Raw genomic sequence first — 57,671 nt, 5'->3', positions numbered from 1 at the left:
CAGGCCGCGGACCTCGGCCAGCATCTCCGGATACTTGTCGTGCATGATCTGGGTGACGTCGCCGCCGTCGTCCAGGATCATGTTCGGGGTCCAGCCGTCCGGGCCGCGCAGGGTCTGCTCGATGCACCACCAGAACTCCTCCTCCGTCTCGCCCTTCCAGGCGAAGACCGGGATGCCGGCGGCGGCGATGGCGGCGGCGGCCTGGTCCTGGGTCGAGAAGATGTTGCAGGACGACCAGCGGACGGTCGCGCCGAGAGCGGTCAGCGTCTCGATCAGCACGGCGGTCTGGATGGTCATGTGCAGGCAGCCGACGATGCGGGCGCCGGCCAGCGGCTTCGCCTCGCCGAACTCCGCGCGCAGCGCCATCAGGCCGGGCATCTCGGTCTCGGCGATGGTGATTTCCTTGCGGCCCCACTCGGCGAGGCTGATGTCCTTGACCTTGTAGTCGGTGAAGTTGGCGGGCGCGGCCATCGGGGGTGTCTCCTGGGCGGCTGTTTGCGGGACAGCAATGAAAAGGGGCGGGCGCACCGGCCCGCTGTGAGCGCTGGTGTAGCAGCGCATTCGGAACCCCGCAAGCATAAAGATATCTTTATGTTTGCGGGGTTAGCCATTCGCCCGAATCCATCTGCCCGATCGTCGCTCTCGCGTGTTTTAACGGGCGAAGCGGCGGGCGATGATGCGGCGGGCGCGTGGCAGAGCCATGGGACGGGGCGGACGATGGCATTGAGGAGTCTGAAGGACGGCAACTGGGCTCCCGGCTTCTGGACGAGGCTCGGCCGGCACGAGCTGACGCTTCTCCTGGGAATGGCGGTCAGCGCCGGGCTCATCCTGGCCTTCGCCCTGATCGCCGGAGAGGTGATCGAGGGCGAGACGGCGGCCTTCGACCGGGCGGTGCTGCTGGCGCTGCGGGTGGCCGGCGATCCGGAAACGCCGCTGGGGCCGCCCTGGCTTCGGAACGCGGCGCGCGACGTCACGGCGCTGGGCAGCATCACCGTGCTGTCGCTGGTCACCGCGGTGGCGCTGGGCTTCCTGCTGCTTCAGGGCAAGCGGGGGGCGTCGCTTCTGGTGCTGCTGTCGGTCGGCGGCGGCATGGCCATCAGCGGCCTGCTGAAGAACCAGATCGGGCGGGAGCGTCCGGACCTCGTCCCCCATGGCGACATCGTGTTCACCGCCAGCTTTCCCAGCGGCCATTCGCTGCTGTCCGCCGTCGTCTTCCTGACGCTCGGCGCCATGCTGGCGCGCTTCGTCGAGGGCAAGCGGCAGAAGGCCTATGTGCTGGTCGTGGCGATGACGGTCACCCTGCTGGTCGGGTGCAGCCGCGTCTATCTGGGCGTCCACTGGCCGACCGACGTGCTGGCCGGCTGGTGCGTCGGGGCGGGATGGGCCGCGCTGTGCTGGCTGGTCGCCCTGTGGCTGCAAAGACGCGGTGCCGTCGAACCGGAAGATGAAACCGAAGCGGTGCCGGATCGCACTTGACCCCAACCGGACCTAGCCGATATTTCGGGTAGCTCCGCCGTTCAAACCACAGCATGTCGATGTCCGGAAGCACGTTAGACCGCGAAACCCTGCAAGCCGTCGGCGTGTTGAAACGCGCGGTGGACGAAGCGCGGGTGCCGGGCGTCCTGGAATTCCGGCTGCTGTCCAGCGCGCTGGACCGCACGCTGGAAACGGAAGACCTGCATGAACTGAACGAAGCCAAGCGCGTTTACGAAACGCTGGACGGCGAATGCCGGACGCTGGTCGTGGAGCGCGCCACCTTCCTGGCCCATGCCGAGGTCGCCGAAAGGCGCGCGCCGCCTGCTGAGGTGGCGGATGAGGTTGTCGCCGATGCCCTCGCCGCCGCTGCCGGGCCGCAATCCCCGGCGCCGCCGCCCGGATTGCGGGGCGGCCGGGCGATGCGTCCGGCCACCGGCTTTCTGGCGGCGCTGAACGGTGTCCGCCACGCCGCCCGGGTCCCGCCCCCGGCGGACGGTCCGCCCGACAGCCGCGTCACCGCCAAGTCGCGGTTGATGGCGGCGGTGGAGGAGCGGCGGGAGAACGACCAGGCGTTGCGGGATCGATCGGGCGAACCCGCGCCGAACGCCGATCGACACGGTTGAAGGACATGCAGGTGAAGGACATGCAGGAATGACGGCGTTCAAGGTTGGGGATCAGGTGACGATCCACAACAGCCAGACCGGCCCGGAGAAGATCGCCACGGTCGAAGCCTTCACCGAGGGCAACCGCTGCATGGTGCTGTCCGACGGTACCAAATGGCGGGCGGACGGCCAGCGCCAGTGGCGGGTCGGCAGCGGCTATTACAAGGGGCCGGTGGTCGAGCGGACCCGCCCCGGCGATTTGGACATCGTGACGCGGCGCCGCGCCATCGGCGTGATCCGCAAGTTCGCCCAGGACCTGAGCATGGAAAGCCCGCTCGACGCCGCCGCGCTGACGCGCATCGTCGAACGGATTCAGGCGGAGCAGGCCGCGGTGCCCAAGGGCGACGACCCGGCATAGTCTCCACGGGGGCCTCCACGGGGTGCATGCCGGGATTCGCGCAGGGCACCGAGGTCAGGTTAACAGGTTCAGTCGGAGCGACGCCCACTCCTTCTCCCCCTGGGGAGAAGGTCGGGATGAGGGGGCGGCCGAAGGCCGGAAAAGCTCTGCATGGAGCAACGTTTCCCCCTCACCGGCCCTTCGGGCCACCCTCTCCCCAGGGGGGAGAGGGTTATTCGATGCCTTTGGGACAGAAATCAACCTGACCTCGTTGCCCTGGGGTATCGCGGCATGGCCTTGCGTTGGTGTGCGAATGCGTATCAATATCATGGTATGCAGTATGACCATGCCGCCGTGAACCGGCCAGACAAGCGCATTCGGGCTGAAATCGCATGACGGAGACGGGGACGGACGGGCCGCCGCGTCCGGAGGACCGCCTGTCGCGCGGGCGGATGATCGTCGCGCTGGACGCCCTGCTGTCGAAACGGAACGTCACGCTGGCCGCCCGCGACCTCGGGCTGCAGACCTCGGCGCTCAGCCGGCTTCTGGCGCAGATGCGCGAGGCGTTCGGCGACCCCCTGTTCATCCGCTCGGGCCGCGGTCTGGTGCCCACCCCCGTCGCGGAATCGCTGCGCCCGCGCGTGCAGGCGCTCGCCCGTGGGATCGACGCTCTGTTCGATCCGCCGGGGCAACAGCCGCCGGTCGACGAGACCTTCGACCCCCGCTGGAACGTGCCGACCGGGATCGACGCGCCGCCGCTCCAGGTCCGGCCCGCCGGGCTTCTGGAAGGGCAGCCGTCCCCGGCGCAGCTCGACGCCAGGCTGGAGCGGATCGCGCCGGACGCCCCCGCCCAGGACCGCCTGGCCCGCCACATCGGCGTGCTGGGCATCGCCGGGGGCGGCCATGGGCGTCCCCTCACCGCCGAGGAGGCGGAGGAGGCGATGAGCATCATCCTGGCGGGGGAGGCCGATCCGGTGCAGATCGGCGCGCTGCTGGGCATGATGCGGATGCGCGGTTCCACCGCGCCGGAGCTGGCCGGGATGGCCCGGGCGATGCGGGCGCACGTCGCCGCCGGTCTGGGCCGGACGATCCAGGTGGACGTGGACTGGCCCTGCTTCACCTCGCCCAACTATCACAACCCGCCCTGGTTCTTCCACGCGGCCCGGCTGGTCGCGCAGGCCGGGCATCGCGTGCTCCTGCACGGCAGCACGGGGTGCAGCACGGCCTCCGGGCGGTACGAGTTCATCGCGCCGACCGTGGGCATTCCGGTCTGCACCAACGCGCGGGAGATCGCGGCGGCGCTGACGGCCCACAAGATCGCCTACGCGCCGCTGGCCGCCCTGTCGCCGCAGATCTACCGGCTGATGGGGCTGCACCGGCTGACCCAGACCCGCTCCGCCGTGTTCGAAGCCGTGCATCTGCTGAAGCCGGCGAAGGCCAAGACCTCCCTGCTGGGGGCGGCGAAGCCGACCTATCGGGAGTTGCACCGCGACGCCGCCCGCATCCTGGGCTGGAAGCATCTGGCGGTGCTGGGCAGCGTGCGCGACGTGGCCCAGTTCACGCCCTTCCGCCCGACCTCCATCCATCGTCTGGTCGATGGCGAGGCGGAGGATCTCGTCCTGCCCGCCTGCCTGGAGGAGCCCCCGCCCACGCCGCGCCCGCGGGGCACCAGCCTGGAATATTGGCAGGGGGTGTGGACCGGCGCGGTGCGCGACGCGCGGGCGGAGCGGATCATCGTCGGCACCGCCGCCTTCGCCCTGTTCGCCCTTCCCGGAGCCACCGGACCGGACTTCGCCGACGCCCTGCGGCTGGCCGAGCAGCTCTGGAAAGCCCGTCATGGGCACCGTCATGGGCAGGCCGCGACGGCGGCCCGGATTCCGTCCTGACGGGCGGGGGACGGGCCGTTCCCCGGCGGCCTCTCAATTGAGAATAATTCTTATTAACATCGTTGCTGCTCTGCAACAGTCGCGCCGGACGACCATCCGCCCGCTCCTTTCGAAAACTATGAACAAGCGCTGTAAGTTCTCGGAATGGAAAGGAAAAATTCGCCCGCCTCGGGGTGTGGAGAGGCCGCGGGGACGGTCGTCGTGGGCCTCCGACAAACGGCATATCCCTGCAGGAACCGGGTTTAAATGACGGTGATTTTGCAATTTAGAATTATTCTGAATGATCGCCGTTGATGGGGCCGCCTCCCCGATTGGTAGATACCCGCCGCTGATCGGCGCATCCGCCACGACGAATTCTCGGGAGAGCCTCATGTTGCAAACGAATGTCCCCGACCGCCTCCGACCCATCATCGCCGGCGCCGCCGCGACGGCGGGGCTGGCGATGTCCTTCTCCACCCTGGCGACGGTGGCCGAGGCGCAGACGGCCGGTTCGGGTCCGGGGACCGCGCCGGGGACGGCGCCGGGGGTTGCGGCCGGCGACGCCACCATCCTCGACCCGGTGCGGGTCGGCGCCGACCGCCCGGCGGACACCGGCAACGTGAACGCCAGGCCCACCGGCATCTCCCGCCTGCCCGACACGGTCAAGGACACGCCCCGCGTCGTCAACGTGGTCCCGGAAGAGATCATCGAGCAGCAGAAGGCCTCCACGCTGGAGCAGGTCCTGCGCAACGTCCCCGGCATCACCGTTTCGAGCGGCGAGGGCAACGGCGGCCAGAACGGCGACCAGTTCCGCATCCGCGGCCTGACCGCCCGCGGCGACATCTACACCGACGGCCTGAAGGACTTCGGCGTCTACACCCACGACGTCTTCAACACCGAGACGGTGCAGGTCTTCAAGGGTCCGTCGGGCAACGGCTTCGGCGTCGGCAACTCCGGCGGCGTCATCAACCAGGGCACCAAGAAGGCCGGGCTTGAGAAGCGCTACAACGTCGAGCAGTCGGTGGGCACCGGCCCCGTCTACCGCACCACGGTGGACGTGAACCAGCCGATCAACGAGACGACCGCGCTGCGCTTCAACGGCCTGTTCCACGACCAGGACGTCGCCGACCGCGACAAGGTCGAGGCCAAGCGCAAGGGCATCGCCGCCGATCTGGGCGTGGGGCTGGGCACCCCGACGACCTGGCACCTGAACTACGCCTACCTGAACGGCGACAAGGTTCCGGACATGGGCGTGCCGATGATCCGGGGCCGCGACGGCATCGCCCGCCCGGCGCCGGAATTCGGGCTCGACCGGTCCACGTCCTACGTCCGCAACCTGGACCGTGACGACACCGACAACCACATCGTCACCTCGACCCTGGCCCACGAGGTCAGCAAGAACCTGTCCTTCTACAACGACAGCCGCTACAGCCATTACAAGCGCGACTTCGTGTCCACGGCCCCGTCGGCGCTGACGGCGGCCAACAACACCATCTTCCTGAACGGCGGCAACCCGGTGATCGGTTACGGCGCCGGCGGCGGCATGGCCTTCAAGCAGAAGGGCTGGGGCGTCCAGAACGTTGCGGGCGTGAAGGCGGAGGGCACGTTCCTCGGCCTCTACCACAAGGCGAACGGCGGCCTGGACCTGAACTATCAGAAGGACGAGCGCCGCGGCGGCACCTGGGTCAACCGCACCAACACCCAGACCATCCGCAACCCCAGCCACAACTACCCGGCCAACGCCTTCCTCACCTATCCGGCGACCGGCCTGCGCGAGTCCAGCGTCGCCAACACCGGCCTGTTCATCACCGACCGCATGTGGCTGTTCGACCAGCTTTCGGTGCAGGGCGGACTGCGTTGGGACTATTTCCGCACCACCTTCAAGTCCGCCGACCCGGCGGTGGTGGGCGGCAACGAGACCACCCGCACGCTCAGCCCGTCCGCCAGCCTGATCTACGAGCCGACGAAGGACGTGTCGCTGTACGTCTCGTACGCGCGCTCCAACAAGCCGATCGGCGTGGACATCGCCGCGCAGGTCACCAACGGCACGGCGGAGACGCCGCGCGCCGGGCGTGACTTCGATCCGGAAAAGACCGACCTGTACGAGATCGGCGGCAAGGCCGACTTCTTCAGCGGGCGCCTGGGCCTGAACGGCGCCCTGTTCCAGATCGAGAAGAGCAACACCTACTCGGTCGATCCGGCCACCGGCACGATCACCGACGGCTTCTCCGAGGCCGGTCTCGGCACCCGCATCCGGGGCTTCGAGGCCGGGTTGAGCGGCAAGGTGGTCGAGGGCTGGAGCGTCTACGCCAGCTACGCCTACCTTGATGGCGAGGTGAGGGAGTCGCGCACCAACCCGGCGGTCGTCGGCAACGACGCCCCGAACGTGCCGAAGCACAACGCCAGCCTGTGGACGACCTACGAGTTCGGCGCCGGCTTCGTGCCCGGCAAGTTCCTGGTCGGCGGCGGCATCCAGTACGCGTCGGAATACTGGGCCGACAGCGCCAACACCGCCCGCGTGCCGGACACGGTCTCGCTGGACAGCGTGGTGTCCTATGAGATCAACAACCTGTCCCTGGCGCTCAACGCCTACAACCTGACCGACCACCGCAACTACGCCTCGGCCTTCAACGCTTCGCGCGCGGTGCCGGCGGCGGGCCGCACCTTCATGCTGACCGCCGGCGTCACCTTCTGATCCCGGCCAGGCCGGACCGCGTTCCCGGACCATCCTCCGGGGGCCGGTCCGGCCTTCTTCTTTCGCAAAAGGAATTCTCCCCGTGCTTCTGCAAATCCCCGATGTTCTGACCGCCGACGAAGTCGCCCACTGCCGCGCGGTTCTGGAGGCGTCGCCCTGGGTGGATGGCCGCGTCACCGCGGGCTCCCAGGCGGTGCTGGCCAAGAACAACCTGCAGATTCCGGAGGAGAGCGACACCGCCCGCGAGTTGGGCGTGGTCATCCTGAAGGCGCTGGGGCGCAACCCGGCCTTCAATTCCGCGGCCCTGCCGCTGCGCGTCCTGCCGCCCATGTTCAACCGCTACGACCTGGGCATGACCTACGGCAACCATGTGGACAACGCCATCCGGGTCGTTCCGGGCACCGGCGGCATGCGCATGCGGGCCGACGTCTCCACCACGATCTTCCTCAGCGATCCCGGCGAGTATGACGGCGGCGATCTGGTCGTCGAGGACACCTACGGCACCAAGGGCGTGAAGCTGCCGGCGGGGCACGCGGTGGTCTATCCGTCCAGCAGCCTGCACCGGGTGACCCCGGTCACGCGCGGCTCGCGCTGGGCCTCCTTCTTCTTCACGCAGTCGCTGGTCAAGGACGACGGGCTGCGGGCGATGCTCTACGACCTGGACGTGGCGATCATCGACCTGCGCCAGGAACTGGGCGACCAGCACCCCTCCGTGCTGTCCCTGGTCAACCACTATCACAACCTGCTGCGGCGCTGGGCGGAGGTGTGATGAGCGGTGTTGCTGCGGCCCTTCCCGCGGAGGGGCCGGACATCATCGACGTGCAACTCGCCCTGGGGCAGCAATGCCTCGACCGGGGCGGGGCCGAGCGGGCGCGGGCGGTGGAGTGGTTCCGCATCGCCGCCCGCAGCGGCGACGCCCGCGCGGTCAACATGCTGGGCCGCTGCCACGAGCACGGCTGGGGCGTTCCCGCCGATCCCGTCCAGGCCGCCGCCTTCTACCGCCGGGCCGCCGAGCTTGGCGATGCATGGGCGCTGTTCAATCTGGCCGACCTGCATGGCCGCGGCGCGGGCGTTCCGGCGGACGACGCCGAAGCCTACCGTCTCTACGCCGCCTCGGCACGCAAGGGCAACGCGAAGGCGCTGAACATGCTGGGCCTGTTCCACGAGTCCGGGCGCGCGGTGGTGGAGGACGGGGCGGGCGCTCGGCGGCTCTTCCAGGCCGCGGCGGAGGGCGGGGACTGTTGGGGCCGCTTCAACCACGCCCGGCTGCTGCTCCAGGACGGGCGGACGGAGGAAGCGTTGGCGTGGTTCGCGCGGGCGCTGGAGACCGGCTTCCCAGATTTCTACCGCGCCATGGCCGCCGCCCTGGCCGACCAGCCCGACCCGCGCCTGCGCGCCCTGGCGCGGCGGGCGGCGGTGTTGGCGGGGGGCGATTCTTAATAACCCTCTCCCCCCCGGGGAGAGGGTGGCCCGCAGGGCCGGTGAGGGGGTTGCGCTTTTGACGGACTTTCCAACACGCGCAACCCCCTCACCCTAACCCTCTCCCCGGAGGGGAGAGGGGACAATCCTTGAGGACATCCGCGATGAGCGTTCCTGCCGACACCGTCTCGCTCTACGACTACGAGCGCCATTTCACGGCCCGCGTCGATGCGGCGACCCGCGCCTACATCGCGGGGACCGGGGCGGACGGCATCACCCGGCAGGCCAACCGCGACGCCTACGACCGGATGCGCCTGATGCCGCGCGCTCTGCGCGACCTGTCGCAGGCCAGCGCGGCGACGGCGCTGTTCGGGCAGGCGATGCCCTATCCCATCCTGATCGCGCCCATGGCCTTCCACCGGCTGGTCCACCGCGACGGGGAACGGGCGACCGCGCAGGCGGCGGGGCTGACCGGCACCTGGATGACCGTCAGCACCCAGTCCAGCGTGACGCTGGAGGAGGTCGCGGCGGCGGCGGGCGGGCCGCTGTGGTTCCAGCTCTACACCCAGCCGCGTCCGGAGGACACGTTGACCCTCGTTCGGAGGGCGGAGGCAGCGGGCTACCGCGCGCTGGTCCTGACGGTGGACGCTCCGGTCAACGGTCTGCGCAACATGGAGCAGCGCGCCGGCTTCCGACTTCCCGAAGGCATAGCGCCGGTCAATCTGGCCGGTCTGGCGCCGGACAGCTTCACCCCGGCCCGGCCCGGCAGCCCGGTCTTCCAGGGGATGCTGCACGCCGCCGCCACCTGGGACACGGTGCGCTGGCTCACGTCGCAGACGCGCCTGCCGGTGCTGCTGAAGGGCATCATGAACCCCGAGGACGTGGACCCCGCCATCGAGGCGGGGGCGGCGGGGATCGTCGTGTCGAACCATGGCGGGCGGACGCTGGACACGCTGCCCGCGGTGGCGGAGGTGCTGCCGCTGGTCGCCGCCCGCGCGGCGGGCCGCCTGCCCATTCTGGCCGATGGCGGCATCCGGCGCGGCACCGACATCCTGAAGGCGCTGGCGCTGGGCGCCGACGCGGTGCTGGTGGGGCAGCCGGTGCTGCACGCCCTGGCGGTCGGCGGCATGGCGGGCGTGGCCCACATGCTGACCATCCTGCAAACCGAGCTGGAGGTCGCCATGGCGCTGAGCGGACGGGCGCGGCTGGCCGACATCGACCGTTCGGTGATCTTCGACCCGCCGCGCTTCTGAAGGGACTCTTACTGGTAGTACAGCGCGATGCGCTGGCCGCCGTTCTCCATCACCTGGGCTTCGACGCCGTAGACGTCGCGGATCACCTCCGGGGTGATGATGACCTCCGGCGGTCCCTGGTGCACGACGCGGCCGTCGCGCATCGCCACGATCCGGTCGGAGTAGCAGGAGGCGAAGTTGATGTCGTGCAGGACCAGAACGATGGTCTTGCCGAATTCGTCCGCGGTGCGGCGGAACAGCTTCATCATCGCCACGGCGTGCTTGACGTCCAGGTTGTTCAGCGGCTCGTCCAGCAGGATGTATTCGGTGTCCTGGCACAGCACCATGGCGATGAAGGCGCGCTGGCGCTGGCCGCCCGACAGCTCGTCCAGGAAGCGGCCCGCGAGCGGCTCCAGGTCCAGATAGCGCAGCGCCTTGGCGATGTGTTCCCGGTCGGCCTCGGTCAGGCGGCCCTTGCTGTGCGGGTAGCGCCCGAAGGCGACGAGATCCTCCACCGTCAGGCGCGACATGATCTGGTTGTCCTGCCGCAGGATGGACAGGCGGCGGGCCAGCACCTCGCCGGGGGTCGTGGTGACGTCCAGACCGTCGATCGCCACCGTGCCGGCGGTCATCGGCAGCAGGCGGCTGATGATCGACAGCAGCGTCGATTTTCCCGCCCCGTTCGGCCCGATCAGCGAGATCACCCCGCCCGCCGGAAGGGACAGGGTCACCCCGCCCACCACGACGGTGCCGTTGTAGCTCTTCTTGATGTTCTTGACGTCGATCATCGGGACGAACCCCGCACCAGGATGAACAGGAAGGCGAGACCGCCCACGAACTCGATGACGATGCTGAGCGCGGCGTTGTAGCCGAACACCCGCTCCAGCACGAGCTGGCCGGCGACCAGGGTCAGGACGGCGATCAGCACCGCGGCGGGCAGGATCAGCGCGTGCCGGTGCGAGCGGATCACAAGATAGGCGAGGTTGGCGACCAGCAGACCGAAGAAGGTCACCGGCCCGACCAGCGCCGTGGACACCGACACCAGGATGGACACCATCACCAGCACGCCCATGACCGCGCGCCGGTGCTCCACGCCGAGGTTGATCGCGGCGTCGCGCCCCAGCGCCAGCACGTCGAAGGTGCGCCGCCACCGCCAGCCGGCCAGCGACACTGCCAGCACGATCAGCGCCGACACCGTCAGCAGCTCGACGTCCACCCGGTTGAAGTTGGCGAACAGGCGGTCCTGCACGGTCAGGAAGGCGTTGGGGTCGATGATGCGCTGAAGGAAGTTGGTCACGCTGCGGAACAGCACGCCGAACACGATGCCGACCAGAAGCAGCAGGTGCAGGCTGCGCCGGTTGTCGCCCCGCCCCGCCCCGTTGAACAGCCACCAGTAGAGCAGGCCGGAGAAGACGACCATCGACGCCACCTCCACGCCGAAGCGCAGGCGCGGGTCGAGCGCCGCCACCAGACCGCTGCCGAACTGGAAGACCAGCGCCGTCTGGATCAGCCGGTAGAGATAGTCGAACCCCATCACCGACGGGGTGAGGATGCGGTTGTTCGTGATGGTCTGGAACAGCACGGCGGAGACGGCGACGGCGTAGCCGACCAGCACCATCGCGGCGATCTTGGTGCCGCGGAAGGCTAGGATGAAGTCCCAGCGGCCCCGCGCGCCCAGCGTCATGTACAGCGCGACCGACAGGAGCGTGAGAGCCGACAGCCCGCCCAGGACCGCCATCGGCGACAGGAGGCGGCGGTCAGCCGGCATGGCCGTTCCTCCGCAGCAGCAGATAGAGGAACAGGGCGCTGCCGATGACCCCCATCATGGTCCCGATGGGAATTTCGTAGGGATGGATCACCAGCCGCCCGGCGATGTCGCAGGCCAGCACCAGCCCGGCCCCCATCAGCGCGACCCAGGGCAGGGACCCACGCATGTTGTCGCCGCGGACGAGGCTGACGACGTTGGGAACGATCAGTCCCAGAAAGGGGATCATGCCGCAGGTGGCGATCACCACCGCGGTGGTCATCGCCACGATGACGAGGCCCAGCGCCATCACCTTGCGGTGGTCGATGCCCAGATTGGTGGCGACGTCCCGCCCCATCCCGGCGACGGTGAAGCGGTCCGCCGCCAGATAGGCGACGCCGGTCAGGGCGGCGCTGAGCCACAGAAGCTCGTAGCGGCCCAGCAGGATGGCGGAGAAGTCCCCCATCTCCCACCCGCGCACGGACTGGATCAGGTCCTGGCGGTAGGCCACGAAGTCGGTCATCGCCGTGATGACCCCGCCCAGCATGAGGCCGACCAGCGGCACGACCAGCGGCGAGCGCAGCGGCACCTGCCGCAGGATCGCCAGGAACAGCCCCGTCCCGGCCAGCGCGCACAGGCTCGCGACCGCCGTCCGCCCGAACACCGGCATCTCCGGCGCGAGCAGCGAGACCATCATCATCCCGAAGATCGCCGACTCCGCGGTCCCGGCGGTGGAGGGCTCCACGAACCGGTTGCGGACGAGCATCTGGAGGAGCAGGCCGGACACCGCCAGGGCGGCGCCGGCCAGGATCAGCGCCAGCGTCCGGGGAAGGCGGCTGACCAGCAGGACCTGCGCGGCCTGCGTGGCTTGGTCCGGGGCACCGCCGCCGAACAGCGTCCCGAGGCTCACGTCGCTGACGCCGACGAACAGGCTCCAGACGGCCAGCAGGCCGATGCCCGCCATGGCAATTGGGAGCGTCGCGAGTGGAAGGGGCTTCACCGGTCAGGACTTCCGGGTCAGCGCCGCCAGGAGGTCGTCCACATTCCGCTGGAGCGCGGTCAGCCCGCCGCCGACGATGTACCAGTTGCCGCCGTTCAGATAGACGACCTGATTCTTCCGCCAGGCGGTGGTGCGGCGCACGATGTCGTTGTCCAGGAACTGCCGCGCCGGCTTGCCGTCCTGCCCGATGGCCGCGTCGCGGTCGATCACGAACAGCCAGTCCGGGTTGGTCTCCAGGATGAATTCGAAGGAGATGGCCTGCCCGTGGTTGGCGACCTTCAGGTCCGGGGCGGCGGGCTGGATGCCGAACTCCGTGTGCAGGATGCCGAAGCGCGACCCCGGCCCGTAGGCGCTCATCTTTCCGCCGGTGGTCAGCACCAGCAGGCCCTTTCCGGCGGTGGCCGCCGCCGCCTTCAACTCGGCGATGGAGGCGCGCAGCCGGTCCGCCTTCTGTTTCACCAGGGCGGTCTTGCCGAAGATGCGCCCCAGTGTCTCCGCGTTGGCGATGGAGCTTGCCAGGAAGTCGTCCTGGTCGGTCGTCATGTCGACCGTCGGCGCGATGCGCGACAACTCGGCGTATTTCGGGGCGGCCCGGCCACCCGCGATGATGAGGCCGGGATCGGCGGCGTTCACCGCCTCGTAGTCCGGTTCGAAGAAGGTGCCGATCTTCGCGTAGGACGGCCCGTCATACTTGGCGAGGTGCGGGGGCTTCAGGCCGGTGGGCACCCCGGCGACGGCCACGCCCAGCGCGTCCAGCGTGTCCAGCGCCGCCATGTCGAAGACCAGGACGGGGTCGAGCTTCGGCGGAAGCCGCGTTTCGCCCTGCGCGTGCCGCACCGTCATGTCCTGGGCATGGCCCGCGACGGGCGCCAGGGCGGCGAGGCCGATGGCGGCCGCGGTCATGGCGAGGGCGTGGCGTCGGGTCAACTTCATCCTTGAAACTCCTCAACTTTGCCGGGGCGGCTCATGCCGGAAGGGCGGGCACACTGTGGTCCCGATCCTTCCCCATCGTCAATGCGAATTGTTCGCATTCGCATTATGCTTGCCGGGCGGGGCTCCGAAGGACGATGATCCCCGGCGGGAGGCCGCGGCGTTCGCGCACCAGCATCCCCAAGACACAGGAAGGGTCATCATGAGACATGCGAGCCGCGTCCGCGTGCCGACCGTCAACGGCAGCCGCTACCTTCAGCAGCTTTGCAAGCACTGGGCGCACAATCTGGCCGTCGAACACACGCCGGAGACCGGCCGCGTCGTCTTCCCGCGCGACGCCCGCGGCGCCGATTGGCCGGGCGACGCCACGCTGACGCTGCAGGCCCATGCGGACGGGCTGGACTGCCGCCTGGACGCCAGCTCCGCCGAGCATCTCGCCGCCCTGAAGGGGGCGCTGGAGCGGCACCTCGACCGCTTCGCCTTCCGCGAGGTCCCGCTGGCCTACGGCTGGCAGGACGAAGCGGCGGCCTGACCAGATTGGGGCCGTTGACGGGCGCATTGTCACGGCAATGTTCGCCCGCATGCATGGATATGCCTTGAACTCACCCGCCCGAATACGGGAAGAACCATTCGGAACGAACGAGGGTGGCAGGAGGGCTGACCATGCCGAAGCGCGGCAAGGGTGACGTGAGGCGTTTTTCCGGCTGGCGTGCCGCTGTGGCGACCTGTGTGGCCGCCTGCGCCGTCACGGCGCTGGGTGCGTTCGCGCCGGCCGCGTCGGCGGCGGAGCTTTCCATCGTCTTCACCTCGACGATGGCCGACATCGAGCCGGTGGAAGGCGAGGGCGGTCTCGCCAACCTCGCCACGCTGCTGCGCACCAAGCGGGCGGAGGGCAACACGCTGTTCCTGCACGGCGGCGCGTCCCTGACCGCGGGCGTCCTGTCCACCTTCGACAAGGGCGCCCACATGATCGACCTGCTGAACGAGCTTCAGCCCGAGATGATGTCCGTCACCAAGCGCGACCTCGGCTTCGGCAAGGACGAGCTGACGCTGCGCAGCTACGAGGCGCGCTTCCCCTTCGTCAGCGCCAACACCATCGACCGCCACACCGGCAAGGTGATGGAAGGGCTGGAGCCCGCCTCGCTGATCGACACCCCCGTGGGCAGGATCGGCGTGGTGTCGGCGATCTCGCCGGAATTGACGGTGCAGTACATCGTTCCCGACATCGAGGTGCGGCCCCCTGCCATGATCGCCGCGGAGGCCCGCGCGTTGCGCGCCCGCGGGGCGGATTTCGTGGTCGCCATCCTGGACAATTCCCCGGAGGCCGTGGAGGCGCTGCGTGGAGAACCCGCCATCGACGCGCTTCTCCAGCTCTCCGCCACCGGCAAGGACGTGCTGGAAACGGACAAGGGCGCCGACAAGGGCAAGGTCTTCGGCGTCCATGTGAACGTGAAGGGCTCGGCCTTCGTCCTTCGGCTGGACGGCGACGGAAAGGCGCCGCCCGCGCTGGCCGGGGCGGAGATCGTGCCGCTGGCCGGGCTGACGCCGGACCCGGCGATGGAAAAGCGGGTCGGCGTCTATCTGGCCCGGCTGTCGGAACTGCTGGACATCGACATCGGGACGACGGCGACCGCGCTCGACACCCGACGCGCCGCGGTGCGCAGCGGCGAGAACGCCTTCGCCTCGCTGATCGCGGACGCCATGCGCGGCCATTTCAACACCGACGCGGCCTTCATCAACGGCGGCAACATCCGCGGCAACCGCCAGTACGAGGCGGGGACCGTGCTGACCCGCCGCGACATCCAGCGCGAACTGCCCTTCCGCGACACCATCATCGCCGTCCCGCTGACCGGCAAGGCCCTGCGCGAGGCGCTGGAGGTCAGCGCCGCCGGGGTGGACAACCAGAAGGGCAGCTTCCTCCACCCGTCCAACATGGCCGTGGTCTACGACCTGAAGCAGCCGGCGGGAAGCCGCGTCGTCTCCGTCACGGTCGGCGGCAAGCCGCTGGACCCGGAGGCCTCCTATTCGGTTGCCCTACCGAACTATCTGGCCCAGGGCGGCGACGGCTACGCCATGCTGAAGTCCGACGGCGGCGGTTCCACGGCGGCGAGCGGGAAGCTGCTGTGGGAGATCATGGCCCAACATCTGACCGACCGGGGAACGGTGTCGCCCCGGATCGACGGCCGCATCACACTGCGTTGATGGATGTGGAAACCGCCACCGGCGCGCCGGCCCGGCGCACCGCCGTCCGGGCCGCCTTCCGGGGCGGCGTGGGGCGGCGCGTCGGGCTGGGACTGCTGGTCATGGTCGGGGTGCTGCTGAGCGTGTCGGGCACGGCGCTCTACGATCTGGCGCAGTTCCGGCACGCCCTGTCGGACCTGTCCAACGGGGCGCTGCCGCGCATCACCACCGGGGCGGTGCTGAACGGCGGGTTGCAGCAGGTGCTGTCGCAGGCGACCCGGCTGGGCGTGGCGGCCAGCCATCCCGAACGGCGGGTCACCCTGGCGGAGCTGACGGCCAACCTGACGGCGGTCACGCAATCGGCTCATGCCTTGTCCGACATCGAGGGCGGGGCCACCCTGGCCGGCGTCCTGGGCACGCTGGTGCCGACGGTGGAGGACCTGGACCGGCTGGTGGCGGAGCGCATCGACGCGGCGGCGCGGGCCGACGCGGCGCTGGACGAGACCCGCAGCCTGTCGGCGGAGGCCGGCACCCTGGTCGCCGCCGTGCTGCCGACCCTGCCGCCGGACCGGCTGGGGCCTCTCACCGCCTGGACCAACACGGTCAACCGGGTGCTGAACGAAAGCACCCACGCCGGCAACAGCCGCTTCCAGCGCGAGATCCTGCGCGCGCAGAGGGACGCGGCGGCGGCCCTGTCCGCCCTGCCGGCGCTGCACGCCGGGTTGCCGCCGGAACAGGCGGAGCGCTTCGCCGACCTGAACCGGCGGCTGGAGACGGCCCTGCTCGGCCCCTCCGGCCTTCTGCCCAGCCTGATGGAGCGGCAGGCGGCCACCGCCCGCAGCAAGGCGCTGACCCATCAGGTGCTGGTGATGGTGGAGGAGGTCGCGAAGATCGCCCACGCCCTGTTCGAGCGGATCAACGCGGCGGCGGCGGACGAGGCGGGCGGCCTCTCCGAACTGGCCGCGACCCAGAACCGCATCCTGGTCGGGCTGGGGGCGCTGGGCTTCCTGGTGGCGCTGGGGGTGTATCTGTACCTGCGCCGCTTCCTGACCTTGCGGCTGGTCCGGCTGAACGACGCGGTGCTCGACCGGGTGGAGGGGCGGGAGACGCCGCTGCCCGATGGCGGCACCGACGAGATCGCCACCATCTCCCGCTCCATCCGCCATTTCCTGGACGAGATCGCGCGCCGCCAGCAGCAGGTGGAGGAGGCGCGCCGCCGCGCCGAGGAGGCGTCGCGCGCCAAGAGCGACTTCCTGGCGAACATGAGCCATGAGATCCGCACGCCGATGAACGCCATCCTGGGGCTCAGCCATCTCGCCCTGCGCGCCGGGGCGCCGCCGCGCCAGCGCGGCTATCTGACCCGGATTCGCGCCTCCGCCACGGCGCTTCTGGGGATCATCAACGACATTCTGGACGTCTCGAAGATCGAGGCGGGGATGCTGACGCTGGAGCGCGTGCCCTTCGACCTGTCCGCGGTTCTGGACATGGTGGCCGGCACCGCCCGCCTCTCCGCCGAGGAGAAGGGGCTGGCCCTGCGGCTGGAGGTCGCTCCGGATGTGCCGGCGGCCCTGCTGGGCGACCCGCTGCGGTTGGGGCAGGTGCTTCTCAACCTCGTCAACAACGCGGTTAAGTTCACGGAGAGCGGTGGCGTGGACCTGTCCGTGACCGCCGCGCCGCAGGGCGCCGGAGAGGCCGAACTGCGCTTCGCCGTGCGCGACACCGGCATCGGCATGACGGCGGAGCAGGTGTCCCGGCTGTTCCAGCCCTTCGCCCAGGCCGACAGTTCCACCACCCGCCGCTACGGCGGGACCGGGCTGGGGCTGGCGATCAGCCGGCGGCTGGCCGTCATGATGGGCGGCGGCATCACGGTGGACAGCGCGCCCGGCCAGGGCAGCACCTTCCGCTTCACGGTGACGGTCGGCGTGCCGGACGGCCCTGCTGCGGCTCTGCCCGCCTTGGCGGATGTGGGGATCGCGGGCTTGGAGGTGAACGAGCCGCTGCGCGGCCTGCGCGTTCTGGTCGCCGACGACAACGCCGTCAACCGTCTGGTCGCGCGGGAGATCCTGGAGGACGCCGGGCTGGCCGTCACCGCCGTGGGCAGCGGCGCGGAGGCGGTGCGGCTGGCGCTGGAGCCGGGAGCGGGCTACGCCGCGCTGCTGACCGACATCCAGATGCCGGACATGGATGGCTATGAGGTGGCGCGGGCGATCCGCAGCCGCTGCGGCCCGGACCGCCTGCCGATCATCGCCATGACCGCCCACGCCCTGGAGGAGGAGCGCCGGCGCTGTCTGGCTGCGGGCATGGACGACCACATCGCCAAGCCGGTGGAGCCGCACCGTCTCGTCGCCGTCCTGAACCGCTGGCTGAAGCCGTCGGGGGCGGCGCGGCCTCCGCCGGTCGCCAAGGCCGCCGCTGCGGACGGGGTGCTCCCTGGCGCTCTGGAGGGGTTCGACCTCGCCCCGGCGCTGGCGCGGATGAACGGGCGGGCGGGCACGCTGCGCCGGGCGATCCTCGATTTTCTCGACCGCTACGGCGACGCGCCGGCCCGGCTGGAGCATATGTGGACGGCGGCGGACTGGCCGGCGATGGAACGCTTCGCCCACGGGCTGCGCGGCAGCGCCGGGACGGTCGGCGCGATGGCGGCCAGCCGGGCCGCCGCCGCGCTGGAGCTGGCGGCGCGCGAAGGGCGGGCGGAGGCGATCCCGGATCGTCTGGCCGAACTGACCGCCGCGCTCGGCCCCGCGCTGGCCTCGGCGGAAACGCTGCGGACGGTGGAGGTGGCGCCGGATAACCCGGTGGTTCCGCCGGGAAACCCGGACGGGCTGGACGAGGCGCTGCACGCCCTGGAGGAGGCGCTGCGCAGCGGCAGCCTCTCGGCGGCGGCGCGGTTCGGCGCCGTGCGCGGCCTGCTGGCGGGGCGCGGCTTCGACGACGCGGTGGACAGCGTCGGGCGGGCCGTGGATGACTTGGACTTCGCCGCCGCCCGCGCGGCGCTGGAGCGGCTGTCCGCCGCTTGGAACAGGGAACGGGACCGGGAGACGACGCCGTGAGCGGTGGCCATATTCTGATCGTCGACGACGACACCGCGAACATCCGCGCGCTCGCCAGCGTGCTGGAGGACCGCTACGAGGTGCGCTTCGCGACCTCGGGCCGCCGCGCGCTGGAACTGGCCGCCGCCGACCCGCCGGAGCTGGTGCTGCTGGACGTGATGATGCCGGGGCTGGATGGCTACGCGGTGTGCCGCCTGCTGAAGACGGACCCGGCGACCGCCGACGTTCCGGTGATCTTCATCACCTCCCTGTCCAGCCCGGAGGAAGAGGCGTTCGGGCTGGAGACCGGGGCGGTCGATTACGTGACCAAGCCCTTCAGCCCGGCCATCGTGCGCGCCCGCGTCGCCACCCACCTGTCGCTGCGCCGGGCCAACCGCCGCCTGAAGGACGAGAACGAGCATCTGGAGGCGCTGGTCCGCGAGCGGACGCGCAAGCTGGCCCAGGCCCAGCGCGAGAAGATGGCCGGGCTGCGCCAGATGGTGGCCGGCGTGGCGCACGAGATCAACACGCCCATCGGGGTGGCGCTGGGCAGCGCGTCCCACCTCGGCGACCGGGTGGCCGCGATGACGGAGCGTCTGGCGGACAACCAGCTCCGCCGCGCCGAACTGGAACGCTTCCTGGCGAGCGCGGGCGAGCTGGCCACCCTGCTGACCGCCAACATCGCCCGTGCGGGCGAGATCGTGCAGTGCTTCAAGGGGGTGGCGGCGGATCACGGCGGTCTGCGCCAGACCATCGCCCTGAGGCCCTTCCTCGAACAGATGTCGGAAAGCCTGCGTCCCCAGTGGGAGCCGCCGGGGCACCGCATGGCCGTGGACTGTCCCGCCGACCTGCGCATGGTCAGCAATCCGGCGATCCTGTCCACGATCCTGGAACAGCTCGTCCGCAACGCGCTGGACCACGCCTTCCCGGAGGGGCGGAGCGGTCTTGTGACGCTGCGGGCCGCGGCGTCGGGGCCGGAGACCATTCTGCTGGCGGTCGCCGACGACGGCGAAGGCATCGCCGAGGGGACCGCCGGGCGCATCCTGGAGCCCTTCTTCACCACCCGCCGCGGCACCGGGTCGGTCGGGCTCGGCCTCAACATCGTGGACAATCTGGCGGCGGACCGGCTGGGCGGGTCCTTCACCATCGCCTCGCGCGCCGGGGGCGGCACCCTGGCGACCCTGCATCTGCCGGTCCGCACCCCGCCGGACCTCTAAAAGGCCTGCGCTAGAGAATGAGAGTCATTCTCATTTTTCTGGACGCCTCATTCCGTTTCAAGGAATATGACCGCCGAGCGTGATGCGGGGGGCCGGGCGGGGCACCGCGCACCGGAGTCCTGAACGCGCGGGTGATGTCCTGATGACGATCTTTCCATCACGGTACGGCCGGGGGCTGGACGTGGCGTCCCGCAGCCTTGCCGGGATTGGCGGCGGCGGCGGCCATGTTCCTCGGTCTGGCCTTGCCCCTTGCCGTCTCGATGCCGCGGGCGGAGGCGGTCTACACCGCCACCATGCTGTCCTTCGCCATCCACACCGGGGCCATCGTCTGGTCCTTCTCCGTGCGCGCCCGGCGGGTCTGGCCGGGCCTGTTGGTGCCGACGCTCCTGCTGGGCGGCGGAGCCTGGCTGCTGCACGGCCTGCAACAGGGGGCGCCGTCATGAAGGACGGGTTCCGCCAATCCATGGCGTGGCTGCACACCTGGGCGGGGCTTCTGCTCGGCTGGCTGCTGTTCGCCGTCTTCGTGACCGGCACCATCGCCTATTTCCGGCAGGAGGTGACGGTCTGGATGCAGCCGGAGCTTCACGGTTCCGTTCCCGGCGCCGGGACCGCCGAACGGGCGGTGGAGCGCATGGTGCGGATCGCCCCGGACGCGGCGCAGTGGACGATCACGCTTCCCGGCGACCGGACCCCGGCGGTGTCCGTGTCCTGGCGCCCGCCGGACGCCAAGCCGAACGACCGGGCCGCGCTGAAGCGCGCGACGCTCGACGCCGGGACCGGCGAGGTGCTGGAGCCGCGCGAGACGGCGGGCGGCAACTTCCTCTACCGCTTCCATTTCGAGCTGTACGGGATGCCGCGCGAGACCGCGCGCTGGATCGTCGGGATCGCCACCATGGCGATGCTGGTCGCCATCGTCAGCGGCATCATCACCCACCGCCGCATCTTCAAGGACGTCTTCACCTTCCGCCCGGAGAAGGCGGCGCTGCGCTCTTGGATGGACGGTCATGTGGCGGCGGCGGTTCTGGCGCTGCCCTTCCACCTGATGATCACCTATTCCGGCCTGCTGCTGTTCATGACGATGCTGATGCCCTGGGCGGTCGATCTCGCCTATGACGGCAACCGGCAGGCCTATTTCGCCGAGAGCGGTTTCCGCCGCGCGGCACCGACGCCCCGGCCATCGCCGGACGCCGCGCCGCTGACCCCGGTGGCCCCGCTGCTGGCCGAGGCGGAGCGGCGGTGGGCGGCGCTGGGCGGGGTGGGAAGCCTGACCGTCACCAACCCGGGCCGGGCCAACGCCACCATCGAACTGAGGCCGGCGGAGGCCGATTCCATCGGGCGCGGCGCGGGCGGAACGGAGCGGCTGCTGTTCGACGGGGCGACGGGCCGGGCGCTGGAGGTTCCCCCGGCGGATGCGCAGCCGGCGGCGATGGCGACCGGCAATTATCTGATGGGGCTTCATCTGGCGCGCTTCGCCGGGCCGGGGATGCGCTGGCTGTTCTTCGTCTCCGGAATCGCCGGGACGGTGATGGTGGGCAGCGGCCTGATCCTGTGGGTGGTCAAGCGGCGGTCGCAGCGCAGCCGGGCCGACAACGGGCGGGACGGCCCGGAACCGTTCGGGCACCGGCTGGTCGACCGGCTGAACATCGGTGTGGTGGCGGGCCTGCCGCTGGCCGTCGCCGCCTATTTCTGGGCCAACCGCCTGCTGCCGGCGGGGTTGGAGGAGCGCGCGGGCTGGGAGATCGGGGTGTTCTTCCTGGCCTGGGCCGCCGCTTTGCTCCACGCTCCGCTGCGCCCGTCGCGGCGCGCCTGGGCGGAGCAGTTGTGGGCCGGGGCGGCGCTCTTCGCTCTGCTGCCTGTGCTGAACGCCGCCACCGCCACTGGTCACCTGGGCAACAGCCTTCCGGCGGGGAACTGGCTGCTGGCTGGCTTCGACCTGACGGCGCTGGCGGTCGGCCTGCTGCTGGGCTATGCGGCGCGCAAGGTGGGGCGGAACGTCTTTTCCCGCAAGGCGTCCCCCCCACCCGTCCTGCCCGCCGGAGCCGTCGCGGAGGAGCTGACATGATCCTGTCGTCGCTGTGCATCGCCTATGCGGGCTTTCTCGCCCTGGCGCTCTCCATGGACCGCCACCACGAGCAGGTCTTCGCCCGCCGCCCCTCCGCCCGGACCAGCCGGTTCCTGGGCTGGGCGGGTTGGATGGCGCTCGGGCTGTCGCTGCCGCCCGCGGTTGTCGGCTGGGGATGGGCCATCGGCCTGCCGGCGTGGCTGGGGCTGCTGACCGTGGCCGCCGCGGCGCTCGTCCTGCTGCTGCCCCACGCGCCGCGCGCGGCGCTGAGGCTCGGCCCCGCGGCGCTGGCCTGCGCCCCGCTGCCCGTTCTGCTTGCGTGAGATTGCCCCGCGCGATCGTCGCCCCCTCTTGTTGAGCGCGCGCAGCCGGATTATATAAGCCGCTGAGGTCCGGGCCCCTCTGGCAGCGTCGCCCGGCGCTGTGATGTCGGACTTCCCATTGAGCCGTCGCCTTGGCGCGGCCTTGCGGAAGCCGGCACCGTTTTTTCCCTGGGTCCTGCTTCCCACGAGGTCCACCGCCGGACGACGGCATCCCGACGGGCCTTTGGGAGACATCGACATGGACCGCAAGCAAGACACAACCTGACCGACGACCGCCGCCTCTCCACGACGAACACGGGAGACGGTATGCCCTGACGCGCCACGGCGGAGCCGTCGCGCGCGTTTTTGTTGGCTGCAATCCTGCGGCCGCGATTCCAGTCCGGGCCCCTCTGGCCGATGCGCCCCGCCGTGGCGGATCGGTGATGTCGGACTGCTCATGTGACGATCGATATCTCCGCTTGCGGGAGCGGAGTGCATGAAGCAAGGGACAGTTCCATGGACGCAACCGTTTTAATGTGGGCCGGCTTCGCCGTTTTCATTGGCGTGCTTTTGGCCTTTGATCTTGGCGTATTTTCCAAGAAATCCCATGTGATCTCCGGTCGCGAGGCGCTGATGCGCTGTGCGGCCTATTCCACGCTCGCCATGATTTTCGCTGCCGGCGTCTTTCACTTCCAAGGCTCCCAGAAGGGGCTGGAGTTCCTGACCGGCTACCTGATCGAATACAGCCTGAGCGTCGACAACATCTTCGTCATCGCCCTGATCTTCACGCATTTCGCGGTGCCGCCGCAGTACCAGCACCGGGTGCTGTTCTGGGGCATCCTGGGCGCGCTGGTGATGCGCGGCGTGCTGATCGTGGCCGGTACGGCGCTGATCCAGGAGTTCCACTGGATCATCTACATCTTCGGCGCCTTCCTGATCTTCAGCGGCATCAAGATGCTGATGTCGGTGGACGAGGAACCGGACATGGAGAACAACCGGATCGTCCGGTTCGTCCGCTCCCGCTTCCGCATGACCGACGGGTACGAGGGGCAGCAGTTCTTCGTGATGCGCGACGGCGTGCGGATGATGACGCCGCTGTTCCTGGTGCTGATCCTGATCGAGTTCACCGATCTGGTCTTCGCCGTGGACTCGATCCCGGCGGTCTTCTCGGTGACCACCGATCCGTTCATCGTCTGGACCTCCAACGTCTTCGCGATCCTGGGCCTGCGCGCCCTCTACTTCGCGCTGGCGTCGATCATCCACCGCTTCCATTACCTGAAGTACGGCCTGTCGCTGGTTCTGGTGGTGGTCGGCACCAAGATGCTGATGGTCGACATCTACAAGATACCCACGGCGGTCGCGCTCGGCATCACGGCCTTCCTGGTCGGCGGCTCCATCGTCTTCTCGATGCTGAAGACCCGCGCCGACGCGGCGCCGGGCGAGGCCGAGGCGGAGGCGCGCCGCTGGTGGATGCCCGGCAGCCCGGCGAAGGGAACGGCCGGCGAGTCCGCCGGCGTCTCGACCGGTGAGTCGGTCACGGCTTCCTCGGACAGCAAGAGCCAGTAACGCCCGCTTGACCGGGATGGATCGGGTGGCGGTGTGCCGGGGGGCATGCCGCCACCCGATGTCGTTTGGACCGATGGGTGTGGAGCCCCTCAGCCCTATAGGGTCAAGGCCCGCCGTGTCATGGCCGTGCGAAGCCGTAGCGCTCGAGCACCGTCTGGCCGGCCGGCGAGAGGATGTAATCGGCGAACGCCTCCCCGCGCGCCGGCTCCGCCGCCTTGATGACGGTGAGTCCGTACTCGGCCCCGACGGCCAACTCCGCCGGCACCGCCACGATCCTCAGCGCCGGGACCTCGACCACCGCCAGCCGGGCGTTGGTGCAGTAGGTCAGGAACAGGTCGGCCTGCCGCTGCTCCATGACCCAGGCGTAGGGATTGCGGCCCTCCGGCGGCTTGGCCGAATCCGGCCCGCCGGTGAGCTTGAGCGCCTTGCCGCCCAGCGCCGTCAGGCTGCCCGGCCGCAAGGCGTCGGCCTTGCGGAACAGCTCCCAGGCGTAGTCGCCGGCGGGGTCGGCCTTCGGTGTCGACGTGCCGACGCGCACCGTCGGGTCGAGCAGGCGCTCCAGCAGCGTCGCCGGGGTCACGTTCACGTCGGGCTGGGCCAACGCGCAGAGCTGGTTGCGGGCGAACGGCCGCACCGGGCCGGACTTGCCGGCCATGCTGAGCGCTTCGGGATGCTCCATGTTGGCGGAGGCGAAGACGTCGCCGGATTCGCCCTTCTCCAGCCGCTCCTTGAGTAGGCCGGACGGGCCGAAGGTCGCCTCGACCGGCACGCCCTTGGCGGACTGGTACTCCTTCGCCAGTTCGGTGAGCGCGGCCTTCAGGCTGCCGGCGGCGTACAGCTTCACGGCATCTGTAGCGGCGGCATCGCCGCCGAACAGCATGCCGAGGGCGACGGCGACCACCGCAGCCCTCCGCTTGGTCCGATATGCCAAGACCGGTCCCCCCATCAGGCGCCGGGTTCGCCGGCGTTGGGGAAGAACAGCGGCTCGCCGCCGATCGTGTAGGACGCGATGGCGCCCTGTCCCTCCGGCGAGCGCAGCCAGTCGATGAACGCCTGCCCCTCGGCCGTCTTGACGTGCGGGAACTTGGCCGGGTTCGCCAGGATGACCCCGTACTGGTTGAACAGGCGCTTGTCGCCCTCGACAGCCACCTCCAGCTCGCCGCGGTTCTTGAAGCTCAGCCATGTGCCGCGGTCGGCCAGCGTGTAGGCGTTCATCGCGGCGGCGGCGTTCAGCGTCGGCCCCATCCCTTGCCCCAGCGCCTTGTACCAGTCGCCCGACTTCGGTTCGACCGCGGCGGTTTTCCACAGGCCGAGTTCGGTCTTGTTGGTGCCGCTGTCGTCGCCGCGCGAGGCGAACGGCGCCTTCGTCTCGGCGATCTTCTTCAGGGCGGCGGTGATGTCCTTTCCGCCCTTCACGCCGGCCGGGTCGGACTTCGGACCGACGAGAACGAAGTCGTTGTACATGACCGGGAAGCGCTGCACCCCGAAGCCCTCGGCGACGAACGCGTCCTCGGACGGCTTGTGGTGGACGAACAGCACGTCGGCGTCGCCGCGCTTCGCCTGATCGATGGCCTGGCCGGTGCCCTTGGCGACCACCCGCACTTCGATCCCGGACTTCGCCTTGAACAGCGGCAGGATGTGCTTGAAGAGCCCGGAATCCTCGGTCGAGGTGGTCGAGGCGACGGTGATGAAGCGGTCCTCGGCGTATGCCGGAGCCTTCGTGGCCGCGACCGTCGCGACGATGGCGAGAGCCGTCAAAAGGGATCGGCGGGACAACAGGGACATGACGATGAATTCCTCCCAGGCGTTATGTCATCGACACCATAACGGGGTTTCCATCATGCTCAAAGCGAACATTCGCGTACCGCGCTTTAACGGTCGGTTGGTTTCACCCAAGGCCGGCGTACGGCGCCGGGCCACCTCCCACCCTGCCAAGGGATGGGCTCGGGTTGTGGATGCCGATGCGGAACGCGGCGCAGCCGAGATCGGTTCCCGTCACAACGCTGGGCTTGTCAATCATTCAGACATTAAACAGCGCTCATGAGGAGACGTTTTGGTTCTTGATAAGTATTTTTGCCGCATTGGTTTCTGAAATTTGAGTGTGTCCTCCTCACTAATAATGAATGCGCGGATTAATCACTATGAAAGTCTTTCATCGGAAATGCCGTTTTCATAACATGGGCATTGCAGATCGCGTTTCGGTGTGATTATCACGTCAACTTTCCTATACGAACGCTTGCAATGTCAGAAGCTTCTGGCCGTGTGCGGGAGCCTCCGAACTCGGAAGTCATGTTTTCATGAAGCCATGGGCATGGAGAATTGCGAGGAGGATGATCGCGCTGCTCGCCGTCAGCGCTGTGGTTCTGCTTCTGGTGCGCGCCTATGACTCGCAACGTGGTCTGCCGCTTGAGAGTTGGCATACCTTCGTGCCTCAGGAGCTTTCTCATGAGGACCTGGAGAACAGCGACTGGACCGATTACCTGAAGGCCGAGGCCGCCATCTTCGACAGCGTGCGGGCGGAAGTCACCCGGAAGTTGCCTCCGGAAGAGCGCGTTCCGGTCAACCGGTATTTCGATGGAAGCCCGATCTATCCCGGGCGGTTCCCACAGGACTGGAACCGATCATACGTGCTTGAACCCGACGGTCCCGTCAAAGGCGCGGTGCTGTTCCTTCATGGTTTGACCGACTCACCCTACAGCCTTCGTCACATCGCCCGCCTTTATCAAGCCTACGGATTCGTCGCCATCGCCATCCGGTTGCCCGGACACGGCACGGTCCCCGCCGGACTGGCGGACATCGCGTGGGAGGATTGGTTGGCGGCCACCCGGTTGGCGGCGCGGGAAGCGCAGCGGCGCATCGCTCCGGACCAACCGTTCCATGTGGTCGGTTTTTCGAACGGCGGGGCGCTTGCGATGATGTATGCGCTCGACGCCCTCGACGATGCCCGGCTGAAGCGTCCCGACCGCATCGTTCTGATCTCGCCGATGATCGGGATCACCGCGTTCGCGCGGTTCGCCGGTCTGGCCGGCTTGCCCGCGATCTTCCCCGCCTTCGCGAAGGCCGCCTGGCTCAGCGTCGTGCCGGAATTCAACCCCTTCAAGTACAACTCGTTTCCGGTGAACGGCGCGCGGCAGTCGCATCTGCTGACCGCGGCTCTTCAGAGCAGGATCGCGAACCGCGCGGGCGGCGGGCTGGACGGGCTGGCCCCGATCCTCACCTTCCAGTCGGTGATGGATTTCACCGTCAGCACGCGGGCGATCCTGTCCGGGCTGTACGCCCACCTGCCCGCCAACGGCAGCGAACTCGTGCTGTTCGACGTGAACCGCAACACCAAGTTCGGCCCGCTCCTGAGTTCGGCGTCCGACACCATGCTGGCGCGCATCCTGCCCGACCCGCCCCGCCGGTTCAGGACCACGATCATCACCAACGCCGATCCGGAGCGCACCGACGTGGTGGCGCGAACGATGGAGCCGGGCACGGAGACGGAGCAGGTGCAGGAGCTGGGGTTGGTTTATCCCTTCGACGTCTATTCGCTGTCGCATGTCGCCCTTCCGTTCCCGACGACCGACTCCCTTTACGGTCTGCACCCCGACCCCAACGAGGATTTCGGCATCCATCTGGGCGCGGTGGCAGCGCGGGGTGAGCGTGGAGCGCTGATCGTCAGCATGGATGCCCTGCTCCGCATGTCGTCCAACCCCTTCTTCCCGTACCTGCTGGAGCGGATCGAGGAAACCTTGACCCCGGAAACGTCCGGGGAAGCGTCGAGCCACCTGTCGCCCGGCGACCGGTCTCCCTAGACACACAGGAAGGCGGTGAAGACATGCCCACCAAGAGGGTTGCGATCGCTTGCCAAGGGGGAGGAACGCACGCGGCGTTCACCTGGGGCGTCCTGAGGACCATTCTGATGACGAAGCAGAGCTGGGACGAGAACCCTCAGGACGGCGACACCTTCGACATCGTCGCGATCAGCGGCACATCGGCGGGTGCGCTGTGCGCGCTGGCGGCATGGTACGGCCTCGCTCCGAACGGCGCCGACACGGCGTGCGGCACCATCGGCAAGGCGATCGAGCGTTTGGACTTCCTGTGGACGACCTTCGCCGCGACCACCCCGGTCGAAGCCGCCCACAACCATCTGGTCGCCGCCTTGCTGGGATGGAAATCGCAGGGATTGCCGATGCCGGCGGCCAACCCCTATTCCAGCGCCGGCAAGTTCGGGATGGCCGGCCTCACCATGATGGGAGCGCGCCGGCAGTATCTTGGATTCACGGAACTGCTGAAGGACCTGTGTCCGGATTTCGAGGCGATCGACTGGCCGCGGGTGGCCGAAGCCGACATCCGGATTCTCGCCGGCGCCATCGAGGTGCTCAGCGGCAACTTCGAGGTCTTCGATTCCAACAAGACCCTCGAACAGATGGGCCTGCGGCCGGACGGCCGGGAGATCAACCAGTACGACATCACCCGCTGGCGCATGCGCCGGGCGATCTCGCTGGAAGGCGTGGCGGCGTCGGGGACGCTTCCGGAGGTCCTGCCCGCGCAGGTCATCCCCGGCATGGTGTTCCCGACCTGCGTGCCGGGCCGGACCGTCACCCGCAACGGGTATTACTGGGACGGCCTTTACTCGCGCAATCCGCCGGTGCGCGACCTTCTCGACGCCAGGGTGAGGGACGAGAAGCCGGACGAGGTCTGGATCGTGCGCATCAACCCCCAGGAGTTCCATCCCGCCTCGCCGAACATCGGTCTCGAGGACATCCGGGACCGGGAAAACGATCTCGCCGGCAACCTGTCGCTCAACCAGGAGCTGGACGCCATCATGACGATCAACGAATGGATCGAGCGGCACGGAAACGGGCGCCCGCCGCTGGACAACCACAAGATCGTCGCGGTCCGGACCATCAAGATGACCCGCGACACCGCCTGGGGGCTCAAGCACACCTCGAAGTTCAACCGCTGCCCGGACTATTTCGCGACGCTTCGCGAGGAAGGGCGAACCGTCACCGAACGGTGGCTGGCGGACTGGCGGAGGCTCGGCAAGGACTTCCCCCGCTATCCCTACGACGCGCGCTACCCCGAGCCGGCCCAACCTGCATCGCATGGAGCATCCTGAGAAGGTCCCTACGGAGCCACCGCCATGATCGATCTCGCCTCCGTCCTCGCCGCGCTCGCGCTGCTCATCGTGCTGGCCTACCGGGGCGTGACCCTGCTGATCGCGGCTCCGGCGGCAGCGCTGCTCGCGGCGCTTCTGACCGGCGGCCTGCCGATCCTCGGCGCCTACACCCAGATCTTCATGACCAACACCGGCTCCTTCATCGTCTCCTTCTTTCCCCTGTTCATGCTCGGGGCGATCTTCGGCAAGCTGATGGACGACACCGGGTCGGCGCGGTCCCTCGCCCGGCTGGTCAGCGCCCGGCTGGGGCCGGAGCGCGCGGTCGTTTCGGTGGTGCTGTGCTGCGCCGTCCTGACCTACGGCGGCGTGTCGGCCTTCGTCGTCGCCTTCGCGATCTACCCCGTGGCCGCCGCCCTGTTCCGCGACGCCGACATCCCGAAGCGGCTGATACCGGGCACCCTGGCGCTGGGCGCCTTCACCTTCACCATGTCGGCCCTGCCGGGCACGCCGGCGATCCAGAACGCGATCCCGATGCCCTTCCTGGGCACCACGGCCTTCGCCGCGCCGGGTCTCGGGATCGTCACCGGGCTCGTGATGTTCGTTCTGGGTGTCCTGTGGCTGGACCGCCGGGCCGCCGCCGCGAGGGCCTCCGGCGAGGGGTACGGCGACCATGTCGACGGCACTCCGGTGTTGGACCGCACGACGCGCGAACGCGCGCAGTGCGAGGGATTCGACATCGCCGAACTCTCCGCCGAACCCAGCCCACGAGAACGCACCGACACCGAAACCCTGCCCCCCGCGGCGCTGGCGGTGCTGCCGGTCGTCGTGGTCATCGCCAGCAATTTCCTGTTCATCCAGCTCGTCGCCCCCCGGATGGACACCGCCTTCCTCGCCGACCCACGGTTCGGAGCGACGACCATCGAGGCCGTGCGTGGTGTCTGGGCGGTCATCGTGGCGCTGTTCCTCGCCATCCTTCTGCTCATCGCCGGCAACTGGAACCGCCTGGACGATCTGCGCACGAGCCTGGACAAGGGCGCCGACGCGTCGGTCCTGCCGATCTTCAGCACGGCGAGCCTCGTCGGATTCGGCGCGGTGGTCGCGGCCCTGCCGGTCTTCGAGGCGATCAGCCAAGCCATCCTGGCCGTCGGCGGGGGCAACCCCCTGGTGTCGGTCGCGGCGTCCGTGACGGTTCTTTCCGCGATCACCGGCTCGGCGTCCGGCGGCATGAGCATCGCCCTCGACACGCTGGGTCCGACCTTCGTGGGCATGGCGCAGGCGTCCGGCATCTCGCTCGACGTGATGCACCGGGTGACGGCGGTCGCCTCGGGCGCGCTCGACGCGCTGCCGCACAACGGCGCCGTCATCACGCTGCTCACCGTCTGCAGGCTCAACCACCGTGACTCCTACGGCGACGTCTTCGTCGTCGCCACCGCCATTCCGATGCTCGCGCTGGTCGTCCTGATCGTTCTGGCCAGCCTGTTCAAGGGCTTCGGACTCTAGGACGAACGTCACATCGGGATCGCCGGACGCCGCAAAGAGGGGGGAACCCGTGAACCATGATCGAGCCGAACGCGCACGCCGCCGATGGGCGCTGCTCGCCATCGCACCGTCGATCCTGCTCGCGGCATGCGGTTCCGACGAGGAACCCGCCGCGGAGCCGATCCGCCCCGTCCGGGTGGTGACGGTCGAAAGGCACGAGGGCGGCGAAACCCTGTCCTTGTCCGGGCAGATCCAGGCGCAGGACGAGGTCAGCCTCTCGTTCCGCATCGACGGGCGGATGATCGAACGTCTGGTGAATGTCGGCGATCCGGTCGAAGCGGGGCAGGTGGTCGCGCGCATCGACCCGGAGCCCGCCCGCAACGCCCTGAGAACGGCGCAGGCGAATCTGAGCGCCGCCATGGGGCAGCAGACGCTGGCACGCAACGATTACGAACGGCAGGAAACCCTTCTGAGCCAGGGCTGGACCACCCGCGCGCGCTACGACGCGGCGGCGCAGGCCCTGAAGGCCGCCGCGGCGCAGGTCGATTCGGCGCAGGCGCAGTTCGACACCGCGCAGGACCGTCTGGGCTACACGGAACTGCTGGCCGACGGCCCCGGCACGGTCACCGCCCGCGGCGCCGAGCCGGGCGAGGTGGTGGCGGCGGGCCGCATGATCGTCCATCTGGCCCGCCGGGACGGGCGCGACGCCGTTTTCGACGTGCCGGCATCGGTGATCCGGACCGCACCCGCCAACCCCGTCGTCACGGTCGCCCTGACCTCCGACCCCACGGTGCAGGCCACGGGCCGCGTGCGCGAGGTGGCGCCGCAGGCCGACCCGGTGACCCGCACCTTCACGGTTCGGGTCGGCCTCCAGAACCCGCCCGACGCGATGCGCCTCGGCTCGACGGTCACCGGGTCGATCCAGGCCGGCGAAGTCGGAGGGGTCGAGATACCCGCCACGGCCCTGACGCAGGCGAACCGGCAGCCGGCGGTCTGGGTCGTCGATCAGGCGACGAACACCGTCGCGTTGCGCAACATCGACCTCGAACGCTACGACCTCGCCCGTGTCGTCGTCGCGCGCGGACTCGAAGCCGACGAGATCGTGGTCACGGCGGGCGTGCAGGCGCTTCGTCCGGGCCAGAAGGTCCGCATGCTCGGGGCCGGACCATGAGCGGCTTCAATCTCTCCGCCTGGGCGATCCAGAACCGGTCTCTGGTCCTCTTCCTCATGATCGGGGTCGTCCTGGCCGGAACCGTGGCGTTCCTGAAGCTCGGTCGGGCGGAAGACCCGGCCTTCACCATCCGCACCATGGTCGTGCAGGCGCAATGGCCGGGCGCAACCCTGGACGAAACGCTCCAGCAGGTGACCGAGCGGCTCGAAAGGACGCTTCAGGAGGTGCCGAACCTCGACACGCTGCGCAGCTACACGGTTCCCGGCACGACGGTGATCTTCGTCGATCTGGTGGGAAGCACCCATGGGCGCGCGGTGAGCGACACCTGGTACGAGGTGCGCAAGACGGTCGGCGACATGCGGCACACGCTTCCGCCGGGCGTCCTCGGTCCCGGATTCAACGACGATTTCGGCGACACCTTCGGCATCATCTATGGCTTCACCGCCGACGGGTTCACGCATCGCGAATTGCGCGACGCCGTGGAGGACATCCGCTCGCGCCTGCTCCTCGTCCCGGACGTTTCGAAGATCGAGCTTCTGGGCGAGCAGGACGAGCGCGTCTACGTGGATTTCTCTCTGGAGACGCTGGCGGGGCTGGGGGTCGAGCCCAGCGCCCTGGTCGCCGCGCTTCAGGCGCAGAACGCGGTGCGTCCGGCCGGCGTGCTGCGCACCGGCAGGGAGGCGCTGTCCCTTCAGGTTTCGGGCGCCTTCGCGTCGGAGCAGGACATCCTCGACGTCAATTTCGTGGCCGGAGGACGCATGCTGCGCCTGCGCGATCTGGCCGAGGTGCGCCGCGACCTGGCCGATCCGCCCCAGCCGCTGTTCCGGGTGAACGGCGAGCCGGCCATCGGGCTCGCCATCGCGATGCGTCCGGGCGGCGACATCCTCGCCCTGGGCCGGAACGTCTCGGCGGCGATGGCGCGCATCGGCGCCGGTCTGCCGATGGGGATCGAGGCGCATTTGGTGGCCGATCAGGCGCGCACCGTGGACGAGGCGATCTCCGACTTCATCACGTCGCTGTGGCAGGCCGTGGTGATCGTGCTGATCGTCAGCTTCGTCGCGCTCGGCCTGCGCGCGGGCACCGTCGTCGCGATCACGATTCCCCTGACGCTGGCCATCGTCTTCGCCGTGATGGATCTGCTCGGCATCGACCTGCAACGCATCTCGCTGGGCGCGCTGATCATCGCGCTCGCGCTGCTGGTGGACGACGCCATGACCACCGTCGACGCGATGACCCGGCGGCTCGCCGCCGGCGACCGGAAGGAGGTCGCCGCCGTCTACGCCTACAAGGCGCTGGCCATGGCGATGCTGTCCGGCACGCTGGTGACCATTTCCGGCTTCGTGCCCATCGGATTCGCGCAGAGCTCCGCCGGTGAGTACACCTTCTCCATCTTCGCCGTCGTGGGCATCGCGCTGGTCGCGTCGTGGCTCGTCGCGACCGTCTTCGCGCCCGTCCTGGGCATGATGCTGCTGCGGCCGCCCAAGCCGGGGCAAGGCGGGGAGGCCGGCGCCGTGCTGCGGCTGTACCGCCGCGTTCTGGGCGCGGCGATCCGGGCCCGCGGGTTGACGATCGCGACGACGCTCGGCCTGTTCGTCGCCGCGATCCTGGCGCTGGGCCTCGTTCCGCGGCAGTTCTTTCCGCCGTCGGACCGGGTCGAGCTTCTCGTCGATCTGCGCCTGCCGCAGAACGCCTCGATCCACGCCACGCGCGAAGCGGTCGAGCGGTTCGACGCGCTGCTGGCCAAGGAAGCGGGGGTCGCGCGCTGGAGCAGCTATGCCGGGCGCGGAGCGATCCGCTTCTATCTGCCGCTGAACGTCCAGCTCGCCAACCCCTTCATCGGGCAGGCCGTGATCGTGACCACGGACGTGGCGGCGCGCGAACGGCTGCAATCCCGCCTGGAGACCCTGCTGGCCGAGGCATTTCCGGAGGCCGTCGCCCGTGTCTACCCGCTGGAACTCGGGCCGCCCGTGGGATGGCCGCTCCAGTACCGCGTCGTCGGGCCGGACCCGGGCGAGGTGCGCGAGATCGCGCTGAAGCTGGCACAGGTCGTCGCGACCTTTCCCGAGACGCGGCGGATCAACTTCGACTGGATGGAGACCGCCCGCAAATTGCGGGTGCGGATCGACCAGGACGAGGCGCGGCGCCTGGGCCTGAGTTCGGCCGCCGTCGCCGGGATGCTGAACGCCGCCGTCTCGGGAAGCGCCGTGACGCCCATCCGCGACGGGATTTACCTGATCGACGTTCTGGCACGGGACGCCCGTGGGCAGACCCTGTCGGTGGAAACGCTGCGCAGCCTGCCGGTGTCCCTGCCGAACGGACGAAGCGTTCCGCTGAACCAGTTGGCGTCCTTCGGCTACGCCCAGGACCTTCCCCTGGTCTGGCGGCGCGGGCGTCAGCCGACCCTGACCCTGCAGGCGGACGTGGCGCCCGGCACCCTGCCGGAAACCGCCATCGAAGCCCTGGCGCCCCGGATCGCCGACCTGTCGGTCACCCTGCCGCCGGAATACCGCATCGAGGTCGGCGGGATCGCGGAGGAAAGCGCCAAGAGCCGCGCGTCGGTCTTCGCCGTCATTCCGTTGATGCTGCTCCTCGTGCTGACCGTGCTGATGGTCCAACTCCGCAGCTTCCAGCGCCTGGCGATCGTGCTGAGCGTGGTGCCGCTCGGTCTGATCGGCGTCGTTCTGGCGCTTCTGGCGTCCGGCCAGCCGCTCGGTTTCGTCGCCATCCTCGGGGTCCTCGCGCTTGTCGGCATGATCGCGAAGAACGCGGTGATCCTGATCGAGCAGATCGAGGCGGAGCGGGCCGCCGGACGAACCATCCCGGACGCCGTGATCGAAGCCTGCGGCTCCCGGTTCCGCCCGATCATGCTGACCGCCGCCTCCACCGTGCTCGGCCTCATCCCCATCGCCTTCACCGTGTTCTGGGGTGCGATGGCCTTCGCGATCATGGGCGGACTCCTCGTCGCGTCGCTGCTGACGCTCGTCTTCCTTCCGACGCTCTACGTGGCGTGGTTCGGCAGCCGTGAGACGGTGCCCAGGCCGGCTCCGGCTCCGCCCTCGGCGATGCGGCCGCCCCGGGATGTTCGGTCTTGAACGCGGAGATGACGATGCAGGTCGAAAAGGCGAGCGATGCCATCGACGATGTCATTGACGTCAGGCTCAGCCACCTGTCGCAACTGTTCGACAGCGTCGATCCGTCGCCCTTCCGCGAAGGCCGTCTGACGGCGGGCGCCGAGGAGTATTTCCTGAGGCGGGTGAAGGCACAGCCTGGGAACCAGCCGGTTCGCATCGTCATCCATCTTCCGGCCAAGGAGATGATGCGGTCTCCGCCCTTCGACATCGCCGCCGCGCTGACCGGTCACTTCGCCGCCTGTGCCGCGGGCGAGTCGAAAAGGATTCGCGAGTCGGTCCGGACATGGCGCCAGGCGGCCTTGATCGGCTTCGTGGTGCTGTCCATCTGCCTTTTCCTCGCCTGGCAGATTTCCGATAATCTTCCGCCCCGCCCGATGACCCGGATTCTTCAGGAAAGTTTCGTCATCCTTGGTTGGGTCTCGGTCTGGAAGCCCATCGAGACCTTTCTTTACGAGCTGCTGCCGCCGGGAAAGCGCCGCCGCCAGCACCTGTTGCTTCGCCTTGCGTCCGCCGAAGTCATCGTGTGCGATTGAAGCGGATTGCGATCCGCTTTGGACTGCGACGGCAGTGAGCTGGTCCCCGTTTGCCGGACTTGAGTGGACCCGCGGTGAGTTCATCATACGCCTGCGTGGGACGGGGATTGGTATCGTCGGCCGCGATGCCTTTGCCGTGTCAGCGCCGCCGGAGGCTGTCCGTGCCGCGCTCGGCGCTCCGAAGGGCCGCCAGGGTCTGAGCGAGGCATTGCGGCGAGTGGTCGATCTTCTGGCCGAGGCACCTGCCATATCCACCATAGTTGTATGGATTTGGACGGCATATTGGATGCATTCAAGTTGACATTGTCGGTCTCAGGGGAGCATACGAACACGCATTGCATGCAGGCATTGCTTGCCATTGCCGCCCGAAGGAACGCGCGATGTCATCCGAACAGGAGTGGCCGCCTCTTCCCCCTCTCAGCACCGGCCTGCGTGGTCGCTGCCCACGCTGCGGCCAGGGTCATCTGTTCAGCGGTTTCGTGAAGCTGCACTTCCCTGCAAGCTCTGTGGTCCGGACCACTCCTACGCCGATCCGGCTGACGGCCCCGCCCGCAGACAAAGACCCGCGTGCGATCTGACTGCCGTCAGGTTCTCCTGACGCGAGATGGTGTCATAGCTTGGAGATGTTCAAAATGTATGATTGGTTTCCTTTGGTTTTCTTTCCGTTCAAGATTCTCGTGTTGGGCACGGGCATGTTCTTCGCCATCAAGTGGCATCACGATCAAGCGAAGAAGGAAAAGGCGAAGAAGAATAACGAAACCAGCGGACCGTGAGCGTCCGCCGAACACACCCTTGAGCCACGGTCGAGACCCTGGATATCGAAGCCTTGTTGCTGTGGATGGGCTGGGCCTTGGCGAGGTTCGAGCCGAGCCGTGATGCGGCTCCCTATCCATAACGAAGAGAAGCGCACGTCAGCGGTGCTGCTCCATCGGAGTGCGCCGCATATCTGCGTCAATGTTCAAGCTTCAGGTTGTTCGGGCAATTTCAGGAGCGGCCAGGAGCAAACGTTCTTGTCGATGCGTAGACTTTCTTGCCAATGTGCAAACATTTTTGCCCGACTGCAAGAGACCAAACAATGTCACAAGAATTCATGACGTTAATATAATCTTAACCAACATTCTTATTTTTCCGTTAAGCGTGGCACCTCACCCTCTGGGCTAAGACGATTGTCTAGAGTTCTATGAGGTCCGAGATGGCTGCCGATACGACCGAACTGATGGACGTCACCTTTACGGTGAACGCCTGGGGCGCTCCCGCAGGCGGAAAGTGGCCGCATTTCGTGCTGCGGCTGGATGGGGTGGAGATCGGGCAGGCGACCGTCGCTTCGGCGTCGCTGGGCCGTTACACCTTCAACGCCCGCGTTCCGGCCGACAAGGCCCACAAGCTTCAGCTCCAGTACGACAATGACGGCTCCGTGAACGGAGAGGACCGCAACCTCTTCGTCAAGTCGTTCGAGGTGAACGGGAAACCGATCCTCAGCATCGACCCGCTGGTGACCTACGACACCGGCGACATCGACGGGAAGAACGTCATCGCCGGGCAGACGGAGATGTACTGGCGCGGGGCGCTGAACGTCGATCTGCCCAAGACCATGTTCGCCAGCGCGCAGGCGCCGGAGCCGGAGGCGCCGCCCACCATGACGACCGAGATCGTCGTGAAGGCCTGGGGCGTCGCCGCCAACGGCACGCCGCCGCATTTCAAGCTGATGGTGGACGACAAGGTGGTCGGCGACGCCTGGGTCGGCGCGACCAGCCCGACCGGCTACACCTTCAAGGTCGATGTGGACCCGAACGAGGCCCACAAGATCCAGATCCATTACGACAACGACGCCACCGTCAACGGCCAGGACCGCAACCTGTTCGTCCAGGGCATCACCATCGACGGGCAGGAGATCAAGGCCACGTCCCCGATGGCTTCCTACGACAAGGGACCGGTGGACGGCAAGTTCGTGGTCGCCGGGCAGGAGGGGCTCTTCTGGGGCGGTGCCCTGACCTTCGGCGTGCCGGAGGAGTATTTCGGCGGTCCCTATGTTCCGCCGCCGCCCCCGCCGCCGCCGGTGAAGCTGACCCCGACGGACATCGTCGTCACCGCCTGGGGCCAGTCCGCCGGCGGGGTGGCGCCGCACTTCAAGGTGCTGGTGGACGGCAAGGTCATCGGCGAGGGCCGCGCCACGTCCGGCGACCCGCAGCCTTTCCGCTTCACCGTCGATCTGGACGCCAAGGACGCCCACAAGATCCAGATCCACTACGACAACGATTCCGTGGTGAACGGGCAGGACCGCAACCTGTTCGTCAAGTCGGTGTCCATCAACGGCCACACCGTCGCGGCAACCGACCCCATCGTCACCTACGACAAGGGGGCGGTGGACGGAAAGGATGTTGTGAAGGGGCAGGAGGGCCTCTTCTGGGGCGGTGCGCTGAACGTGAACGCTCCGGCGTCGCTGTTCCAGCCCCCGGCCGAGCCGCCTCCCGCGCCGCCGTCCGGTCCGGCCTTCTATGTGGCGGCCAACGGCAAGGACAGTTGGTCGGGCAAGCTGTCCGCTCCGAACGCCGACGGCACCGACGGTCCCTTCGCCTCGCTGGAGCGCGCCCGTGACGCCATGCGGGACAGCGACATCGACACCACCTACGTGCGCGAGGGCACCTATCGCCTGACCAAGACTTTGGATCTGACCGCCGCCGACAACGGCCACAGCTTCCGCAACTATCCCGGTGAGACGCCGGTGCTGAACGGGGCGGAGAAGGTCACCAACATCGTCAGCGAAGGCAACGGGATCTATTCCGCGAAGCTGTCGCAGGCGACCGACCTCGACCTGACCATCGGCGGCGTGCGCCAGACCTTGGCCAGCAAAGGCATCGTCGATGCCGACAACCCGTACACCACGGGCTGGTACTTCGCCGACGCGGCCAACGGCGGCCCCAGCGGCTGGTCGGTGCGCTACCACACCGGAGACATGTCGTCGGGCGACATCATCCCCGGCATGAAGATCCAGTTGATGGACGCCGAGCGGCTGTCCGACACGCTGACCGAGATCGCCGGGGTCAACGACGCCACCCGGACCATCACGCTGAAGAACGGCACCTCGCTGCCCTTCGCCGAAGGCACGACCTACAAGCTGCTGAACAACCCGTCCTTCGTCGATCAGGCGGGCGAATTCGCGTGGCGCGCCTCGGACAAGGCGCTGGTGTTCAAGCCGGCCAACCCTGCCACCCTGACGCAGGACGGCGTCGAGGTGGCCCGGCTGGGCACGCTGATCCGCCTGAACGGCAGCAGCGACGTGACCATCGAAGGGCTGGGCTTCACCAACACCACCACCTGGGGCTATGCGGTGGAGCTGAAGGGAGCGTCCGGCAACAGCATCGGCAACAACAGCTTCGTCAACGTCGGCACGGCGATCAAGCTGACGGCGGCCTCCTCCAACAACCTCGTCGGCGGCAACACGCTGGAGCATCTGGCCGTCAACGGGATCGAGCTGGACGGGCGCAGCAACGGCAACACCATCTACGCCAACGACATTTCCCATGTCGGGGAGGTGCGCAAGGGTGTGTCCGGCATCATCGGCACCGGGGTGGACAACAACCTGATCGCCCACAACGACGTCGACTCCAGCGCGCGTTACGGCATCTCGCTGAAGAACTGGGACTCCACCAACATCAACCGCAACAACGTCATCGAATACAACCGGGTCACCAACTCCAATCTGGAGACGGCGGACGGCGGCGGCATCGAGGTGCTGGGGCGGTCCAGCGTGGACACCGGCACCATCATCCGCGGCAACTGGGTTGAGGGCGTGGGCGGGCTGGCGACCAGCAACACCGACCAGTGGCTGACCAACCACAAAGGCTTCGGCATCTATCTGGACGACATGGCCGGCGGCGTCACGGTGACCGGCAACTTCCTGAAGGACACCGGTCTGGCCGGGGTGCACATCCACGGCGGCGACAACAACGTCGTCACCAACAACTTCTCGATCATCGCCAGCAACGCAGAGGAGTTCATCCGCGTCGGCTGGGCGCCCAAGCACGGCGACCCCGGCCTGCCGCGCAACAACACCATCACCGGCAACGTCATCAGCGGGACCCTTCCGCTGGACGACTACATCGAACTGCTGACCGCCGGGAACCCGGTGATCAACGGCAACCTCGTCCACAACGTGCCGCGCTACGGCGACAACGACGTGACGGGCAAGCCGTTGTTCAACAACCCCTATTGGGGCGACTACTCGTTGCAGCCGGACTCGCCGGCCCTGGGCATGGGCATCCATGACCTGGACTGGGCGATGATCGGCCAGAGCGGCTACACGGCGTCGGACGGCATGCCCCATTTCTGGGACGCCTGATCGCCGGCCCGCAAGGGACCATCGCGGGATCAAAGGCGGGCGGAGCCGCGTTCTTCCGGGACATGAACCCGGGGAAAGGCCCTGGGAAAGGAGGTTCCGCCCGTGTTCCCGCACCCGCAAGCCCGCCGCAGGCCCGCCGCGGTCCTTCTGCTCGCCGTGGCGGGGCTGGCGGGGTGCGCCGACCCCCGCGCCGATCTCGCGCTGGCGGCCCAGGGTGCTCTGATCGGCATGCCGAAGGCAACGCTGCTGTCCTGCGCCGGCGCGCCGCACCGGCAGGTCGCCAGCGGCGGTCTGGAGTTCCTCGCCTATCAGGCGGGGTCCATCGAATATTACGCGCCACCCCCGCCGCCGGTGGGATATGGGTGGGGCTATCCGGGCTGGCGCTATCGCGGGCTCGACTACGATCCCTGGGGCTACTATCCTCCGGGGCCGGGGGACGTGGTGGACAACCGGTGCGAGGCGACGTTCACGTTGAGGAACGGAAGCGTCGAACGGCTCGTCTACCGGGCGTCTTCGACCGGCGCCTGCGCCGCGATCGTGCAGAACTGCATGGCCCTCGTGCCGCAGAGCATCCCGCCAAGGGCGACCCCGTCAGGATAGAGCCGGCAGAGGCACCCACCTTGAACGCACCCACTTTGAACGCACCCACTTTGAACACTGCGACGAAGACACCGGTACGGATCGCTCTGCTGGCCCTGTGCGCCTTCGGCCTGCTGACGGGCGGGGCCGTCGGGGCGCAGGACGCGCAGAGCGAGACGAAGCCGAAATTCGGGCCGGACGCCGTCCCGATGACCGGGGACCGCGACTACCTGCGCCGGGCCGAAGCGCCGGATTTCTGGGCGCTGATGCCCTATTACACCGCCCAGCAGACCGGCAGCGCCTGTTCGGTCGCCAGCGTGGCGATGATGATCAACGCACTGCGCGGCCTGCCGCCGCTCTCGTCCAACCGGCTGATCACCCAGACGCGGGTGCTGAACGAGGTGGACGACGACGGCTGGAAGGCAGCCTCGGCGGAGAATGGGGACGGGGTGTCCTTCGGCGACTTCGCCGGGCTGGTGCGGAAGTCGGTGGACGCCTTCGGGCTGGAGGCCACGGTTGAGGTCTTCCGGCCGAAGGACACCTCGCCGGAGACGCTGGAGGCGTTGCGGCGCATCCTGGACGAGAACGAGCGCGACGCCTCGGACATCATCCTGCTCGCCTACGACCAGGGCACGCTGACCGGCGACGCCACGGTGGGACACATCGCCCCGCTCGGCGCCTACGACGCGGAAACCCATCGGGTGCTGGTCATGGACGTGGACCGGCTGTGGTACGTGCCCTACTGGTCGAGCGACGAGAAGCTGTTGGAAGCGATGGTGAAACCCGACCGGACCGACCCCACCGGCAGCGGCCTGATCCATGTCCGGCTGAAGGGGCGGACGGCGGGATAGCAGTCTTGATTTATATTGCGTTGCAGCGCGACCCGTTGTCGCATTCCGGTGTCAGGGTTCAACCATCACCCGGCTAATGTTTAACCGTCTGTCGGTTAATTTTGGACGTTTTGGAGCGAAATTTTCGCCGTTACCCGCCTGATGTAATTTAATTTCGCTTTTTGCTGCCGTGCGCCCAGGGTTATTGCTGCGATGCGCAATGCCTGGGTTCCAAGAAAAGCGATAACAACATGTCAGACGAGATTTACGAGCGGGTGCTGTCCAACCCGAAGTTCGCCGAAATGACGGCGAGCCGCGCGCGCTTCAGCTGGCGGCTGGCGCTGATCGTCCTGGCCGTCTACTACGCCTTCGTGTTCGCGGCGGCGCTGGCCCCCGATCTGCTGGCGCGCCCGCTGGCCGAGGGCATGACCTTCCCGGTCGGGCTGGCCGCCGGCATCGTCATCACCGTCTTCTGCTCGCTGATGACCGGCGTCTACGTGCTGCGTGCCAACGGCCGCTACGACGCGATGAACCGCGACCTGCTGGAAGAGGTGGGCCGATGAGCGCCGCGCGTCTTCTCGCCACCCCCGTCGCCGTCGCCTCCGCCGCGCTTCTGCCGGCGCTGATCGCGGCGCCCGCCTTCGCCGCCGCCATCGACGGCGCGGTGGAGCGCCAGCCGGTCAACGTGACGGCCATCGTCATGTTCCTGCTGTTCGTCGCCGGCACTCTGGGCATCACCTATTGGGCCTCCAAGCGCACCCGCTCGGCGTCGGACTTCTACACCGCGGGCGGCGGAATCAGCGGCTTCCAGAACGGGCTGGCCATCGCGGGCGACTACATGTCGGCGGCGGCCTTCCTCGGCCTGTCGGGCATGGTCTTCGCCAAGGGCTTCGACGGGGTGATCTACACCATCGGCTTCCTGGTCGGCTGGCCGCTGATGCTGTTCCTGATCGCCGAGCGGCTGCGCAACCTGGGCCGCTTCACCTTCGCCGACGTGGCGTCCTACCGGCTGGGCCAGACGCCGATCCGCTCGCTCGCGGCGGTCGGGTCGCTGACCGTGGTCTGCTTCTACCTGATCGCGCAGATGGTCGGGGCGGGCAAGCTGATCCAGCTCCTGTTCGGCCTGGAATACACCTACGCCGTCATCATGGTCGGCGTGCTGATGATCATGTACGTGACCTTCGGCGGCATGCTCGCCACGACCTGGGTGCAGATCATCAAGGCGGTGATGCTTCTGGGCGGCTGCACCGTGCTGGTCGGGCTGGCCCTGGCGCAGTTCGGCTTCAACCCGGAACGTCTGCTCCAGCAGGCGGTGTCCGCCCATGCCGCCCATGCCGCCATCCTGCGGCCCAGCGCCGCGATGACCGACCCGATCGCCGCGGTGTCGCTCAGCCTCGCGCTGATGTGCGGCCCGGCGGGTCTGCCGCACATCCTGATGCGCTTCTTCACCGTTCCGGACGCGAAGGAGGCGCGCAAGTCGGTCGTCTACGCCACCGGCTTCATCGGCTACTTCTTCATCCTGACGGTGACCATCGGCTTCCTGGCCATCGTGATCGTCGGCACCAACCCGGCCTATCTGGACGCGGCGGGCAAGATCCTGGGCGGCGGCAACATGGCGGCCATCCACCTGTCCAAGGCCATCGGCGGCAACATCTTCCTGGGCTTCATCTCGGCGGTCGCCTTCGCCACCATCCTGGCGGTGGTCGCGGGCCTGACGCTGGCCGGCGCGTCGGCGGTCAGCCACGACCTCTACGCCCGCGTCATCAAGAAGGGCAACGCCACCGAGGCGTCGGAGATCCGCGTGTCGCGCGCCGCCACGCTGGCCCTGGGCGTCATCGCCATCACGCTGGGCCTGCTGTTCGAGAACCAGAACATCGCCTTCATGGTGGGGCTGGCCTTCGGCTTGGCGTCGTCGGTGAACTTCCCGGTGCTGATCCTGTCGATCTTCTGGAAGGGTCTGACCACCCGCGGCGCCTTCATCGGCGGCTTCGCCGGTCTGGTGAGCTGCGTCGCCTTCGTGGTCCTGGGGCCGACCGTGTGGGTCAGCGTCTTCAAGTTCCCGGCGCCGATCTTCCCGTACGAGCATCCGGCGCTGTTCTCGATGACCATCGCCTTCGTGACGACCTGGCTGTTCTCCGTCACCGACCGCAGCGCGCGGGCGGCGGCGGAGGCGAAGGCCTACGAGTACCAGTACATCCGTTCGGAAACCGGCCTGGGCGCGGCCGGCGCGGTCTCGCACTGACCGCGTGAGGAAAACGGCCCCTCCCTTCGAAGGGAGGGGCCGTGCCTTTTTCAGCGGCGCTGCGCCGACTGGGAATAGACGTAGGAATCGAAGGCGTTCTCGGCGACGCGGAACCACAGCCGCTCCTCGTCGCGGAAGGGCTTCCACGCCTCGTAGACCTTCTTGAAGCGGGGGTTCTTGGCCGACAGCTCGTCGTAAAGCTCGTTGGCGATCTTCTCGCAGGCCATCATGACGTCGCGCGGGAAGGCGCGGAGCTGGGCGCCGCCGGCCACCAGACGCTTCAGCGCCGCGGCGTTGACGGCGTCGTACTTGGCGATCATCCAGGTGTTGGCCTCCCAGCAGGCCTGCTCCAGGATGGTCTTGTAGGACTCCGGAAGCTGTTCCCACGCCGTGATGTTGATCATCAGCGGGATCTGGGCGGAGCCTTCCCACCAGCCCGGCGAGTAGTAGTATTTGGCGACCTTGTGGAAGCCCAGCTTCTCGTCGTCGTAGGGGCCGACGAACTCCGCCGCGTCGATGGTGCCGCGCTCCAGCGCCGGGTAGATGTCGCCGCCGCCGATCTGCTGCGGGACGAGACCCAGCTTGCCCATGATCTGCCCGGCCAGCCCGCCGACCCGCATCTTGAGACCGCTGAGATCCTCCACCGTCTTGATTTCCTTGCGGAACCAGCCGCCCATCTGGGCCGTCGTGTTGCCGGCGGGGATGTTGTGGATGTTGTGGTCCCGGAACAGCTCCCGCATCAGCTCCAGCCCGCCGCCGTGCATCATCCAGGCGATGTGCTGGCGCGTGTTCAGGCCGAAGGGCATGGCGGTGTCGAAGCAGAAGGTCGGGTCCTTGCCGATGTAGAAATAGGCGGCGGATTGGCCGCACTCGACCGTGCCGTTCTGCACCGCGTCCAGCACCTGAAGCGCCGGAACGATCTCGCCTGCCGCGAAGGTGCGGATCTGGAACCTGTTGTCCGTCGCGGCGGCGACCCGGCGGGCGATCAGCTCCGCCCCGCCGAAGATGGTGTCGAGGCTCTTGGGGTAGCTCGACGCCATGCGCCACTTGATCTCGGGCTGGCTCTGCGCGATGGCCGGCGCCGCGACGACGGCGCTGGCGGCCAGACCGGCGGCCATGCCGGTGGTGGTGGCGGTCAGAAAGGAACGACGTTTCATGGCGGGGGAATCTCCCTTCCCATTCCTTATGATTATGCGACCGGTCTTAGCCGAAAACATCCCGGCGGGCCAGTGGCCCCCGCCGCGGAGCTGGGCTTCGCTTTGGGCATTGCCTGAACCATTGCGGCGGTTCATCATCCGCTCTGCGCACAATAAAGAAACCGATCCGCGAAGAGGAAACGCACGGGTATGGATGCACAGGATCTGCGCGCGCTCCAGGCGCCGCTGAAGGACAAGTACAAGGACGCGCCGGACTCGGCGGTGGTCACGCTGAAGGCCCGCGGCGCGCTGGACGACAGCGGCATCGCCTGCAAGGTGGAGACGGGCCGCGCGCTGGTGGAGGCCGGTCTTCACCCGGCGACCGGCGGGCCGGGCACGCAGGCCTGTTCCGGCGACATGCTGCTGGAGGCGCTGGTGGCCTGCGCCGGCGTGACGCTGAAGGCGGTCGCCACGGCGTTGGAGTTCAAGCTGCGCGGCGGCACCGTGTCGGCGGAAGGCGACCTGGATTTCCGCGGCACGCTGGGCGTGGCGAAGGACGCGCCGGTCGGTTTCCGCGCCATCCGCCTGCGCTTCGACCTGGACACCGACGAGCCGGCGGAGCGCATCGCCACCCTGACCAAGCTGACGGAACGCTATTGCGTCGTCTACCAGACGCTGGCCAACCCGCCGCCGATGTCGCTGTCCATCGAGACGGGGCAGGGGTGAGGGTTCTCCCGGACGGGGCGGCTCCGCAGGGCCGCCCCTACCGCCCTTGGGCGATCAGGGCATCAAGAGCGGCGATGACCCGCAAATGCTCGGAATCGAGACTGGCGACCACGGGGCCGAGGACCCGCGTCGGGATGGTTGCGGTCTGAAGCGGGTTCATGACGACCGAAACGCCGTCGATGATGAAGTCGGGGTTCAGGGCCGCGTCCCGGTGCCGTACCTCGCTTGACAGAACCAGAGGAACGACGACCCGCTCGGGCCGCCCTTCCCAGCGGTCGCCCTGAACAATCAGGACATAGGGTACCGCGTCCCTGGTTCGGCCAGGGTTGCGATGAACGTCGAACTGGGCCATCAGCGCGCGTCTTCGTCCGGCATGAAGGCGCCGTTCCACTCGTCCGCGAAGCGTCCGTGCCGTTCGTCGAATTCGTTCCAGGATTCGACCACCTTGCGCCGGTGCTCGTGGTCTTCGTCTCTTTTCCGGCGCTCCGCCTGTGCCCATTCGGCCAACAGAGCTTCGATGGTGCCTGAAAGGTTGTCGGTGTAGGTCTGGGCGATGCGCACCAGATCCTCGTTCACGGTGATGTCGATGCGCTTCTTGGACGCGTCGACATCGTATCCCGTCTCGGCCCTCTGTATGTGGCTCATGCCATGCTCCAATCGGCCTGCATTCATCGTGATGCGGATGCATGCATCGGGCAAGAGGTCAAGCGCACCCTCAATCGGTGAGGAAGGGGTTGTACAGCCGCTCTTCCCCTATGGTGGAGGTCGGACCGTGGCCGGGGATGAAGGTCACGTCGTCGCCCAGGGGGAACAGCTTGGTGCGGATCGAGTCGATCAGGTCGCCGTGGTTGCCCTTGGGGAAGTCGGTGCGGCCGATGGAGCCCTGGAACAGCACGTCGCCGACGATGGCGATCCTGCTGGGCTTGTGCACGAAGACCACATGGCCCGGCGTGTGGCCCGGGCAGTGGTGGACGTCCAGCGTCAGGTTGCCGACCGTCACCGTGTCACCCTCCTCCAGCCAGCGGTCCGGCGTGAAGGAGCGGACCGGCGGGAAGCCGAACATCTGGCTCTGCATCGGCATGCCGTCGATCCAGAACTGGTCCTCGCGGTGCGGCCCCTCGACGGGCAGCTTCAACTCGTCGGCGAGGTCGGCGACGGCGCCCGCATGGTCGATGTGGCCGTGGGTGACCAGGATCTTCTCCAGCGTCACGCCCTTCGACTGGGCGGCGCGCAGGATGCGGGGGATGTCGCCCCCGGGGTCGACGGCGGCGCCCTTCATCGTCTCCGGGCACCAGAGCAGCGTGCAGTTCTGCTGGAACGGGGTGACGGGAACGATGATGGTCTGCATGCCGCGTCCTTACGCCGGTCTGAGGTCGATTGGGTTCGACCTTACGCGCCGCCGATTTCCAGGGCAAGAACCGGTACCAATTCCTGGGCAACGCGGCTATATGGAGGGCACTTTATCTTTATCCCATTCCGCCGCGGGGGGCGGTGCCGGACCGAATGCTGTCGCAAAAAGCCAAATACGCCCTGCGCGCGCTGATCATGTTGGCCGAACGGACGGACGACGAACTCGTCCTGATCGCGGAAATCGCCGAGCGGGAGAACATCCCGCGCAAGTTCCTGGAAGCCATCCTGGTGGAGCTGCGCAAGCACGGGTTGCTATTCGCCAAGCGCGGCAAGAGCGGCGGTTACCGTCTGGCGCGTCCGGCGGACGAGATTTCCTTCGGCGAGGTGATCCGGCTGATCGACGGGCATCTGGCGCCCATCCCCTGCGCCAGCAAGAATTCCTTCCGCCCCTGCGAGGACTGCATCGATCCGCCCACCTGCTCGGTGCGCTGGCTGATGGTGCAGGTGCGCGACGCCACCGCGCAGGTGCTGGACAACCAGACCCTGTCCGACGCCCTTCGCCATCGTCAGGCGACCGGCGGCCTGCCCGTCAATTTCGACATCTGATCCGCATCCACCCATTCAGGGCATCAGGTCCACCGCGATGAACACGCGGTCCAGCGCGCGGTTCGTCGCCTCGCGCAGGATGCCGGCCTCCAACAACTCGTCCACCAGAAGCTGGGCGCCGCGGAAGGTGCTGCCCAGCCGCTTCTGCACCCGCCGCACGGTGACCGCCGGCTCCTCGAACAGGAAATCGAGGATGTCCGGGAGGCGGGAATTGCGGCGCTTCGCCCCCACGCGCTGCCGCCAGCCGTCCGCGGTGCGATCCAGGGACAGGGCGCGCTCCCGCTCCCGCCGCGCGGTCTCCGCCACCATGTCGGCCAGCCAAAGCCGCCATCCCTCGTCCCGCCCGCGCGCGGCGAGGCCGGCGGCGGTGCGGTCGGCGTGCAGGGAGACGGACATGGGCAGCCAGACGTTCGGCACCCGGCAGCAGCGCGCCACCGCCAGAGCGCCCATCAACCGGGCCGAGGGCACGGCCCAGGCCGGAATCCGCAGATCGGGAGCCGGGCGCAGCAGTTCGGCCAGCATCCCCACACCGCCCAGCAGGGCCGGCGACTCCCCGGCCATGTCCAGCCGCTTGAGCAGGGTGGCCGCCTCCGCCTCCCGGTCCGCCGAGAAGGCCAGCCGTCCGGGGTCGCGGCCCGACACCTCCGCCTGAAGGCAGCGCCACAGCGCCTCCGTCCAACCCAGCGTCCAGGCCGGCGGAGCGTCGTCCGCGAGCGGCGGGGCTTCGCCGTCGCCGTCGCCGTCATCGAACGGGAAGGGCGACAGCCCGTCCAGCCCGGCTTCCAGGTCCGCCACCGCGCGCCAGGCGTCGGCGGCGGCTCCGGCGGCCCCGGGGTATGACACCGGCGCGCGGGCGTTGCCCCCGCGGCGGGCGGGGGCCGCGATGACGCCTTGCGTGAACAGGGCGCCCTGCCACAGCGCGCGGACGGACTGCGCCGCCCCCCGCCCGGCGGTGGGAACGAGGTCGGTGCCGATGGTGGCGACCAGAAACTCCGCCGGGTCCACCGCCACGCCGTCGAGCCGCGCCGCCGCGCAGGATTCCCGCCGCGCCGCGTCGGCCCAGAGACGCCGGCGCCGCTCCGGAGCCTGCGCGACCTCCGCCAGCCGTCCGAGCGCGCGCTCGGCCTCCAGAAGGGCGGTGAGGAGGGCGGGGGTGGGAAAAGGGGGTGTTTCGGACATGACCGTACGGAAGAACGCGGCGGGCGGCGCATGGTAGCGATCCGGAGCGCCGCTTCCAGCCCCATCCGCGGCGGCCTGTGAAATTGACGCGGACCGGCGCGGGGAATGACAAAAAACAGCCTTGCGGCATCCGGAGAATCATGCAAACTCTAGAAGGAAAATGGGTATTACATATACATTAAAAAATATGTGAATACGGCTCAACCGCTGTGTTCGCGAAGGCCGGTGCGGCTCGCGGTTCCTGAAGGGGGCCGGTTCCTATGCCGCAACGGTCCCGAAAGACGGAACCATAGAGGGAGTGTGCCATGTCGTTTCTTGATCGGCTCTCCGCGCTTCGCGCCAACCGGCTTTCTGAGAGCCGGCTTTCTGCGGGCCGGCTTTCCGCCAGCCTGCTGGCCGCGGGGGTCGCGCTGGCCATGCTGGCCGCTTCGCCCGCCAAGGCGCAGACCAATCTGCTGAACGTCTCCTACGATCCCACGCGTGAATTCTATGTGGAGTTCAACAAGGCGTTCGCCAAGAAATGGCAGGCCGAAAACGGCCAGTCGGTGACCGTCCGGCAGTCGCACGGCGGGTCGGGCAAGCAGGCGCGCTCGGTCATCGACGGTCTGGACGCCGACGTGGTGACTCTGGCATTGGCCTACGACATCGACGCCATCGCCGACTCGGGTGCCCTGCCGAAGACGTGGCAGGAGCGTCTGCCGAACAACAGCTCCCCCTACACCTCCACGATCGTGTTCCTGGTCCGCAAGGGCAACCCGAAGCAGGTCAAGGACTGGGACGATCTTCTGAAGCCGGGCGTGCAGGTCATCACCCCGAACCCGAAGACCTCGGGCGGAGCGCGCTGGAACTATCTGGCCGCCTGGGCCTATTCGCTGGAGAAGAACGGCAACGACGAGGCCAAGGCCAAGCAGTTCGTCGGCGACCTGTTCCGGAACGTCCCGGTGCTGGACAGCGGCGCCCGCGGCTCCACCGTCACCTTCACCCAGCGGCAGCTCGGCGACGTCCTGCTGGCCTGGGAGAACGAAGCCTTCCTGTCGCTTCAGGAATTCGGCGCCGACAAATTCGAGATCGTCGTGCCGTCCCTGTCGATCCTGGCGGAGCCGCCGGTCACGGTGGTCGATTCGGTGGTGGACCGCAAGGGAACGCGGAAGCTGGCCGAGGCCTACCTGAATTTCCTCTACAGCCCCGAGGCGCAGGACATCGCGGCGAAGCACTTCTACCGCCCGCGTCTTCCGGAGGTCGCTGCGCGGTATGCGGACCGCTTCCCAAATGTTAAGCTTGTGACCATCGACGGCTCCTTCGGGGGGTGGCGTGCGGCCCAGGAGAAGCATTTCGCGGATGGCGGCGTCTTCGACCAGATCTACCAGAAGGGCCGCTGACCCGTGGTCGCGGCGACCACCGGCGACGCCGTGCTCCCCTCCGCGGGGGGCACGGTGTTGAGCGTGCTTCGAAAACCCAGCGTCCTGCCCGGCTTCGGGCTGACCCTCGGATTCACGCTGGCCTATCTGGGGCTGATCGTCCTGCTGCCGCTGGCGGCCCTGGCGCTGAAGGCGGCGGGGCTGGGCTGGTCCGGTTTCTGGAACGCGGTGCTGACTCCCCGCGTCCTGGCGGCCTTCCAGGTCAGCTTCGGGCTGTCGCTGGCCGCCGCCGCGGTCAACGCCGTCTTCGGCTTCATCGTCGCCTGGGTGCTGGTCCGCTACCGCTTTCCCGGCGACCGGATCGTCGACGCGCTGGTCGATCTGCCCTTCGCCCTGCCCACCGCGGTGGCCGGCATCGCGCTCAGCGCGCTGTACGCGCCCAACGGCTGGATCGGCTCCCTGATGATGGACTGGTTCGGGATCAAGGTGGCCTTCACGCCGCTGGGGATCGCCATCGCCCTGACCTTCATCGGCCTGCCCTTCGTGGTGCGCACCGTGCAGCCGATCCTTCAGGATCTGCCGCCGGAGGAGGAGGAGGCCGCCGCGGCGCTCGGCGCCACGCGCTGGCAGACCTTCCGGCGGGTGGTGTTCCCGGCGCTGCTTCCGGCGCTGCTGACCGGATTCGCGCTGGCCTTCGCCCGCGGGGTGGGGGAATACGGGTCGGTGATCTTCATCGCCGGCAACATTCCCGGGATTTCCGAGATCGTGCCGCTGCTGATCGTCATCAAGCTGGAACAGTACGACTATGCCGGCGCCGCGGCGGTGGGCATGCTGATGCTTATGGTGTCCTTCGTGATGCTGCTGGCCCTGAACCTGCTTCAAGCCTGGATGAGGTGGCGCCATGCCCGTTAGAAAAGGCGGATACGCCCCGGCGCTGGCGGACAACGGGTGGGTGCGCGGTCTGCTGATCGCGGCGGCGCTGGGCTTCCTGCTGCTGTTCCTGGTGCTGCCCCTGGTGGCGGTCTTCGTGGAGGCGCTGCGGAACGGCGTGGACGCCTATTGGGAGGCTCTGGTGGAGCCGGACGCGGTGGCGGCCATCAAGCTGACCCTGATCGTCGCGGCCATCGCGGTGCCGATGAACCTCGTCTTCGGCGTGGCGGCGTCCTGGTGCATCGCCAAGTTCGACTTCCGCGGCAAGGATCTGCTGATCACGCTGATCGACCTGCCCTTCTCGGTGTCGCCGGTGATCTCCGGCCTGATCTACGTGCTGCTGTTCGGGCTCCACGGGCTGATGGGGCCGTTCCTGAAGTCGCAGGGCATCCAGATCATCTTCGCCGTGCCGGGGCTGGTGCTGGCCACCGTCTTCGTCACCTTCCCCTTCGTCGCCCGCGAGCTGATCCCGCTGATGCAGGAACAGGGCAACGAGGAGGAGGAGGCGGCGCTGGTCCTGGGCGCGTCCGGCTGGCAGACCTTCTGGCGGGTCACCCTGCCCAACATCAAATGGGGTCTGCTGTACGGCGTCCTGCTGTGCAACGCCCGCGCGATGGGCGAATTCGGCGCGGTGTCGGTGGTGTCCGGCCACATCCGGGGCGAAACCAACACGATGCCCCTGCATGTCGAAATCCTCTACAACGAATACAACTTGGTCGCTGCCTTCGCGGTGGCCTCGGTGCTGGCCATGCTCGCCCTCGTCACGCTGGTGGTGAAGACGGTGCTGGAATGGCGCTTCGGGGCTGAGCTGGCGGCCACCCGGCATTGAGGCGACGCACGTCATGGCGATCCAAGTCTCCGGCATCACCAAACAATTCGGAAGTTTCCGCGCGCTCGACTCGGTGGACCTCGACGTCCGCTCGGGCGAGCTTCTGGCCCTGCTCGGTCCCTCGGGGTCGGGAAAGACGACGCTGCTGCGCATCATGGCGGGGCTGGAGTTCGCCGATTCCGGCAGCCTCCAGCTCCACGGGGAGGAGGCGCTGGGCCTCAGCCCACGGGAGCGGCAGGTCGGCTTCGTCTTCCAGCATTACGCGCTGTTCCGCCACATGACGGTCTTCGACAACGTGGCCTTCGGCCTGAAGGTGCGCCCGCGCGGCCGGCGCTTCACCGCGGCGGAGATCAAGCGGCGCGTCATGGAACTGCTGGAACTGGTCCAGCTCGCCCACTTCGCCGACCGCTACCCGGCGCAGCTTTCCGGCGGCCAGCGGCAGCGCGTGGCTCTGGCCCGCGCGCTCGCCATCGAGCCGAAGGTGCTTCTGCTGGACGAGCCGTTCGGCGCGCTGGACGCCAAGGTGCGCAAGGAGCTGCGGCGCTGGCTGCGCAAGCTGCACGAGGACATCCACATCACCTCCGTCTTCGTGACCCACGACCAGGAGGAGGCGCTGGAACTGGCCGACCGCGTGGTGGTGATGAGCCAGGGCCGGATCGAGCAGGTGGGCAGCCCGGCGGAGGTCTACGACCGCCCCGCCTCGGCCTTCGTCTACGAGTTCCTCGGGCAGGTGAACCGCTTCGACTGCGTGGTGGCGGACGGGGTGGCGCGGACGGCCAACGGGGCGCTGTCCATCCCCGCCGACGGCACGGTCCGCGGCCAGGCCATCGCCTATGTGCGCCCGCACGACCTGGGCCTCAGCCCCTGCGCCGGGGGACCGGGCCGCGTGACCGGCATCCATGTGGTGGGGCCGGACGCGCGGATCGAGATCGACCTCGCCGGCCTGCCGCTGGAAGCCGAGATGGACCGCGAGCGGCTGTCCGCCCTGGGCCTTCGCCCCGGCGACCAGTGCGCCGTCCACATCGACCGCGCGCGTGTCTTCCCGCAGCCGTGACGAGGCGGTGAGACCCCGCTGACCGACGGTCCGGATGCGCTCTCCCCATCCTCGAAATGGGGCGGGGGAGGGCGGGCGGCGGCATGCTCCGTTCGGACCGCGGGCTAACTCCGAAGCCGACCCGTAACGCCATTGCCTTCTGGCGGTGCGGACGAAGGATGTGTTGAGCCTTCCGCATTGCACCAAATGCAGGAGGCATCGGTGGACCATTCTGGACTGTCGCAGACCCCCGGCCCCGGCACTGCCGCCATGCGGACGGACGCCGGGGCCGGGGTCTGGTCGCCGCCGCTGGCGCTCGTGCTGCCGGTGATCCTGGCGCTGCTTCTGCTGCCGCTTCTGCTGGTGGAGATGCCGCCGCTGCTCGACTACCCGAACCATCTGGCGCGGGTGGACGTGCTGCGTCACCTCCGGACCGATCCCTTCCTGGCCGAACGCTACACCGCTTCCCTGACGCCGGTGCCGAACCTGCTGATGGAGGCGGTGATGCTGCCGCTCGCCAGCGTGCTGCCGCTCTACGTGGCGGGGCGGGTCTACATGGCGCTCGCCGCGGCGCTGACCCTGATCGGGGCCGTGCTGCTGAACCGGACGCTGTTCGGGCGTTGGAGCCTGTGGCCGCTGTGCGGCGCACTGTTCATCCACAACGCCACGCTGATCGGCGGCTTCATGAGCTTCTCGCTCGGCCTGGGCTTCCTGCTGATCGGCCTGTCGTTGTGGATCGCGCTGGCGGGGCGGCGCTGGCAGTTGCCGGTGGGAATGGGCTGCGCGCTGTTCCTCTACTTCGCCCACGCCATCGTGCTCGGCTCCTTCCTGCTGTGCCTGTTCGCGGTGGAGGCGGCGAAATATGTGGGGGAGGGGCGCAAGCCGCCGACCCTCGCCAATCTCGGGCGCGACGCGCTGCGCTTCGCGGCGTTGCTGGCGCTGCCCGCGGCCCTGTTCGCCGGCACGGTGGGGACGCAGCTTCTGCAATCCGACGCGGCGGCGGTGGGAGCGCGCGACAGCACGCCGGTCCTGCTGCTGAAGGAGGTCTATTGGCGGCTGAAGAAGCTGACGGAGCTGAAGCAGTGGCGCTATCGGCTGCACGACATGCTGGCGCCGGTCCTGAACTACAACACGCTGCTGGACGTGGCGACCCTGCTTCTGGTGCTGGGCGGCATGGTGGCGGCGCGCGTGGCGGGCTGGCTGCGCGCGTCGCGGGGCATGATGCTGGCGGCGGCCCTGTTCGCGCTGGCCTTCTTCGTCGTTCCGGACCCCTTCTTCGGCACCTATTTCGTGTCGATCCGCTTCTGGATTCTAGCGGCCTTCCTTCTGGTGGCCGGCACCGACCTGCGCTTTCCCGGGCCGCGCGCCGCGACGGCCTTCGCGGTCGGGCTGGTCGGCCTGCTGGCGGTGCGGACCGGCGTCCTGACGGTCAATTGGATGGCCTACGGGGACGATGTGGCCGACCTGCGCCGCGCCATGGAGCGGATCGAACCCGGACGCTCCGTCCTGATCGCCTGGGCGGGGCGGGAAGCCGGCTGCTGCAACACGCGGGAGTTCCTGCTCACCCAGCCGCCCTGGCGCCATTCGCTGGTCGCGCTGCCCAGCCTGATCCATCTGCCGTCGCTGATCACCGTGGAGCGGCGCGCCTTCGTCCCGACCCTGTTCAGCCACCCGGGCAAGCAGCCGCTGACGGTGACCCAGCCCTACCGCGACCGCTGCATGGCGATCTACGAGGGGGTTCCGGTGGACGTGCGCCTGCTCTCCCACCCCGAAGAGGCGACCCTGCGCGATCATGTGGAGCCCTGCCCGCACTATGTCGGCTGGCGGGACAAGTACGATTACGTGCTGGTGATGTTCTCCAACGTCTTCCACGCGGCGGGCCTGAAGCCGCCGCCGGGAGCGGAGGAGGCGTACCGCGGCACCGTCTTCGACCTGTGGCGGGTGGCGCGCTGACGAAACCGGTTCAGCCGCTCTGGCCGGGCAGATCGCTGAGCGCGTCGTAGCCGCGGTCGCGGACGCTCTTCAGGCTCTGGTCGATGGCTTCGGCGTCCAGCCCGGCGTTGCGCAGAACGAGGCTGGCCAGTTGCAGGCTGGCCTCCAGCGTCTCGGGAACCACGGCGGTCGCTCCGGACTTCTTCAGCCGCGCGCCGCGGTCGAGATCGTGGGCGCGGGCGGCGATGGACAGGCGCGGGGCGGCCCGGCGGATGGCCTCCACGGCCCGCTCCGCCATGTCCGGGCGGTTGACGGTGATGACGGCGGCCCGCGCCCGCTCGATCCCGGCGGCGCGGAGAACGCCGATCTGGCTGGAGTCGCCGTAATAGACCGGCAGCCCCTCGGCCCGCGCCGCCGCCACCCGCTGCGGGTCGAGGTCCAGCGCGACGTAGGGGATGTCGTGGGTCCGCAGCAGCCGCGCGACGGCGCGCCCGACCCGGCCATAGCCGGCGATCAGCACATGCCCGGTGATGTCGCTGGTCTCGACGCCGAACGCCTCCGCGCCGTAGCGGGCCTCGACCCTCTGGGCCAGCCGCTGGGCGACGAAGCCGATCAGCGGCGTGACCGCCATGCTGAGCGCGACGCAGGAGGACAGCAGCAGCCCCGTGTCGCCCTCCAGCACCGCCAGCCGCGTCGCCTTGCCGATCAGGACGAAGGCGAACTCGCCCCCCTGCGACAGCAGCAGGCCGATGCGCAGCGAGGTCGCCAGCCCGAGTCCCGACAGGCGGCAGAGCAGGAACAGCAGGATGCTCTTTCCGACCAGGAGCGCCGCAGTCACCAGCAGGATGTCGTCGGCGCGCCGGAGCATGGCGGGCAGGTCCAGAGTCATGCCCACCGTCATGAAGAACAGGCCCAGCAGAAGGCCGCGGAACGGCTCGATGTCGGCCTCGACCTGATGGCGGTAGGCGGTGTCGGCCATCAGCATGCCGGCGAGGAAGGCGCCCAGCGCCATCGACATGCCGGCCGCCGCCGTCAGCCAGGCGACCGCCAGAACGACCAGCAGGTTGGTCGCCGTGAAGACCTCCGGGCTCCTGGCCGAGGCCACGAAATGATAGACCGGACGCACCACGAACCGGCCCAGCAGCATGATGCCGCCGATCGCCGCGACGGCCTTGACCCCGGCCAGGGCGAGCGCCCAGGGAATGCTGGTGCCGCCGCCGGCCAGCAGCGGCAGCAGTGTCAGCAGCGGGACGACGGCCAGATCCTGGAAGATCAGCACGGCGACGGACACGCGCCCGAACCGCGCCACCGTCTCCCCGCGCTCCACCAGCAGCTTCAGCACCGTGGCGGTGGAGGAGAAGGCCAGCATGCCGCCGATGACCAGCGCCGCCGCCATGGTCTCTCCCAGCGCGTAGGCGGCGGCGGCGATGGCGGCGCTGGTCAGCACGACCTGCATCAACCCCAGCCCGAAGATGTAGCGCCGCATGGCCCGCAAGCGCGACAGCGGCAGTTCCAGTCCGATGGCGAAGAGGAGGAAGACCACCCCGAATTCCGACAGGACCTGCGGAAGCTCCATATCGACGACCGGCCCCGGCGTGTGCGGGCCGAGCAGCGCCCCTCCCACCAGATAGCCGAGCAGCGCGGGGATGCGCAGCGCCTGGAACAGCGGAACGATCACAACCGCCGCCAGCAGAAGGAACAGGACGTCGAAGAGCAGTTTGGGATCGTGCATGGCCGCGCGCTGAATGGGTCGGGCCGGGTGCTCCAGCCGTCCGGGACGGCGTCTGTATGCGGTGCAAAGACGGCAGCCGCAAGCGCAGCGGGTATGCCAAAGATCGGAAAGAGAGAAAAAGTCCTGGAGGCGTCGAGAAATTCCCGTGCTGTGGCTGGGATGCCGCGGCGTCAGGCCGTGCGAGCGGCCAGCAATTCCTCGACGGTGTCGAGCAGTTCGGCGGTGTCGAAGGGCTTGTACAGCACCCGGTCGGCGCCGTGCATTTCCGAAAGGCTCAGCGAGAAGGCCGCCGGGAACTCGTCCGTTCCGCCGGACATGGCCAGGACGGCGGGAGCCTGCGGGTCGTTGCGGGCGCGCAAGCGGCGGATCAGCGTCATGCCATCCAGCCCCGGCATCATCATGTCCACGATGGCCAGATCGAACGGCTCGCGCTCCAGCATCGCAAGGCCGGACAGGCCGTCATGCGCCTCCGCCACATGGTGTCCCTGCGACTCCAGCGTCATGCGCAGCAGCGCCGTGAAGGCCGGCACGTCGTCGATCACCAGAATTCGGGCCATGGGCTCCGTTGCTCCAAAACTGGGTGGCGTGGGATGAGAATGACGCGAGGGCAGGGCGGTTCAGTCCGCCGCGGCTCCTTCGCGGCCCGTGTCGCCGACGGTCTCCTGCCCATCTCCGGCGCGCCTCCCGCCCAGAGCGCGGCGGGCCAGCAGCGTGCGCAGCACCTCGTCCAGCCCTTCGGCCAGGGCGCCGTGCTGCACCGGCGGAAGGCTCTCGATGGCGGCGGCCAGTTCGTTCAACGGGTCTTTGGCGAGCGCCGCCCGTCCCTTCGCCGTCACGGTCAGCCGGATGGAGCGGCGGTCCGTCTCGCTGGGGTGGCGTTCCAGAAGCTCCTTCTTGAGCAGGGCCGCGATGGTCTGGCTTGCCGTTCCCTTGGTCGTTCCGTGATGGCAGGCGAAGGCCACGACGCTGCGGGCGCTCGCGTTCGCCTGGGCGAAATAGCGCAGCGCCGCCCACTGGGCCGGATTCAGCCCATCGGTGAAGGCGAGGCTTGCGGTGGTCCGCAGAACCTGCGCCATGACCTCGGCGGTAGCGCGCGCTCTTGGGCGCATGCCGGTTTCCTCGATGCCTGCGGAGTCGGTGTGAAAACCATAAGGCGTGGCATGGAGACTGTCCAGACGCCGCCATCGCGTCTCTTTGTCATCCTTCCGCCGTCGGTCCCGGCTCGGATTCGAATCTTCCACTTGGCGACTGTTTTTACTGGATCGACCGGAGGCTCTGCCCTATACAGCGCCTCCCTCGCCGGCCGCGGGGCTCCCGATGGGGTGGCGCGGCTGGAAAGGGGCTCCTCGATGGAAGGGAGGGGCAAGGGTCAAAGGCGCCTCACCGGCCCGTTTCCGCCCCAGGCGGCCTAGGCGGTTCGGTGAAAATGAAACAAAGGGCTTGACGCTCTCTGCCTTAAGCGCTAAGTTGACCCTCTGCCGGCACGAACGACCGTTTGTGCCTCTCCGACCTTCGAAAACCCGGATGACGACCACGGCCAGTCTGCCGATCGTCTCTCTGTCGGTTCGTCGGGGAAATGGTTCTTGGACATTGTTGATCGTGAAAATCGAGAAGGGATGCGCAGGCGGCGGTATGGACCGTTGGCCGCGGGTTGGTTCCGGATGGAGCCGGCATCGCGGGTCGCTTGAGCATCTCGGTCAAGCAGTAAGAGACGAACAGTTTCGAAGGCTTGGGT

At 68.4% G+C, this 57,671-nt stretch carries 52 protein-coding genes (1 of these 52 running past the window's edge); 37 read left to right on the top strand and 15 right to left on the bottom strand.

The annotated features are described in order from the left end of the window. A protein-coding gene (ahcY, locus tag DS843_RS27250) for an adenosylhomocysteinase (RefSeq protein WP_149471968.1) crosses the window boundary here: on the bottom strand, positions 1-471 show its 5' end (the start). The gene continues 834 nt to the left of window position 1, outside the view; 471 of the gene's 1,305 nt are visible here — the first part of the coding sequence; it begins with the start codon at positions 469-471; its stop codon lies beyond the left edge, outside the window. 246 nt (positions 472-717) lie between these two features. Here ahcY and DS843_RS27245 point away from each other — a divergent pair, with 246 nt between their 5' ends. From DS843_RS27245 to DS843_RS27210, 8 genes are all read left to right on the top strand, one after another. Further along, positions 718-1,476: a phosphatase PAP2 family protein gene (locus DS843_RS27245; protein WP_149471967.1), complete on the top strand. Its 759-nt coding sequence runs from the start codon at positions 718-720 to the stop codon at positions 1,474-1,476. Positions 1,477-1,529: 53 nt separating this feature from the next. Further along, complete coding sequence (locus DS843_RS27240; RefSeq protein ID WP_286192353.1) at positions 1,530-2,099, top strand: hypothetical protein; 570 nt, start codon at positions 1,530-1,532, stop codon at positions 2,097-2,099. 28 nt (positions 2,100-2,127) lie between these two features. Then, complete coding sequence (locus DS843_RS27235; protein WP_149471966.1) at positions 2,128-2,496, top strand: hypothetical protein; 369 nt, start codon at positions 2,128-2,130, stop codon at positions 2,494-2,496. Between the two features lie 371 nt (positions 2,497-2,867). Next, positions 2,868-4,361: a glycosyl transferase family protein gene (locus DS843_RS27230; RefSeq protein WP_286192352.1), complete on the top strand. Its 1,494-nt coding sequence runs from the start codon at positions 2,868-2,870 to the stop codon at positions 4,359-4,361. A gap of 370 nt (positions 4,362-4,731) precedes the next feature. Then, a complete protein-coding gene (locus DS843_RS27225) occupies positions 4,732-7,035 on the top strand; it encodes a TonB-dependent receptor (protein WP_149471965.1) in 2,304 nt (767 codons plus the stop codon). An 82-nt stretch (positions 7,036-7,117) separates the two neighbouring features. Continuing rightward, complete coding sequence (locus DS843_RS27220; protein WP_149471964.1) at positions 7,118-7,804, top strand: Fe2+-dependent dioxygenase; 687 nt, start codon at positions 7,118-7,120, stop codon at positions 7,802-7,804. Next, positions 7,804-8,475: a tetratricopeptide repeat protein gene (locus DS843_RS27215; protein WP_149471963.1), complete on the top strand. Its 672-nt coding sequence runs from the start codon at positions 7,804-7,806 to the stop codon at positions 8,473-8,475. Before DS843_RS27220 ends, DS843_RS27215 begins: the two co-directional genes overlap by 1 nt. Before the next feature lie 143 nt (positions 8,476-8,618). Further along, positions 8,619-9,707, top strand: a complete 1,089-nt coding sequence (locus DS843_RS27210; protein ID WP_149471962.1) for an alpha-hydroxy acid oxidase — start codon at positions 8,619-8,621, stop codon at positions 9,705-9,707. A gap of 8 nt (positions 9,708-9,715) precedes the next feature. Here the strand turns inward: DS843_RS27210 and DS843_RS27205 are convergent, their stop codons facing one another. From DS843_RS27205 to DS843_RS27190, 4 genes are read right to left on the bottom strand one after another with little or no spacing between them, the layout of a single operon-like run. Then, a complete protein-coding gene (locus DS843_RS27205) occupies positions 9,716-10,474 on the bottom strand; it encodes an iron ABC transporter ATP-binding protein (protein ID WP_149471961.1) in 759 nt (252 codons plus the stop codon). Beyond that, on the bottom strand, positions 10,471-11,454 hold the full coding sequence (locus DS843_RS27200) for an iron chelate uptake ABC transporter family permease subunit (protein ID WP_286192351.1): 984 nt from the start codon (positions 11,452-11,454) through the stop codon (positions 10,471-10,473). The genes DS843_RS27205 and DS843_RS27200 overlap by 4 nt, the downstream gene beginning before the upstream one ends. Continuing rightward, positions 11,444-12,430, bottom strand: coding sequence for an ABC transporter permease (locus DS843_RS27195; protein ID WP_208852337.1), 987 nt, complete (start codon positions 12,428-12,430; stop codon positions 11,444-11,446). The genes DS843_RS27200 and DS843_RS27195 overlap by 11 nt, the downstream gene beginning before the upstream one ends. Positions 12,431-12,433: 3 nt before the next feature. Then, positions 12,434-13,363 (bottom strand): siderophore ABC transporter substrate-binding protein, encoded by a 930-nt coding sequence (locus DS843_RS27190; protein WP_149471960.1) that lies wholly within the window; start codon positions 13,361-13,363, stop codon positions 12,434-12,436. Positions 13,364-13,562: 199 nt separating this feature from the next. Between DS843_RS27190 and DS843_RS27185 the strand changes: the two genes are divergently transcribed. From DS843_RS27185 to DS843_RS27150, 8 genes are all read left to right on the top strand, one after another. After that, entirely contained in the window at positions 13,563-13,892 is a 330-nt protein-coding gene (locus DS843_RS27185) for a DUF2218 domain-containing protein (protein ID WP_149471959.1), read from the top strand. Between the two features lie 131 nt (positions 13,893-14,023). Continuing rightward, entirely contained in the window at positions 14,024-15,562 is a 1,539-nt protein-coding gene (locus tag DS843_RS27180; RefSeq protein WP_149471958.1) for a bifunctional metallophosphatase/5'-nucleotidase, read from the top strand. Then, positions 15,562-18,591, top strand: coding sequence for a hybrid sensor histidine kinase/response regulator (locus DS843_RS27175; protein WP_149471957.1), 3,030 nt, complete (start codon positions 15,562-15,564; stop codon positions 18,589-18,591). Before DS843_RS27180 ends, DS843_RS27175 begins: the two co-directional genes overlap by 1 nt. Continuing rightward, a complete protein-coding gene (locus DS843_RS27170; RefSeq protein WP_149471956.1) occupies positions 18,588-19,787 on the top strand; it encodes a sensor histidine kinase in 1,200 nt (399 codons plus the stop codon). The genes DS843_RS27175 and DS843_RS27170 overlap by 4 nt, the downstream gene beginning before the upstream one ends. A 224-nt stretch (positions 19,788-20,011) precedes the next feature. Beyond that, positions 20,012-20,230 (top strand): DUF3649 domain-containing protein, encoded by a 219-nt coding sequence (locus DS843_RS27165; RefSeq protein WP_149471955.1) that lies wholly within the window; start codon positions 20,012-20,014, stop codon positions 20,228-20,230. Further along, a complete protein-coding gene (locus tag DS843_RS27160) occupies positions 20,227-21,849 on the top strand; it encodes a PepSY-associated TM helix domain-containing protein (protein WP_149471954.1) in 1,623 nt (540 codons plus the stop codon). The genes DS843_RS27165 and DS843_RS27160 overlap by 4 nt, the downstream gene beginning before the upstream one ends. Next, the gene (locus DS843_RS27155; RefSeq protein ID WP_149471953.1) at positions 21,846-22,172 is read left to right on the top strand and encodes a DUF3325 domain-containing protein; all 327 of its coding nucleotides are present in this window, start codon (positions 21,846-21,848) and stop codon (positions 22,170-22,172) included. Before DS843_RS27160 ends, DS843_RS27155 begins: the two co-directional genes overlap by 4 nt. Before the next feature lie 495 nt (positions 22,173-22,667). After that, positions 22,668-23,717 (top strand): TerC family protein, encoded by a 1,050-nt coding sequence (locus DS843_RS27150; protein WP_149471952.1) that lies wholly within the window; start codon positions 22,668-22,670, stop codon positions 23,715-23,717. Between the two features lie 118 nt (positions 23,718-23,835). Here DS843_RS27150 and DS843_RS27145 read toward each other — a convergent pair whose 3' ends face one another. Beyond that, the gene (locus DS843_RS27145; protein ID WP_286192350.1) at positions 23,836-24,618 is read right to left on the bottom strand and encodes a molybdate ABC transporter substrate-binding protein; all 783 of its coding nucleotides are present in this window, start codon (positions 24,616-24,618) and stop codon (positions 23,836-23,838) included. Positions 24,619-24,662: 44 nt separating this feature from the next. After that, positions 24,663-25,502: an ABC transporter substrate-binding protein gene (locus DS843_RS27140; RefSeq protein WP_149471950.1), complete on the bottom strand. Its 840-nt coding sequence runs from the start codon at positions 25,500-25,502 to the stop codon at positions 24,663-24,665. Between DS843_RS27140 and DS843_RS27135 the strand changes: the two genes are divergently transcribed. From DS843_RS27135 to DS843_RS27075, 13 genes are all read left to right on the top strand, one after another. After that, complete coding sequence (locus DS843_RS27135) at positions 25,501-25,761, top strand: hypothetical protein (RefSeq protein ID WP_149471949.1); 261 nt, start codon at positions 25,501-25,503, stop codon at positions 25,759-25,761. The genes DS843_RS27140 and DS843_RS27135 overlap by 2 nt on opposite strands. A 286-nt stretch (positions 25,762-26,047) precedes the next feature. Next, positions 26,048-27,514, top strand: coding sequence for an alpha/beta hydrolase (locus tag DS843_RS27130; protein ID WP_149471948.1), 1,467 nt, complete (start codon positions 26,048-26,050; stop codon positions 27,512-27,514). 23 nt (positions 27,515-27,537) lie between these two features. Further along, complete coding sequence (locus tag DS843_RS27125; RefSeq protein ID WP_149471947.1) at positions 27,538-28,821, top strand: patatin-like phospholipase family protein; 1,284 nt, start codon at positions 27,538-27,540, stop codon at positions 28,819-28,821. 24 nt (positions 28,822-28,845) lie between these two features. Beyond that, complete coding sequence (locus DS843_RS27120; protein ID WP_149471946.1) at positions 28,846-30,321, top strand: GntP family permease; 1,476 nt, start codon at positions 28,846-28,848, stop codon at positions 30,319-30,321. Positions 30,322-30,370: 49 nt separating this feature from the next. Then, on the top strand, positions 30,371-31,471 hold the full coding sequence (locus DS843_RS27115; RefSeq protein WP_149471945.1) for an efflux RND transporter periplasmic adaptor subunit: 1,101 nt from the start codon (positions 30,371-30,373) through the stop codon (positions 31,469-31,471). Further along, positions 31,468-34,563 carry an efflux RND transporter permease subunit gene (locus DS843_RS27110; RefSeq protein ID WP_149471944.1) on the top strand — a complete coding sequence of 1,032 codons (3,096 nt, stop codon included), beginning with the start codon at positions 31,468-31,470 and terminating at the stop codon, positions 34,561-34,563. Before DS843_RS27115 ends, DS843_RS27110 begins: the two co-directional genes overlap by 4 nt. A 14-nt stretch (positions 34,564-34,577) precedes the next feature. After that, complete coding sequence (locus DS843_RS27105; RefSeq protein WP_286192349.1) at positions 34,578-35,135, top strand: hypothetical protein; 558 nt, start codon at positions 34,578-34,580, stop codon at positions 35,133-35,135. A gap of 632 nt (positions 35,136-35,767) precedes the next feature. Next, positions 35,768-35,908 (top strand): hypothetical protein, encoded by a 141-nt coding sequence (locus DS843_RS31415; protein WP_167525487.1) that lies wholly within the window; start codon positions 35,768-35,770, stop codon positions 35,906-35,908. A 419-nt stretch (positions 35,909-36,327) separates the two neighbouring features. Further along, complete coding sequence (locus tag DS843_RS27095; RefSeq protein ID WP_149471941.1) at positions 36,328-39,474, top strand: carbohydrate-binding domain-containing protein; 3,147 nt, start codon at positions 36,328-36,330, stop codon at positions 39,472-39,474. A 102-nt stretch (positions 39,475-39,576) separates the two neighbouring features. Beyond that, positions 39,577-40,074 carry a hypothetical protein gene (locus tag DS843_RS27090; RefSeq protein ID WP_149471940.1) on the top strand — a complete coding sequence of 166 codons (498 nt, stop codon included), beginning with the start codon at positions 39,577-39,579 and terminating at the stop codon, positions 40,072-40,074. 50 nt (positions 40,075-40,124) lie between these two features. Then, positions 40,125-40,904 carry a phytochelatin synthase family protein gene (locus tag DS843_RS27085; RefSeq protein ID WP_286192348.1) on the top strand — a complete coding sequence of 260 codons (780 nt, stop codon included), beginning with the start codon at positions 40,125-40,127 and terminating at the stop codon, positions 40,902-40,904. A gap of 230 nt (positions 40,905-41,134) precedes the next feature. Beyond that, entirely contained in the window at positions 41,135-41,446 is a 312-nt protein-coding gene (locus DS843_RS27080) for a DUF485 domain-containing protein (protein WP_149471939.1), read from the top strand. Next, entirely contained in the window at positions 41,443-43,125 is a 1,683-nt protein-coding gene (locus DS843_RS27075; protein ID WP_149471938.1) for a cation acetate symporter, read from the top strand. Before DS843_RS27080 ends, DS843_RS27075 begins: the two co-directional genes overlap by 4 nt. 50 nt (positions 43,126-43,175) lie before the next feature. Here the strand turns inward: DS843_RS27075 and DS843_RS27070 are convergent, their stop codons facing one another. Beyond that, the gene (locus tag DS843_RS27070) at positions 43,176-44,282 is read right to left on the bottom strand and encodes a TRAP transporter substrate-binding protein (protein WP_149471937.1); all 1,107 of its coding nucleotides are present in this window, start codon (positions 44,280-44,282) and stop codon (positions 43,176-43,178) included. A gap of 189 nt (positions 44,283-44,471) precedes the next feature. On the opposite strand from DS843_RS27070, the gene DS843_RS27065 reads away from it, so the two are divergent. Further along, positions 44,472-44,987 (top strand): OsmC family protein, encoded by a 516-nt coding sequence (locus DS843_RS27065; protein ID WP_149471936.1) that lies wholly within the window; start codon positions 44,472-44,474, stop codon positions 44,985-44,987. A 37-nt stretch (positions 44,988-45,024) separates the two neighbouring features. Here DS843_RS27065 and DS843_RS27060 read toward each other — a convergent pair whose 3' ends face one another. From DS843_RS27060 to DS843_RS27050, 3 genes are all read right to left on the bottom strand, one after another. Beyond that, entirely contained in the window at positions 45,025-45,339 is a 315-nt protein-coding gene (locus DS843_RS27060) for a CcdB family protein (RefSeq protein ID WP_149471935.1), read from the bottom strand. Beyond that, on the bottom strand, positions 45,339-45,632 hold the full coding sequence (locus DS843_RS27055) for a type II toxin-antitoxin system CcdA family antitoxin (protein WP_167525486.1): 294 nt from the start codon (positions 45,630-45,632) through the stop codon (positions 45,339-45,341). The genes DS843_RS27060 and DS843_RS27055 overlap by 1 nt, the downstream gene beginning before the upstream one ends. Before the next feature lie 70 nt (positions 45,633-45,702). Continuing rightward, positions 45,703-46,335, bottom strand: coding sequence for an MBL fold metallo-hydrolase (locus DS843_RS27050; protein WP_149471933.1), 633 nt, complete (start codon positions 46,333-46,335; stop codon positions 45,703-45,705). Between the two features lie 155 nt (positions 46,336-46,490). On the opposite strand from DS843_RS27050, the gene DS843_RS27045 reads away from it, so the two are divergent. Continuing rightward, positions 46,491-46,943: an RrF2 family transcriptional regulator gene (locus DS843_RS27045; RefSeq protein WP_149471932.1), complete on the top strand. Its 453-nt coding sequence runs from the start codon at positions 46,491-46,493 to the stop codon at positions 46,941-46,943. A 15-nt stretch (positions 46,944-46,958) separates the two neighbouring features. On the opposite strand, the gene DS843_RS27040 is transcribed toward DS843_RS27045, so the two are convergent. Then, positions 46,959-48,122 (bottom strand): hypothetical protein, encoded by a 1,164-nt coding sequence (locus DS843_RS27040; protein ID WP_149471931.1) that lies wholly within the window; start codon positions 48,120-48,122, stop codon positions 46,959-46,961. A gap of 305 nt (positions 48,123-48,427) precedes the next feature. Here DS843_RS27040 and DS843_RS27035 point away from each other — a divergent pair, with 305 nt between their 5' ends. The 5 genes from DS843_RS27035 (at position 48,428) to DS843_RS27015 (ending at position 54,225) form a co-directional block, all read left to right on the top strand. Beyond that, positions 48,428-49,501, top strand: a complete 1,074-nt coding sequence (locus DS843_RS27035) for a sulfate ABC transporter substrate-binding protein (protein ID WP_149471930.1) — start codon at positions 48,428-48,430, stop codon at positions 49,499-49,501. Between the two features lie 57 nt (positions 49,502-49,558). Then, the gene (gene cysT / locus DS843_RS27030) at positions 49,559-50,392 is read left to right on the top strand and encodes a sulfate ABC transporter permease subunit CysT (protein WP_475849415.1); all 834 of its coding nucleotides are present in this window, start codon (positions 49,559-49,561) and stop codon (positions 50,390-50,392) included. Beyond that, positions 50,382-51,239, top strand: a complete 858-nt coding sequence (cysW, locus tag DS843_RS27025; protein WP_149471929.1) for a sulfate ABC transporter permease subunit CysW — start codon at positions 50,382-50,384, stop codon at positions 51,237-51,239. Before cysT ends, cysW begins: the two co-directional genes overlap by 11 nt. 13 nt (positions 51,240-51,252) lie before the next feature. Then, positions 51,253-52,293, top strand: a complete 1,041-nt coding sequence (locus DS843_RS27020; RefSeq protein ID WP_149471928.1) for a sulfate/molybdate ABC transporter ATP-binding protein — start codon at positions 51,253-51,255, stop codon at positions 52,291-52,293. Between the two features lie 201 nt (positions 52,294-52,494). Then, complete coding sequence (locus tag DS843_RS27015; protein WP_286192347.1) at positions 52,495-54,225, top strand: hypothetical protein; 1,731 nt, start codon at positions 52,495-52,497, stop codon at positions 54,223-54,225. 10 nt (positions 54,226-54,235) lie between these two features. Here DS843_RS27015 and DS843_RS27010 read toward each other — a convergent pair whose 3' ends face one another. The 3 genes from DS843_RS27010 to DS843_RS27000 all read right to left on the bottom strand — a co-directional run bounded on the left by DS843_RS27010 (position 54,236) and on the right by DS843_RS27000 (position 57,045). Next, positions 54,236-55,936, bottom strand: a complete 1,701-nt coding sequence (locus DS843_RS27010) for a monovalent cation:proton antiporter-2 (CPA2) family protein (RefSeq protein WP_149471926.1) — start codon at positions 55,934-55,936, stop codon at positions 54,236-54,238. Between the two features lie 170 nt (positions 55,937-56,106). Then, positions 56,107-56,493 (bottom strand): response regulator transcription factor, encoded by a 387-nt coding sequence (locus DS843_RS27005; protein WP_149471925.1) that lies wholly within the window; start codon positions 56,491-56,493, stop codon positions 56,107-56,109. Positions 56,494-56,553: 60 nt separating this feature from the next. After that, complete coding sequence (locus tag DS843_RS27000; protein WP_149471924.1) at positions 56,554-57,045, bottom strand: MarR family transcriptional regulator; 492 nt, start codon at positions 57,043-57,045, stop codon at positions 56,554-56,556. 415 nt (positions 57,046-57,460) lie between these two features. Between DS843_RS27000 and DS843_RS31655 the strand changes: the two genes are divergently transcribed. Next, on the top strand, positions 57,461-57,671 hold a 211-nt coding region (locus DS843_RS31655), incomplete at its 3' end, for a hypothetical protein (protein WP_208852336.1).

It is taken from the genome of Roseomonas genomospecies 6, assembly GCF_008365375.1.
In the GTDB taxonomy this organism is placed as follows: Bacteria; Pseudomonadota; Alphaproteobacteria; order Azospirillales; family Azospirillaceae; genus Azospirillum.
Note: the sequence above shows the minus strand (reverse complement) of the source record. Positions and strands in the feature narration are given on the sequence as shown.

Bases quoted from the DNA above. Each gene is read 5' to 3' on its own strand.
- DS843_RS27245 (WP_149471967.1), top strand. From the start codon at position 718: ATGGCATTGAGGAGTCTGAAGGACGGCAACTGGGCTCCCGGCTTCTGG.
- DS843_RS27240 (WP_286192353.1), top strand. From the start codon at position 1,530: ATGTCGATGTCCGGAAGCACGTTAGACCGCGAAACCCTGCAAGCCGTC.
- DS843_RS27235 (WP_149471966.1), top strand. From the start codon at position 2,128: ATGACGGCGTTCAAGGTTGGGGATCAGGTGACGATCCACAACAGCCAG.
- DS843_RS27230 (WP_286192352.1), top strand. From the start codon at position 2,868: ATGACGGAGACGGGGACGGACGGGCCGCCGCGTCCGGAGGACCGCCTG.
- DS843_RS27225 (WP_149471965.1), top strand. From the start codon at position 4,732: ATGTTGCAAACGAATGTCCCCGACCGCCTCCGACCCATCATCGCCGGC.
- DS843_RS27215 (WP_149471963.1), top strand. From the start codon at position 7,804: ATGAGCGGTGTTGCTGCGGCCCTTCCCGCGGAGGGGCCGGACATCATC.
- DS843_RS27210 (WP_149471962.1), top strand. From the start codon at position 8,619: ATGAGCGTTCCTGCCGACACCGTCTCGCTCTACGACTACGAGCGCCAT.
- DS843_RS27205 (WP_149471961.1), bottom strand. From the start codon at position 10,474: ATGATCGACGTCAAGAACATCAAGAAGAGCTACAACGGCACCGTCGTG.
- DS843_RS27200 (WP_286192351.1), bottom strand. From the start codon at position 11,454: ATGCCGGCTGACCGCCGCCTCCTGTCGCCGATGGCGGTCCTGGGCGGG.
- DS843_RS27190 (WP_149471960.1), bottom strand. From the start codon at position 13,363: ATGAAGTTGACCCGACGCCACGCCCTCGCCATGACCGCGGCCGCCATC.
- DS843_RS27185 (WP_149471959.1), top strand. From the start codon at position 13,563: ATGAGACATGCGAGCCGCGTCCGCGTGCCGACCGTCAACGGCAGCCGC.
- DS843_RS27180 (WP_149471958.1), top strand. From the start codon at position 14,024: ATGCCGAAGCGCGGCAAGGGTGACGTGAGGCGTTTTTCCGGCTGGCGT.
- DS843_RS27175 (WP_149471957.1), top strand. From the start codon at position 15,562: ATGGATGTGGAAACCGCCACCGGCGCGCCGGCCCGGCGCACCGCCGTC.
- DS843_RS27165 (WP_149471955.1), top strand. From the start codon at position 20,012: ATGTTCCTCGGTCTGGCCTTGCCCCTTGCCGTCTCGATGCCGCGGGCG.
- DS843_RS27160 (WP_149471954.1), top strand. From the start codon at position 20,227: ATGAAGGACGGGTTCCGCCAATCCATGGCGTGGCTGCACACCTGGGCG.
- DS843_RS27155 (WP_149471953.1), top strand. From the start codon at position 21,846: ATGATCCTGTCGTCGCTGTGCATCGCCTATGCGGGCTTTCTCGCCCTG.
- DS843_RS27150 (WP_149471952.1), top strand. From the start codon at position 22,668: ATGGACGCAACCGTTTTAATGTGGGCCGGCTTCGCCGTTTTCATTGGC.
- DS843_RS27135 (WP_149471949.1), top strand. From the start codon at position 25,501: ATGACGATGAATTCCTCCCAGGCGTTATGTCATCGACACCATAACGGG.
- DS843_RS27140 (WP_149471950.1), bottom strand. From the start codon at position 25,502: ATGTCCCTGTTGTCCCGCCGATCCCTTTTGACGGCTCTCGCCATCGTC.
- DS843_RS27130 (WP_149471948.1), top strand. From the start codon at position 26,048: ATGATCGCGCTGCTCGCCGTCAGCGCTGTGGTTCTGCTTCTGGTGCGC.
- DS843_RS27125 (WP_149471947.1), top strand. From the start codon at position 27,538: ATGCCCACCAAGAGGGTTGCGATCGCTTGCCAAGGGGGAGGAACGCAC.
- DS843_RS27120 (WP_149471946.1), top strand. From the start codon at position 28,846: ATGATCGATCTCGCCTCCGTCCTCGCCGCGCTCGCGCTGCTCATCGTG.
- DS843_RS27110 (WP_149471944.1), top strand. From the start codon at position 31,468: ATGAGCGGCTTCAATCTCTCCGCCTGGGCGATCCAGAACCGGTCTCTG.
- DS843_RS27105 (WP_286192349.1), top strand. From the start codon at position 34,578: ATGCAGGTCGAAAAGGCGAGCGATGCCATCGACGATGTCATTGACGTC.
- DS843_RS31415 (WP_167525487.1), top strand. From the start codon at position 35,768: ATGTATGATTGGTTTCCTTTGGTTTTCTTTCCGTTCAAGATTCTCGTG.
- DS843_RS27095 (WP_149471941.1), top strand. From the start codon at position 36,328: ATGGCTGCCGATACGACCGAACTGATGGACGTCACCTTTACGGTGAAC.
- DS843_RS27080 (WP_149471939.1), top strand. From the start codon at position 41,135: ATGTCAGACGAGATTTACGAGCGGGTGCTGTCCAACCCGAAGTTCGCC.
- DS843_RS27075 (WP_149471938.1), top strand. From the start codon at position 41,443: ATGAGCGCCGCGCGTCTTCTCGCCACCCCCGTCGCCGTCGCCTCCGCC.
- DS843_RS27070 (WP_149471937.1), bottom strand. From the start codon at position 44,282: ATGAAACGTCGTTCCTTTCTGACCGCCACCACCACCGGCATGGCCGCC.
- DS843_RS27065 (WP_149471936.1), top strand. From the start codon at position 44,472: ATGGATGCACAGGATCTGCGCGCGCTCCAGGCGCCGCTGAAGGACAAG.
- DS843_RS27060 (WP_149471935.1), bottom strand. From the start codon at position 45,339: ATGGCCCAGTTCGACGTTCATCGCAACCCTGGCCGAACCAGGGACGCG.
- DS843_RS27055 (WP_167525486.1), bottom strand. From the start codon at position 45,632: ATGAGCCACATACAGAGGGCCGAGACGGGATACGATGTCGACGCGTCC.
- DS843_RS27050 (WP_149471933.1), bottom strand. From the start codon at position 46,335: ATGCAGACCATCATCGTTCCCGTCACCCCGTTCCAGCAGAACTGCACG.
- DS843_RS27045 (WP_149471932.1), top strand. From the start codon at position 46,491: ATGCTGTCGCAAAAAGCCAAATACGCCCTGCGCGCGCTGATCATGTTG.
- DS843_RS27040 (WP_149471931.1), bottom strand. From the start codon at position 48,122: ATGTCCGAAACACCCCCTTTTCCCACCCCCGCCCTCCTCACCGCCCTT.
- DS843_RS27035 (WP_149471930.1), top strand. From the start codon at position 48,428: ATGTCGTTTCTTGATCGGCTCTCCGCGCTTCGCGCCAACCGGCTTTCT.
- cysW (WP_149471929.1), top strand. From the start codon at position 50,382: ATGCCCGTTAGAAAAGGCGGATACGCCCCGGCGCTGGCGGACAACGGG.
- DS843_RS27020 (WP_149471928.1), top strand. From the start codon at position 51,253: ATGGCGATCCAAGTCTCCGGCATCACCAAACAATTCGGAAGTTTCCGC.
- DS843_RS27010 (WP_149471926.1), bottom strand. From the start codon at position 55,936: ATGCACGATCCCAAACTGCTCTTCGACGTCCTGTTCCTTCTGCTGGCG.
- DS843_RS27005 (WP_149471925.1), bottom strand. From the start codon at position 56,493: ATGGCCCGAATTCTGGTGATCGACGACGTGCCGGCCTTCACGGCGCTG.
- DS843_RS27000 (WP_149471924.1), bottom strand. From the start codon at position 57,045: ATGCGCCCAAGAGCGCGCGCTACCGCCGAGGTCATGGCGCAGGTTCTG.